General features: G+C 69.6%; 44 protein-coding genes (2 of these 44 cut by a window edge). 28 read left to right on the forward strand and 16 right to left on the reverse strand.

What is annotated here, in order from left to right; genetic code table 11:
* The 5 genes in view from pglX to AB0J90_RS20355 are tightly spaced (at most 45 nt apart) and all read left to right on the forward strand, a layout consistent with a single transcriptional unit that may run on beyond the window.
* Positions 1-3,575 carry the 3' portion of a BREX-2 system adenine-specific DNA-methyltransferase PglX gene (pglX, locus tag AB0J90_RS20335; RefSeq protein WP_363597988.1) on the forward strand. The gene continues 76 nt to the left of window position 1, outside the view, so 3,575 of the gene's 3,651 nt are visible here — the last part of the coding sequence; its start codon lies off the left edge, out of view; its stop codon occupies positions 3,573-3,575.
* Between the two features lie 45 nt (positions 3,576-3,620).
* Entirely contained in the window at positions 3,621-7,370 is a 3,750-nt protein-coding gene (locus AB0J90_RS20340) for a hypothetical protein (protein WP_363597990.1), read from the forward strand.
* A complete protein-coding gene (pglZ, locus tag AB0J90_RS20345; RefSeq protein WP_363597992.1) occupies positions 7,367-10,135 on the forward strand; it encodes a BREX-2 system phosphatase PglZ in 2,769 nt (922 codons plus the stop codon). The genes AB0J90_RS20340 and pglZ overlap by 4 nt, the downstream gene beginning before the upstream one ends.
* A gap of 5 nt (positions 10,136-10,140) precedes the next feature.
* Entirely contained in the window at positions 10,141-11,451 is a 1,311-nt protein-coding gene (gene brxD / locus AB0J90_RS20350) for a BREX system ATP-binding protein BrxD (RefSeq protein WP_363598214.1), read from the forward strand.
* Positions 11,448-13,562 (forward strand): DEAD/DEAH box helicase, encoded by a 2,115-nt coding sequence (locus AB0J90_RS20355; protein WP_363597994.1) that lies wholly within the window; start codon positions 11,448-11,450, stop codon positions 13,560-13,562. Before brxD ends, AB0J90_RS20355 begins: the two co-directional genes overlap by 4 nt.
* Positions 13,563-13,612: 50 nt before the next feature.
* Here AB0J90_RS20355 and AB0J90_RS20360 read toward each other — a convergent pair whose 3' ends face one another.
* Positions 13,613-14,026: a hypothetical protein gene (locus tag AB0J90_RS20360; protein WP_363597996.1), complete on the reverse strand. Its 414-nt coding sequence runs from the start codon at positions 14,024-14,026 to the stop codon at positions 13,613-13,615.
* Between the two features lie 265 nt (positions 14,027-14,291).
* Here AB0J90_RS20360 and AB0J90_RS20365 point away from each other — a divergent pair, with 265 nt between their 5' ends.
* Entirely contained in the window at positions 14,292-14,420 is a 129-nt protein-coding gene (locus AB0J90_RS20365) for a hypothetical protein (RefSeq protein ID WP_363597998.1), read from the forward strand.
* 40 nt (positions 14,421-14,460) lie between these two features.
* Here AB0J90_RS20365 and AB0J90_RS20370 read toward each other — a convergent pair whose 3' ends face one another.
* The 6 genes from AB0J90_RS20370 to AB0J90_RS20395 are packed head-to-tail and all read right to left on the reverse strand — an operon-like array spanning position 14,461 to position 20,140.
* Entirely contained in the window at positions 14,461-16,020 is a 1,560-nt protein-coding gene (locus AB0J90_RS20370; RefSeq protein WP_363598000.1) for a fused response regulator/phosphatase, read from the reverse strand.
* Positions 16,017-17,387, reverse strand: coding sequence for a sensor histidine kinase (locus tag AB0J90_RS20375; RefSeq protein ID WP_363598002.1), 1,371 nt, complete (start codon positions 17,385-17,387; stop codon positions 16,017-16,019). Before AB0J90_RS20375 ends, AB0J90_RS20370 begins: the two co-directional genes overlap by 4 nt.
* The gene (locus AB0J90_RS20380; RefSeq protein WP_363598004.1) at positions 17,384-18,412 is read right to left on the reverse strand and encodes an ATP-binding SpoIIE family protein phosphatase; all 1,029 of its coding nucleotides are present in this window, start codon (positions 18,410-18,412) and stop codon (positions 17,384-17,386) included. Before AB0J90_RS20380 ends, AB0J90_RS20375 begins: the two co-directional genes overlap by 4 nt.
* Positions 18,394-18,819 (reverse strand): ATP-binding protein, encoded by a 426-nt coding sequence (locus AB0J90_RS20385; RefSeq protein ID WP_363598006.1) that lies wholly within the window; start codon positions 18,817-18,819, stop codon positions 18,394-18,396. The genes AB0J90_RS20380 and AB0J90_RS20385 overlap by 19 nt, the downstream gene beginning before the upstream one ends.
* A complete protein-coding gene (locus AB0J90_RS20390; RefSeq protein WP_363598008.1) occupies positions 18,816-19,265 on the reverse strand; it encodes an STAS domain-containing protein in 450 nt (149 codons plus the stop codon). The genes AB0J90_RS20385 and AB0J90_RS20390 overlap by 4 nt, the downstream gene beginning before the upstream one ends.
* Positions 19,265-20,140: an STAS domain-containing protein gene (locus AB0J90_RS20395; RefSeq protein ID WP_363598010.1), complete on the reverse strand. Its 876-nt coding sequence runs from the start codon at positions 20,138-20,140 to the stop codon at positions 19,265-19,267. The genes AB0J90_RS20390 and AB0J90_RS20395 overlap by 1 nt, the downstream gene beginning before the upstream one ends.
* Before the next feature lie 350 nt (positions 20,141-20,490).
* Between AB0J90_RS20395 and AB0J90_RS20400 the strand changes: the two genes are divergently transcribed.
* The 3 genes from AB0J90_RS20400 to AB0J90_RS20410 all read left to right on the forward strand — a co-directional run bounded on the left by AB0J90_RS20400 (position 20,491) and on the right by AB0J90_RS20410 (position 24,686).
* Complete coding sequence (locus AB0J90_RS20400; protein ID WP_363598216.1) at positions 20,491-22,194, forward strand: ABC transporter ATP-binding protein; 1,704 nt, start codon at positions 20,491-20,493, stop codon at positions 22,192-22,194.
* Positions 22,191-23,963, forward strand: a complete 1,773-nt coding sequence (locus tag AB0J90_RS20405; protein ID WP_363598012.1) for an ABC transporter ATP-binding protein — start codon at positions 22,191-22,193, stop codon at positions 23,961-23,963. The genes AB0J90_RS20400 and AB0J90_RS20405 overlap by 4 nt, the downstream gene beginning before the upstream one ends.
* Positions 23,964-24,044: 81 nt before the next feature.
* Entirely contained in the window at positions 24,045-24,686 is a 642-nt protein-coding gene (locus tag AB0J90_RS20410) for a DUF3592 domain-containing protein (protein WP_363598014.1), read from the forward strand.
* Here AB0J90_RS20410 and AB0J90_RS20415 read toward each other — a convergent pair.
* Together AB0J90_RS20415 and AB0J90_RS20420 are read right to left on the reverse strand one after the other, a co-directional pair.
* Positions 24,641-25,324: a response regulator gene (locus tag AB0J90_RS20415; RefSeq protein WP_363598016.1), complete on the reverse strand. Its 684-nt coding sequence runs from the start codon at positions 25,322-25,324 to the stop codon at positions 24,641-24,643. The two genes, AB0J90_RS20410 and AB0J90_RS20415, sit on opposite strands and share 46 nt — an antisense overlap.
* Positions 25,321-26,928: a sensor histidine kinase gene (locus tag AB0J90_RS20420; RefSeq protein WP_363598018.1), complete on the reverse strand. Its 1,608-nt coding sequence runs from the start codon at positions 26,926-26,928 to the stop codon at positions 25,321-25,323. Before AB0J90_RS20420 ends, AB0J90_RS20415 begins: the two co-directional genes overlap by 4 nt.
* Positions 26,929-27,068: 140 nt before the next feature.
* Here AB0J90_RS20420 and AB0J90_RS20425 point away from each other — a divergent pair, with 140 nt between their 5' ends.
* The 5 genes from AB0J90_RS20425 (at position 27,069) to AB0J90_RS20445 (ending at position 33,197) form a co-directional block, all read left to right on the forward strand.
* Positions 27,069-28,460, forward strand: coding sequence for a cation:dicarboxylase symporter family transporter (locus AB0J90_RS20425; RefSeq protein WP_363598020.1), 1,392 nt, complete (start codon positions 27,069-27,071; stop codon positions 28,458-28,460).
* Between the two features lie 105 nt (positions 28,461-28,565).
* Complete coding sequence (locus AB0J90_RS20430; protein WP_363598022.1) at positions 28,566-29,756, forward strand: YncE family protein; 1,191 nt, start codon at positions 28,566-28,568, stop codon at positions 29,754-29,756.
* 56 nt (positions 29,757-29,812) lie between these two features.
* Entirely contained in the window at positions 29,813-30,847 is a 1,035-nt protein-coding gene (locus tag AB0J90_RS20435; protein WP_363598024.1) for an aminotransferase class V-fold PLP-dependent enzyme, read from the forward strand.
* A 144-nt stretch (positions 30,848-30,991) separates the two neighbouring features.
* A complete protein-coding gene (locus tag AB0J90_RS20440; RefSeq protein ID WP_363598026.1) occupies positions 30,992-32,572 on the forward strand; it encodes an MFS transporter in 1,581 nt (526 codons plus the stop codon).
* Between the two features lie 19 nt (positions 32,573-32,591).
* Positions 32,592-33,197 (forward strand): TetR/AcrR family transcriptional regulator, encoded by a 606-nt coding sequence (locus AB0J90_RS20445; RefSeq protein WP_363598029.1) that lies wholly within the window; start codon positions 32,592-32,594, stop codon positions 33,195-33,197.
* Positions 33,198-33,228: 31 nt separating this feature from the next.
* Here the strand turns inward: AB0J90_RS20445 and AB0J90_RS20450 are convergent, their stop codons facing one another.
* Positions 33,229-35,148: a helix-turn-helix domain-containing protein gene (locus AB0J90_RS20450; RefSeq protein ID WP_363598031.1), complete on the reverse strand. Its 1,920-nt coding sequence runs from the start codon at positions 35,146-35,148 to the stop codon at positions 33,229-33,231.
* A gap of 17 nt (positions 35,149-35,165) precedes the next feature.
* The gene (locus tag AB0J90_RS20455; protein WP_363598033.1) at positions 35,166-35,948 is read right to left on the reverse strand and encodes a 3-hydroxybutyrate dehydrogenase; all 783 of its coding nucleotides are present in this window, start codon (positions 35,946-35,948) and stop codon (positions 35,166-35,168) included.
* Positions 35,949-36,118: 170 nt separating this feature from the next.
* On the opposite strand from AB0J90_RS20455, the gene ruvC reads away from it, so the two are divergent.
* The 8 genes from ruvC (at position 36,119) to AB0J90_RS20495 (ending at position 46,057) form a co-directional block, all read left to right on the forward strand.
* A complete protein-coding gene (ruvC, locus tag AB0J90_RS20460) occupies positions 36,119-36,700 on the forward strand; it encodes a crossover junction endodeoxyribonuclease RuvC (RefSeq protein ID WP_363598035.1) in 582 nt (193 codons plus the stop codon).
* On the forward strand, positions 36,697-37,299 hold the full coding sequence (gene ruvA, locus AB0J90_RS20465; RefSeq protein WP_363598037.1) for a Holliday junction branch migration protein RuvA: 603 nt from the start codon (positions 36,697-36,699) through the stop codon (positions 37,297-37,299). The genes ruvC and ruvA overlap by 4 nt, the downstream gene beginning before the upstream one ends.
* On the forward strand, positions 37,296-38,354 hold the full coding sequence (gene ruvB / locus AB0J90_RS20470; RefSeq protein ID WP_363598039.1) for a Holliday junction branch migration DNA helicase RuvB: 1,059 nt from the start codon (positions 37,296-37,298) through the stop codon (positions 38,352-38,354). Before ruvA ends, ruvB begins: the two co-directional genes overlap by 4 nt.
* A gap of 153 nt (positions 38,355-38,507) precedes the next feature.
* Positions 38,508-38,840, forward strand: coding sequence for a preprotein translocase subunit YajC (yajC, locus tag AB0J90_RS20475; RefSeq protein WP_363598218.1), 333 nt, complete (start codon positions 38,508-38,510; stop codon positions 38,838-38,840).
* 159 nt (positions 38,841-38,999) lie between these two features.
* Positions 39,000-40,907 carry a protein translocase subunit SecD gene (gene secD, locus AB0J90_RS20480; protein WP_363598041.1) on the forward strand — a complete coding sequence of 636 codons (1,908 nt, stop codon included), beginning with the start codon at positions 39,000-39,002 and terminating at the stop codon, positions 40,905-40,907.
* Between the two features lie 72 nt (positions 40,908-40,979).
* Complete coding sequence (secF, locus tag AB0J90_RS20485; protein ID WP_363598043.1) at positions 40,980-42,206, forward strand: protein translocase subunit SecF; 1,227 nt, start codon at positions 40,980-40,982, stop codon at positions 42,204-42,206.
* A 122-nt stretch (positions 42,207-42,328) separates the two neighbouring features.
* Entirely contained in the window at positions 42,329-42,892 is a 564-nt protein-coding gene (locus tag AB0J90_RS20490; protein WP_363598045.1) for an adenine phosphoribosyltransferase, read from the forward strand.
* Positions 42,893-43,612: 720 nt separating this feature from the next.
* The gene (locus tag AB0J90_RS20495) at positions 43,613-46,057 is read left to right on the forward strand and encodes a bifunctional (p)ppGpp synthetase/guanosine-3',5'-bis(diphosphate) 3'-pyrophosphohydrolase (protein ID WP_363598220.1); all 2,445 of its coding nucleotides are present in this window, start codon (positions 43,613-43,615) and stop codon (positions 46,055-46,057) included.
* Positions 46,058-46,173: 116 nt separating this feature from the next.
* Here the strand turns inward: AB0J90_RS20495 and AB0J90_RS20500 are convergent, their stop codons facing one another.
* Positions 46,174-47,013: a peptidylprolyl isomerase gene (locus AB0J90_RS20500; RefSeq protein WP_363598047.1), complete on the reverse strand. Its 840-nt coding sequence runs from the start codon at positions 47,011-47,013 to the stop codon at positions 46,174-46,176.
* A gap of 65 nt (positions 47,014-47,078) precedes the next feature.
* Entirely contained in the window at positions 47,079-47,966 is an 888-nt protein-coding gene (locus tag AB0J90_RS20505) for a peptidylprolyl isomerase (protein ID WP_363598049.1), read from the reverse strand.
* 373 nt (positions 47,967-48,339) lie between these two features.
* Here AB0J90_RS20505 and AB0J90_RS20510 point away from each other — a divergent pair, with 373 nt between their 5' ends.
* The 3 genes from AB0J90_RS20510 (at position 48,340) to AB0J90_RS20520 (ending at position 51,518) form a co-directional block, all read left to right on the forward strand.
* Positions 48,340-49,059, forward strand: a complete 720-nt coding sequence (locus AB0J90_RS20510; protein WP_363598051.1) for an MBL fold metallo-hydrolase — start codon at positions 48,340-48,342, stop codon at positions 49,057-49,059.
* A gap of 60 nt (positions 49,060-49,119) precedes the next feature.
* Positions 49,120-50,448, forward strand: coding sequence for a histidine--tRNA ligase (gene hisS / locus AB0J90_RS20515; protein WP_363598053.1), 1,329 nt, complete (start codon positions 49,120-49,122; stop codon positions 50,446-50,448).
* Between the two features lie 122 nt (positions 50,449-50,570).
* Complete coding sequence (locus tag AB0J90_RS20520) at positions 50,571-51,518, forward strand: acyl-ACP desaturase (RefSeq protein WP_363598054.1); 948 nt, start codon at positions 50,571-50,573, stop codon at positions 51,516-51,518.
* A 54-nt stretch (positions 51,519-51,572) separates the two neighbouring features.
* Here the strand turns inward: AB0J90_RS20520 and AB0J90_RS20525 are convergent, their stop codons facing one another.
* The 3 genes from AB0J90_RS20525 to AB0J90_RS20535 are packed head-to-tail and all read right to left on the reverse strand — an operon-like array spanning position 51,573 to position 55,143.
* Positions 51,573-53,930 (reverse strand): FtsX-like permease family protein, encoded by a 2,358-nt coding sequence (locus AB0J90_RS20525; RefSeq protein ID WP_363598055.1) that lies wholly within the window; start codon positions 53,928-53,930, stop codon positions 51,573-51,575.
* Positions 53,927-54,622, reverse strand: a complete 696-nt coding sequence (locus tag AB0J90_RS20530) for an ABC transporter ATP-binding protein (RefSeq protein ID WP_363598057.1) — start codon at positions 54,620-54,622, stop codon at positions 53,927-53,929. The genes AB0J90_RS20525 and AB0J90_RS20530 overlap by 4 nt, the downstream gene beginning before the upstream one ends.
* Positions 54,619-55,143, reverse strand: a complete 525-nt coding sequence (locus AB0J90_RS20535) for a PadR family transcriptional regulator (protein ID WP_363598059.1) — start codon at positions 55,141-55,143, stop codon at positions 54,619-54,621. The genes AB0J90_RS20530 and AB0J90_RS20535 overlap by 4 nt, the downstream gene beginning before the upstream one ends.
* 245 nt (positions 55,144-55,388) lie before the next feature.
* On the opposite strand from AB0J90_RS20535, the gene urtA reads away from it, so the two are divergent.
* The 3 genes in view from urtA to urtC are tightly spaced (at most 28 nt apart) and all read left to right on the forward strand, a layout consistent with a single transcriptional unit that may run on beyond the window.
* On the forward strand, positions 55,389-56,552 hold the full coding sequence (gene urtA, locus AB0J90_RS20540) for an urea ABC transporter substrate-binding protein (protein ID WP_363598061.1): 1,164 nt from the start codon (positions 55,389-55,391) through the stop codon (positions 56,550-56,552).
* Positions 56,553-56,580: 28 nt separating this feature from the next.
* Entirely contained in the window at positions 56,581-57,462 is an 882-nt protein-coding gene (gene urtB, locus AB0J90_RS20545; RefSeq protein WP_363598063.1) for an urea ABC transporter permease subunit UrtB, read from the forward strand.
* Positions 57,459-57,671: the beginning of an urea ABC transporter permease subunit UrtC gene (gene urtC, locus AB0J90_RS20550; protein WP_363598065.1), read on the forward strand. 960 nt of this gene lie beyond the right edge of the window; the window shows 213 of its 1,173 coding nt (coding positions 1-213); the start codon lies at positions 57,459-57,461; its stop codon lies beyond the right edge, outside the window. Before urtB ends, urtC begins: the two co-directional genes overlap by 4 nt.

Genomic DNA, 57,671 nt, shown 5'->3' on the forward strand with positions numbered 1-57,671 from the left:
CGTTCGCACAGCAACTTGCCGCAGAGCACCGCGCGGCAGCGAAACCGCCGTCTCCCGAGTCTCCCCGCACAGCCCTGAGCTTCGCGGCCTGGCGCGAAGACCGCATCGAACAGGCTGCCGTCGCCTGGGTGCTGTCGACAGTGTTCGTACGCTTCTGCGAGGACAACAAGCTAGTCGACCTGCCGTGGATTGCCGGACCCGGCGAACGCCTGGATCTGGCCGTCGAGCGCGCTGAGGAACGTGCCCGAGACCATCCCGATCAGACCGACCGGGACTGGCTCGAACTCGCGTTCACGGCGCTGACTAGCTCACCGGTCGCAGCCGGCCTATTCGACCGGGCGCACAACCCGCTCTGGACGATCACGCCCTCACACGAAGGCGCAAAGGAACTCCTCAATTTCTGGCGTCGACGTGGCGCTGACGGTGCGCTCGTGCACGACTTCACCGGCTGGGACACGCGTAACCTCGGCCAGCTATACCAGGAGCTGTCCGAGCACGCAAAGAACACCTACGCGCTGTTACAGACCCCCGAGTTCGTCGAGAGCTTCATCCTCGACCTCACACTCGAACCGGCCATCGAAGAGTTTGGCCTGGAAGGTCTCCGCGTCATCGATCCCACCTGCGGGTCAGGCCACTTTCTCATCGGAGTATTTCGCCGACTGCTGGAGCACTGGCGTGTCAAGGCGCCCGCGGTGGATGATTGGAAGCTGATCAGGCGGTCCCTCGACTCCATCCACGGCGTTGACAAGAATCCGTTCGCAGCAGCCATCGCCCGTTTTCGACTGATGGTCGAGGCCATGCGCGAAGGTGGAGTCACCAGCCTCAACACCGATGTGGCCTTCCCGCTGCATATCGCTGTCGGAGACTCGCTCCTGCATGGCCGAGAAGCAGCCGGCGAGCAAACTGAACTCGTGTCCCGCCGCGAAGCGGCCGGGGAACAACCCACGCTGTTCTCCGACGGAGACGCAGCGCTACAACCCGACCCCCAGCACGACACCAGCCATCACTACGTCACTGAAGACGTGGCGGACTACATCAGGTCCGTCGACATCCTCGGTCGAAATAGCTACCACGTCGTGGTGGGAAATCCGCCATACATCACAGTCAAAGATAAGGCTGAGAATCGCAACTACCGCGAGGTATACGAGACGTGTGCCGGCGCTTATGCGCTCTCAGTGCCTTTCGCTGAGCGGTTCTTCAACCTTGCACGACGCGCCCATGGTGATCGAAAAGGTGCTGGATTCGTAGGGCAGATCACCGCCAACTCTTTCATGAAGCGGGAGTTCGGCAAGAAGCTGATCGTCGATTTTTTCGGCCAGCAGGTTGAGCTGACTCGCGTGATCGACACGTCAGGCGCCTTTATCCCCGGTCACGGCACTCCAACCGTCATTCTTGTTGGCCGTAATCAGGTTCCTCGCGAGACCTTGCCTGTCCACGCCGTTCTGGGTGTCCGGGGAGAGCCGGTGCAACCGGCCGATCCGGCGAAGGGATTCGTTTGGCAAGCGATCGTAAGTCAATACGATAGTCCAGGTAGCGAATCGGAATGGTTGACGGTGGCCGACCTTGATAGGGCTCGCCTTCGTCGCCACCCATGGTCCCTAGCTGGAGGTAGCGCATCCGACGTTATGGGCCTATTGGGAAAAGTCACGCGGCCACTATCTACCATGATCGATGCCGTCGGTTCTGGTGCTGTCACACGCGAGGACAGCGCGTACATGCTCGGCGCTGGGACGCTTCGTCGCGCAAAAATTCCAACCGAATTGACGAAGCCGCTCGTGGAGGGTGACAATACCCGCGAATGGCAGATAGCGGACGCCGCAGATGCGCTGTGGCCATATGATAGCGATCGCCTTCATGCAGTAGATCATCCCTTCGTAAATCGCCTTCTCTGGCCGATGCGAACCATTCTGCGGAGGCGCGTGGCATTTGGCAAAACTCAGGTAGAGCGAGATCTTCAGTGGTTTGAATACTCCATGTTCTTTGCGAACCGCTACTCCGTGCCACTGTCTATTGCATACGGCGAAGTCTCGACGCACAACCATTTTGTCTTGGATCGTGGGGGCAAAGTGTTCAGTCGCACGGCGCCTGTGATTAAGTTGCCGGCGGGGGAAACTGAAGATAAACACCTAGGGCTATTGGGAGTTCTGAATAGTTCTGTCGCCTGCTTTTGGCTCAAGCAGGTCAGCCATGACAAGGGGATCCGTGGCGAAGGTGGCGGTATCACCAGTTCTGACTGGGAGCGATTTTATCAGTTCAACGGCAAGAAAATCGAAAAGTTTCCGCTCCCCGAGGCTCTTCCAGTAGAGTTGGGGCGGGCGCTCGATTCGGTGGCGCTGTCACTCAGCCAGTTGGAACCGAAGAAAATTTGCGAGGATGGCCCGCCCACGAGGCATAGCCTGAACGCCGCGTTCTCATCGCAGAAGCGCCTACGGGCCCAGATGGTCGCCCTGCAAGAAGAGTTGGACTGGGAGTGCTATCGGCGATTTGGGCTGCTAACTGACGCCGAGGCAACGGGGCTTCTGGCTGACGTTGGAGACCTTCCGGAGATTCGGCTAGGTGAGCGTGCATTTGAAATCGTATTGGCACGGGCAATAGTCGCTGGCGAGGTCGAGTCACAGTGGTTCGCGCGCCACGGCTCAACGCCTGTCACGGATATTCCGGCGCACTGGCCGCCCGCTTATCAAGAAGTGGTACGGCGGCGGATCGATGTGATCGGCTGGCGGCGTGATCTCGCTTTAATTGAGCGACCGGAGTGTAAGCGTCGCTGGCAGTCCGAGCCTTGGGAGGCCCGGGAGCGTGAGGCGCTTCGGGGTTGGCTGTTGGAGAGATGCGAGGCCCGCAGGCTGTGGTTCGGCACTCGCGATGGCGAACTGGTTCCTCGTGTGAGGACCGTGAACCAGCTTGCTGGCGCGTTGGGCGAGGATGCGGACTTCGTTTCCGTGGCGGGTCTGTTGGGCGAGCATCTGGGCATGCCAGACGCGGATCTTGCTGTGCTGTTGAAGGCTCTTGTGGTCGATGAGCATGTGCCGTATCTGCCGGTGCTGCGCTACAAGGATTCGGGGCTACGCAAGCGGGACGAGTGGAAGTCCGTGTGGGCTCAGCAGCGGGAAGAGGACCATACCGGCGAGTTGCTGGAGATCGAGGTTCCGCAGAAGTACAACTCAGCGGATTTCGTGAAGCCTTCGTACTGGCGTAATCGAGGCAAGCTCGATATGCCCAAGGAGCAGTTCATCTCTTACCCGGGCGCGAACCCCGACGGTGATGGCTCGCTTCTTCTGGGCTGGGGCGGCTGGGATCACGCTCAGCAAGCCAGCGCATTGGCGGATCTGATCACCGAGCGGAGCGAGAACGACGGCTGGCCTACAGAGCGGATCTTGCCTCTGCTGGCCGGTTTGGCCGAGGTGATGCCGTGGGTTTGGCAGTGGCATCACGAAAAGGATGAAAACTGGGGCACCTCACCGGCGGAGGACTTCCAGGCGTTCCTGGATGACCACCGTCAACGACACGGCGTCACCCTGGAGGAGCTTCGTCAGTGGCGTCCGGCGTCAGGTAAGGCTGATCGGCGCAGATCGTAGGAGGCAAAGTCCACGGATGCGGGACGAGCGACTACGCTGCGTCGGATGGGGACGGTGTTGAACGAGACGGATAAGCTGCTACGTGACATCATCGACATTCCGGACAGGGTTCAGGCAGGGGATCTGCTTGTTGACCTGACGAAGGGGTTCGATACCTCCGCTGAGCTGGTCAAGAAGTATGTGGTGACGCCTCAACTGGCCGATCGGCTGAACGAGGCGCTCGCTCTGGTCGGCACGGCGGTGCGGTCCAACAAGTCGGTCGCGGCCTATCTGCACGGCTCGTTCGGGTCTGGCAAGAGCCACTTCATGACGATCCTGCACGCGATGCTGAATGGGGACCAGGCAGCGCGGGAGAAGGACAAGCTGCAGCCGTTGCTCGGCGCCCACGCCGAATGGCTGTCCGATCGCCGGTTCTTGATGGTCCCGTACCACTTGATCGGGGCCGAGTCGTTGGACGCCGCGGTCCTGGGTGGCTATGTGAAGCGGGTCCGGGAGTTGCATCCCGAGGCGAACACTCCGGCGGTGTACCGGGACGACGAAATGCTCATCAACGCGCGAGCCTTGCGGTCGCGCCTGGGCGATGAAGCCTTCATTGAGGCGCTGGGCGACAAGCCGGGTGACCCAGACGACTGGAGTGGCCGCTCGTGGAGCTCGGCCTCGCTGGATGCGGCGTTTGCTGCGCCTCCGGGCGACAAACGCCGGCGTGACCTGATCAGCGACCTGCTTGACACGCTGCTCTCGTCGTACCGCACCTCGGTCCACGGCGACCGTGAGGCGTTCCTCCCGCTGGAGACCGGCCTCTCCGTGATCAGCGAGCATGCTCAGGAACTTGGCTACGACGCTGTGGTGTTGTTCCTGGACGAGTTGGTCCTCTGGTTGTCGAGTCATCTGGCCGATCTGGTCTTCGTCAACACCGAGGCGAACAAGTTGGTCAAGCTCGTGGAGAGCGCCGACAAGCACCGGCCGACGCCGATCGTGTCGTTCATCGCCAGACAGCGCGACATCAGCGAACTGGTCGGCACTGACGTCGTTGGCAGCGAGGTCGCCAGCCTCGAAGACACGATGAAATACCTCGAACGCAGCTTCGACACGATCCCCCTCGCCGACAACAACCTGCCGGAAATCGCTCGCGAGCGGGTGCTCAAGCCCCGGGACGACGACGGAATCCGGTTGCTGGACGCCGCATTCGCCCAGGTGCCGCGGGACCGGCGGGAAGTATGGGACACCCTGCTCGATGCGCAGGGGGTCACGCATCCCAGCGCCGAGGACTTCCGGCGGTTGTACCCGTTCAGCCCGGCGCTCATGAACACGCTGATCGCGATCTCCGGCGCGTTGCAGCGGGAACGTACCGGTTTGAAGGTCTTGCAGGAGATGTTGATCGCCCGCCGGGCGGATCTCACGGTCGGGCAACTGGTGCCGTTCGGGGATCTGTGGGACGTGCTGTCGGCCGGCGCGATCCAGCCATTCTCCAGCCGCCTCAAGCACGAGTTCGAGGCTGCGAAGCAGTTCTACAACCGCGTGCGCGCTGACCTGTTGCAGCGGCACGGGGTGACCGAGGCCGACCTGGCAGGCCTGCCGCAGCAGCATCCGTTCCGGTTGGACGATCGACTGATCAAGACCCTGCTGATGGCCGTCCTCGCGCCGAACGTCACGGCGCTGCGGCAGTTGACCGCGGGTCGACTGGCGGCGCTGAATCACGGCTCGATCCGCACACGCATCCAGGGACAGGAACGCTCCCAGGTTGCCGCCAGGTTGAAGGACCTGGCCGGCCGGTATGGCGAGATCCGCTACTCCGAGGCCGAGGATCCGGTTTTCAGCCTGCACCTGACCGGCATCGATGTGGAAGCCATCCTCGACTCGGTGAGCAGCGCCTACGGCACCGGCACACGGCGTGGCCTGCTGCGGGACCTGCTGTGGGACGAGTTGGGCGTGACGGATCGGGAGTCGTTCAACCCGAAGGTCGACGTCGTGTGGCGCGGTACGAAGCGTACGGTCGGGCTGGTTTTCGGCAACGTGCGTGACCCCGGCTCGCTGGCCGATGACCAATTCGAGGTGGTCGCGCCGGAGCAGGCGCGGATCATCGTCGACTACCCCTTCGACGACGGCACGCACAGCCCACAGGAGGATTCCCGGCGGGTCGGGGACCTACAACGCCGTGGCAAGGAGGGCCCGGTGTTGTGCTGGTTGCCGTCCTTCCTATCGGAGCAGCGGCGTACTGAGGTCGGACGGCTGGCCCGGATGCGCTACCTCCTCGAAACACCCGGCAGGCTGGGGGAGAAGGCGCCGAACCTGTCCAACGACGACCTGGCCAAGGCGCGCAACCAACTTACCGCGCAGCGCGACAACCTCACCTCGCAACTGCGCGAGGTGCTCAAGCAGGTGTACGGGATCGCCAGGGTCAACCCGGACAACGTGGCCGTCCCGGCGGAGGAGCATGTGATGAGCTTGGACGGAAATCCGCCCAAGCTCCATGCCGGGGTCCGCTTCCGTGACGCTCTGCTGCAGCTCACTGATGGGCTTTTCGACAACCTGTATCCCAAGCATCCGGACTTCGACCCGGACCGGAGCCGGGTCGCCGTGCGTACGGGTGACCTGCGGATCGTGTTGGAGGAGGCTGCAAAGGCTGCCGAAGCCGGTGTCGGCGGACGGACCGAGGTGGAACGCGGCCGGCGGGCAGTGTTGCGGCGCATCGCCCACCCACTGCGCTTGGGTGAGATGTCGAGCGAGGCACATTTCACGCTGAGCGACGACTGGCGGCAGCGGATCACCCAGTGGGCGCGGCAGCAACACCTCGGCAGCGACCTCTCGGTTTCCAGCCTGTGGCGGTGGTTGGAGGAGACGGAACTGCGCGGCGCCGACCGGGCCGTACAGAACCTGGTGATCGCTGTGTTCGCGCTGCGTGACGAGCGGGCATGGGTGCGTCGCGGAGTCGAGATCGACCCGCCCTCCTTGGACCAGATCGACCGCGACGACAAACTGAGGGCCCGGGAACTGCCTACCGCGAAGCAGTTCGAGGGCGCGTTGGTTCGTGCCCAGCACCTCTGCACGGCGAAGACCGCCAAGGTGTACTCAGCCCGCAATGTGAAGCGGCTCGCCGATGAGGTTCGCGGCTGGGCATCTGCGGCCGAGAACGACGTCGCCGCGTTGGTGCGGCGCCTGACCGGGCACGCCGTGACGCTCGGCATCCCGTTGGACGCGCCGCGACTGACGACCGCACGAGATGCGGCCAATCTGGTCTCCCGGCTGGCCCGCGTTGCCGAGCCGACTGCTCTCGTGCGGCTGCTCGACACGATGGATGTCGGTCCGGACGGCGGGCACACGCTCGGTTCGTGCGTATCGCAGGCAAGCGACACGGTGGCTGCGCTGGTCAATACCGACTGGAGCCTCCTGTCCAGCCTGAGAGGGCTCAGCGGCCGAGCGGACGAGATCGGTGCGCAGGCATCCCGAGTAGTCGACCTGCTCGCCGAGTGCGCGGCGAGCAGTGACCCCACCCGTCGCCTCCGGCCGGCCCTTGACCGCGCCCGCATCGACGCCGTGCGGCTACTCACCGAGGCGAGCCGCCTGGCCACAAGGCCCGAGCCGTCGAAGCCTGATCCGACAGACGAGACAGCCGAGCAAGCTCCTGACCTCGATGATGATCATGGTGCTGACGGGCGCTCCGATGTCCCGACCTCGGGCACGGTGACCGCATCCGGCCGGAATCTGGAGGCTAAACTGCGCGAGGTCCGGCGGTTGGCAGCGCAGCGGCCCGACGCGATGATCACGGTGAACTGGACGGTGGTGGACAAACAGTGACCAGTCTGGCCGCGTCACAACGGGCCGACGAGGTTCCGATCGTGAACGACGTGGTGGTCCGCGAGTTCGTGCGCGGCCTCATGCGTCAATCCGAGATGTTCACCCAGACCGTCATCCTGCTCGACGGCCGTTACGACCCTGCCGCGCCACGCAATTTGGTCGTCGACGGCATGGAGGTTCGGGTGGCCGACAGTTCGTCGGTGCTCGGCGCCATGCAGGCGTGCCTCGACCACCGGCTGAGCCACGGTCTGTTGGTGCTGTTCACCACCCGCGACGAGCAGGAACTCGGCGTCGACGTGTGCAGCCTGGCGGTCAAGCACCGCCGGCTGCCGGTTCACCGCTGGCAGATCGTTCTGCGCCGATTCGGTGCACGAGATCTGGATCCGCGGCTACGTCGGCAACGCTGGGTCGCCGATGGGCTGCTGGAGACCGAACCCCCGCAGGGCTGGCCCAAGCTGCCGGGTGCGGTACTCGACTACGACACCGCGCTACGTCAGCTCGCTCGGCGTCGGCTCAACATCATCGGCGATGCGCTGGATGCCACCGAGTTGCTGACCCTCAGCCCCGCCGACTTCGCGGGCCTCGAGCGGCTCCGTCCGGACGAGCGTCAAGGCTTGGAGCAGTGGCTTACGAACAGCGTCGGCCCCGCCTCGGTGGTTCTGCTCGCCCTTGCCCGCGCCGGGCACAGCGTGGAGGCATTGCCATTCGGCCTGGTCGCTGGCGTGCTGTGGGAAAATCGGCCCAACGATCTGGCCGACGCGGCCTTGGCCCGCATTCAAGGCCGGGCACAAGGCAGAGCCGAGTCGATGCTCGGAACTCCGGTCGAATCCGCACAGGTGATCGCTTTCGCCGAGGCGAGTCGAGGCGTGGTCACTCGATGGCTGACCCACGCGGAGGGCGTCACCGCGGCGGACGCCGAGCACCGGCAGCGCATCGAGACGGTACTTCACCAGGCTGACTGCCTGCTGATCGAGTTTGGAGCCGCGGACCTCGCCGAACGCGGCGAATTGCTGGATGCCGGACTTCGTGCCAGGCTCCGGACTCTGGCCGCATGCGTAGGCACCGCACTCGACGGACGGGCCGAGTCGCATGCCGCGATGGAATCGGCACTCGACCGCGTTGCCACCCATGATCTGGTCTCGCTGCGAGCCGAGCAGTTCACGCACGCCTTGATGACGGTCCGGTTGGCGCGCTGGTTGCGTGACCCGGCCGCCGAACCGCGAACTGTCGCGGAGGGAGTCCGGAGCCAGGTCCGTGATTGGGGCTGGGTCGACCGCGCGGTGGCGATGCTTTGGTTCGGCGAGCCCCTGGCAGATCCGGCAACCGCTGCGGTGTACGCTCGCGTTCACGACGAGGTCCGCGCGGTGCGGGATCGCCTCGACGCGCAGTTCGCGACTCGTCTCGCGGCCTGGGTGTCGATGTCGGCTGCATCGGATGGGCTGTTGCTCGTCGAACAGGTGCTCGAACAGATCGTGGCTCCGCTCGCCCACAATGATGCGGTCCCTCCGCTGCTGATAGTGGTCGACGGGATGAGCACAGCTGTCGCCGTCCAACTAGCAGAGCAGATCCGCGCTCTCGGGCTCAGCGAAGTGGCACGCAGCTCCGAGGGGCGTGAAGGCGCACTCGCGGTCATTCCGTCCGTCACCGGCGTCAGCCGAACCAGCCTGCTGTGTGGCCGTCTCGCATCCGGCGTTGCGGACACCGAACGCGCGGGGTTCACCGCATTCTGGAAGTCCCGCCGGCTTGCCTCCGCCCTGTTCCACAAGGCTGACCTTCCCGGCGGTACAGGGCACCGTCTTGCCGAGCCTGTGCAGGACGCGATCAGCCGGATCGACGGAAGCGACCGCACAGTTGTCGGAGTCGTACTCAACACCGTCGACGATGCCCTCGACCACGGTCGGGAAGGAGGCAGAGTCGACTGGAACCTCAGTGATATCACCTTCCTCCCCGAGCTCCTAGCCGCCGCCAAGCGCTATGGGCGGCCGGTCGTGATCGTTTCCGATCATGGGCATGTCTTGGAGCGCGAACGCGGGGCACCCTCAGGCGAGGACGCCACGTCCGCCCGTTGGCGGCCCCAAAACCGACCCCCGGGTGACGGCGAGATTGAGCTGTCCGGCGACCGAGTGCTGCTCGGCAACGGGCGGATCGTCGCTCCGTGGCGGGAGACCATCCGCTACACCGCGCGCAAAGCCGGCTATCACGGCGGCGCCTCCCTGGCCGAGATGACTGTGCCGGTCCTGGCGTTCCTGCCCGCGCCGGACGCACCCATGCCTCACCACTGGCACGTTGTCTCCCCGGAACGGGTGACCCCGCCCTGGTGGTCTCCGAGGACTACAGCCGTCGAAGCCGTACAACCCGCCCCGGTTTCACGGAAGAAGCGCCAGCCAGCAGCCGAACAGGCAGACGCACTGTTCGAGTCCCTGACGGCATCTCCAGCCTCCGGACGGGACACCCTGGGGTGGCGCGTGATCGGATCATCCCGGTACGCGGCACAGCAGCGCTACGTACGCAAGGCTCCGGACCAGGACGTCGTAGCCGCAATCGTCGATGCGCTAGTCCGTTCCGGCGACCGGCTCTCCGTCGCCGCGCTCGCCGAGGTGGCGGACACGCCCGCTCTTCGTGTTCCGGGACTGGTCGCCATGCTGCGCCGCCTGCTCAACGTCGAGGGATATCAGGTACTCGCACTGATCGACGGTGGCAAGACCCTGGAGCTTGACCGCGGGTTGTTGTACAGCCAGTTCGAGCTGGCGGGGTTGAAGCCTTGACCCGCGTGGTCAGCCCGGTCCGACGCCGTACCGTCATCGACGCTCTACGTCGGGGTACCGTCCCGTACGCCGGGCTGGACCTGTTCGCTGTCGGTTTGGGCCGTTTCGAGGCTGCGCTCGGCGACGAACTGCAGACAGTGGCTGCCCGTGGCGCAGTGTTCAAGGCGGTGCGAGGTGAGTACGGCTCGGGCAAGACGTTCTTTGTCCGTTGGCTGGCCGAACGCGCCAAACGCGCCGGCCTGGCCACCAGCGAGATCCAGATTTCGGAGACCGAAACCCCGCTGCACCGGCTGGAGACCGTGTACCGGCGTCTGGTTGAGCGGCTTTCCACCGATGCGCACCCGCCGAGCGCGTTGCGCGACGTCATCGACGGCTGGTTCTTCACCCTTGAGGAAGAGGTCCTCGCCGAGCCGGCACACGCCGACGACGACCCTGAGGCGCTCGCTGCAGCCGTGGAAGCGCTGATGGAGCAGCGGCTCGCCGCCGTTGCCCGGACCACGCCCGCTTTCTCCGCGGCGCTACGTGGATACCGTAATGCACGCGTTGCGGGTGACGCCGTCACCGCCGAAGCGCTGCATGCGTGGCTCGGAGGCCAGCCGAACGTCGCGGCGGCGGCCCGCCGCGCAGCCGGGGTGCGTGGCGATCTCGACCATTTCGCCGCTCTGGGTTGCCTGCAGGGCTTGCTGATCATTCTGCGTGATTCGGGACACTCCGGCCTATTGGTGGTACTCGACGAGATCGAGACCCTGCAACGGGTCCGCAGTGATGTCCGCGAAAAGGGTCTCAACGCACTGCGACAGCTGATCGATGAGGTGGACGCCGGCCGGTTTCCCGGCCTGTTCCTTGTCATCACCGGAACACCGGCCTTTTTCGATGGACCTCAAGGCGTTCTCCGCTTGCCGCCCTTGGCCCAACGCCTTGCCACCGATTTCGGCACGGACCCCCGCTTCGACTCCCCGCGGGCCGTCCAACTCCGGCTATCCGGCTTCGACCTGCCGAAACTCGGTGCACTCGGCCGTGTCATCCGAGACCTCTACCGCGACTGCTCGACGGTGCCTGACCGGATCGACGCCAAAGTCGATGACGCCTACCTCGACCTTCTCGCCCAGGCGGTCACTGGACAACTCGGTGGCAAGGTCGGGGTGGCGCCTCGCATCTACCTGCGCAAACTGGTTGCCGACGTGCTGGACCGGGTCGAGGAGTTCGACGACTTCGATCCACGCCAGCATTACGCGCTCACCCTCGATGCGCGGGAACTCACCGAGGACGAGCGCGCCGCCACGTCGGCCGACGATGTGAGCCTGGACCTGTCATGACCGGCGCCGGCCGCGACGCGGCATGGCAACTCCACCCCTCTGTGCTGCACCACGTTGTGAACACTCTCGGTTGGTCCGGACTCCGTCCCGCCCAGCAAGCCGCTGTCGCCCCGCTCATGGCGGGCGAGGACGTGATCATGGTGGCCCCGACTGCCGGCGGTAAGACCGAAGCGGCAATGCTGCCATTGCTGTCACGGATGGCAGAGCAGGGCTGGACCGGCACCTCGGTTCTTTACCTCTGCCCGCTCAAAGCGCTGCTCAACAACCTGCTTCCCAGGATGGAGCGCTACGCTGACTGGCTCGGGCGCCGGGCCGCGATCTGGCATGGTGACACGACCGCCGGTCACCGCCGAAAATCCCTTCGCGAACAGCCCGACATCCTGCTGACGACGCCCGAATCTCTGGAGGCGATGCTGGTCAGTGCCAATGTCGACCATGCCACGTTCTTTTGCGACGTCAGGGCCGTCGTCGTGGATGAGTTGCACGCTTTTGCTGGTGACGATCGGGGCTGGCATCTCCTCGCGGTCCTGGAACGCCTGAGCCGTCTGATCGGCCGCCCCGTGCAGCGTGTCGGGCTCTCCGCTACTGTCGGCAACCCCGACGCCCTGCTTCCATGGCTCCAAGGGTCTGGTCGAAGGCGACGTCCTGGACGGGTGGTTGCCCCGCCGGCAGCAGGTACACCACAGAATGCCGATATCGAACTGGACTACGTCGGTTCGATCCACAACGCCGCCAAGATCATCGCTGCCCTGCACCACGGAGAAAAGCGCCTGGTCTTCTGCGAGTCCCGCAAACGCGTCGAAGAACTCGGCACGGCGTTGCGTGGGAACGGGGTTACCACGTTCCTGTCGCACGCCTCCCTCTCCATCGACGAGCGGCGTCGCGCGGAAGCGGCTTTCGCTGAAGCTCGTGACTGCGTCATCGTCTCCACCAGCACCCTCGAACTCGGCATCGACGTAGGCGACCTCGATCGGGTCATCCAGATCGACGCGCCCCGCACCGTCGCCTCGTTTCTCCAGCGCATCGGGCGCACCGGGCGCCGCCCGAACTCACAACGCAACTGCATGTTCCTGACCACCGACCGTCAATCCCTCGTACAAGCCGCCGCCCTTCTCGTTCTCTGGAGCCGCGGTTGGGTCGAGCCCGTCCTCCCGCCGCCCGAGCCGCGGCACATCGTCGCTCAGCAGATCCTCGCCCTGTGCCTGCAGCAACACCGCATTGGCGAACACACCTGGGCGCAGTGGTGGAACGGACTCGAACCCTTCACCGAGCAGACTTCGGCCACGATCGCCCGGCACCTGATCGACCATGGGTACCTCGAACGCGACGGCGGCATGCTGTTCATTGGTCCGCAAGCCGAACTACGGTTCGGTAGACGCAACTTCATGGGCATAACCGCGGTATTCACCACGCCACCGGAGTTCACCGTCCTCGCCGGGCGTACCGAACTCGGCCGCGTTGACCCGGCAGTCCTGGTGGAGGAGATGCAAGGACCCCGGCGTCTTCTGCTGGGAGGACGGAGTTGGCAGGTCACTTACATCGATTGGACCCGACGACGCTGCTTCGTCGAACCCGCAGACGGAGGCGGTCGGGCACGGTGGACCGGCCTGGGAATCGCTGGTCTGTCCTTCGCGCTGAGCCGTGCCATGCGTGAGGTGCTCATCGGCGCCGATCCGCCGGTTAAGCTCACACAGAGGGCAACCCAGCGCCTGGCCGACATCCGACATGAAGACACCGGACTTGCGCGGACCGACGGCACGGTCATCGTGCGCGCCGGCTCGGGCGACCTGCGTTGGTGGACCTGGGCCGGCTACCGGGCGAACGCCACCCTCGCCAGCACTCTCGACGGCCTGACCGACCCGATGCAGAACCACGAGGACAACTACATCCGCCTACGCAAGGACCTGCTGCCCGCCGAGTGGAAAGCGGGCACCGCCGGAGCTGCCGAACGGATGTGCCTTCCGCACGTCGACGAGAAAGCCCTTGCCGGCCTTAAGTTCAGCGTGGCACTGCCCGAGAGACTCGCCACGGCCACGCTCGCGGCGAGGATCGCCGACCTCGATGGTGCGGCAGCCGTCCTGGCGGAGCCAACCTACTTCGCCATCGAGTGACCATGCGAGCCGACGTCGCGTCGAATCCGAGATCGTCCGATCGGCGCTGGTCAGGCCCCGGTCTCTGGTGCGCGGGAGTTGGCATTTCCGGACGAGACGCCGGCTTGGACATCGCGGGCCTGCACGACGTTACCTCCCACCGAGCCGGAAAGGTTGTTGACGCCCCCGTCGCTGTCGGCCTGCAAGTAAGTGGTGAGGTCCTGCCAAAGTCGGCGGAGTTCATGGTCAAAGACGGGGTCCTCGGCGGCAGTCTGCGCGAGTTCCTCGCGAAGTGACTGAATTCGGGTGTCGTCCGATGGGTCGGCCTCGGCGAGGGCCGTCTGCGCTGCATCGTCACGCTGGAAACGGCGCTTGACCAGGCGTGCGAGCGCGGCGAACACGGCCCTGCCGCCCTCCGTCAACGCTTCGGACGCTTTGGTCGCCAACGTCAGCGCGACCGCGGCCAGAATCTCCTCGCCTGCCATCGTGACTGCCCGTTTCCTTCGCTCGCAGGCCACGCCGATCGGGTGGTCTTCTCGGTCCACGAAACCATCGACGTACGTGAGCGTAGATGCATGTGCCACTGTAGGCGAAGGCTCCAGTCAACATCATGACGCTGGAGACTTGCTCGACCAGACTCATGCGGTCCGCATCGGGGGTACGGCGATGTGGCGGGGCTGCCTGCTCGGTCGGTGACCGTCAAGATCGAAGTCTTGTTGCGATCGGGGCCGCTGTGGATACTCTGCGTGCGTGAGTGGCTTGGTCGGCGCCGTGGGGATGACCCTGAGCTTCCTACCGGCCTTCTTCTCCACCCTGCGCACCCATGCGCGGGTTGCCCGTCGAAACAGAGCCCGCTGCCAGCGTACGACCCTGGCCTGAACTTGACGGTGGTTCACCGGGCCGGTGGAAGGGCGACGGGTCAGTGGCGGCGGAGGGCTACTACGGCTATGTCGTCGGTTATTTCCGGTGGGGCCAGTTCGGTGAGGAGGCGACCGCAGAAGTGGTCGAGGTTGTCGTCGACCAGGGCGGCGCTGGCGGCGAGGGCGGCCATTCGTTCGTCGATGTCGATGTCGCGGCGTTCGATCAGGCCGTCGGTGTAGAGGACCAGGGTCGCGCCGGGTGGCAGGACGAGTTCCAGGTCGTCGGGGCGGGTGGCCTGTACGCCGAGCAGGGTGGCGGTGTGCTCGACGAAGGTGGTGGCGCCGCCTTCGGTGACCAACAGGGCGGGCAGGTGGCCGGCGCTCGCGAGCCTGATCCTGCCCGTGTCGGGTTCGAGGGTCAGTACGCAGAGCGTGGCGAACTCGCCCGGCAGGAGCGTACGCACGAGTTTGTCGACCCGCGCGACGATGGCGCCCGGCGGATGCCCCTCCACCGCGTACGCCCGGATCGCGTGCCGGAGCTCGGCCATCACGGTCGCGGCGTGCAGTGAGTGGCCCGCGACGTCGCCGATCGCCACCAGCAGCCTGCCGTCGATCATCGCGAGTTCGTAGAAGTCGCCACCGACCTCGGTCTGCGCGCTCGCCGGCTCGTAGCGCACCGCGAGATCCAGTCCGTCGATCCGGGGCAGGGTACGGGGCAGCAGACTGCGTTGCAGCGTCACCGCGATCCGGTGCTCCTGGTCGTACGAGCGCTGCGCCTCGACCGCCGCGGCGAGCGCCTGCACGAGCTGACTGAGCACGATGGACTCGGCGGCCAGGGCCGAGTCCGGCACGGCGATCTGCACCCCCGGCCGGTCGTCGCGCAGTCGCGCGGTGGCGACCGCGATCCGCTCCTCCGCCCCCGTCAGCAGCGGCCAGGCGGTCGGCGGCTCGGTGCGCAGGGCGACGCCGACGGGGACCGGCCTCGGGTCGACCGGCCAGGACCGGATCGTCACCGGTGTGCCGGGCTCGGAGGCGGTGGCGATCAGCCGTTCGCCGTCGGTGTTCTGCGCGGCGACAACCGCTCCCGTACCGAAGATCTGCGCGGCCCCGGCCACGGCGGCGCTGAGCAACTGGACCAGGGTGGGTGCGGAGTTGACCGCCAGGGTGGTCTCGGCGAGGCGGGCGAGGCGGGCGGCCAGCAGCTCGGCCCGGCGCCGGGCCCGGTAGTAACGCAGTGCGGCATGGGTGGTGGCGATCAGCTCGTCCGGCTCGATCGGCTCCACCAGGTACGCGTCCGCACCCCGGGTGAGCCCCTGGATCCGGTCGTCGACGTCGACCGCGTGCGCGGACACGTGGATCACCGGTCGGGACGCCCAGCGCGGATCGGCCTTGATCCGTTCACTGACCTCGAAACCGGTCATGTCGCCGAGCCGCACGTCGAGCACGATCAGGTCGACGTCCTCGTGTTCCATCCGTTCCAGCGCCGCTGCACCGCTGTCGGCCTGGATCACCGTGAAGCCGGCCCGGGTCAGCCAGCTCACCAGCAGGTAACGCTTCGCGGCCCGGTCGTCGACCACCAGGATGGTGGCGTCGGAGGCCACCTGGTCCGTCGCGCTCATGGCATCGGTCGTACGGGTAGGCGGACGGTGAAGGCACTGCCGGCACCGGGGCGGCTCTGCACGTCGAGGGTGCCGCCGAGCAGCGTGGCCAGCCGGCGGGCGTACGGGAGTCCGAGCCCGGTGCCGCCCGGCGACCGGCCCGGCACCTGGTAGAACTCCTCGAAGATCCGTTCCTGGAGTTCGGGTGCGATGCCGATGCCGGTGTCGCTGACCCGCAGCGTCCAGTTCTGCCCGTCGTTCTCGGCGGTCATCCGCACCTCGCCCCGTTCGGTGAACTTGAGCCCGTTGTGCAGCAGGTTACGCAGCACATGGGTCAGCAGGACCTCGTCCGAGCGGATCACGGCCGACGGGTCGGGCTCGACCACCACCAACTCGACCTCGGGACGGGTCGCGAGCGCGCGTGCCGTACCGCGCAGTTGGCCGAAGACGGCCCGTAGTTCGATGTCGGACCAGGTCGGCTCGATCGTGCCGGACTCCGCCTTGGCCAGGTCGAGCAGGTCGTTGACCAGTGCGAGCAGGTCGACCGCCGAGCCCCGGATCAGTTCTATCTGTTGCTGCTGCTCGCCGGTGAGCGGATCCGAGGACGGGTCGACCAGCAGCCGGGACAGCCCGATCACCGCGGTCACCGGCGCCCGCAACTCGTGACTGGCGTTGGCCAGGAACCGGGTCTTCGCCTCGCTCGCGGCCCGCAGCCGTACCGAGCGGTCCTCCAACTCGGCGTGCAGGGCGACCACGCCCCGGTTCGTCTCGTCGAGTTCCTCGGAGAGCTGGGTGTAGAGCGCCAGCACACCCTGGTTCGTCTCGCTGAGCTCGTCGTTGAGCCGGGCGAGTTCGTCGCGCTGGGCCCGCGCCTGCTCCAGGGCCGCGAGCAGCTGCTCGTTCTGCTCGGCCATCTCCTCCAGCGGCGTACGGGCGACCGAGGTGCCGAGTTTGTCGCGTACCACCGCCAGCCGGGCGGGGGTGAGCGGACCAGCCGAGGCGGGGATGCGCCGGGACATCCGGATGACCGCCGTCGCCGCGTCCTGCCGTACCGCGAACGTGTCGACGAGCCGGGCCACGGCCAGCGCCTGCGACAGTTCCCGCTGCGACGTACCGGCCGTGACGGCGGTGGTGACCTCGATGACCAGCACCGCCTCCGCGTCGACCTCGACCGAGAACACCACCTCGCTGCGGCTCGGGGTGCGGACGGCGCCCAGCAGGTAGCGGCCGATCTCGCTCAGCGCGGTGGCCAGCCGTACCTGGTCCTGGTGCTCGAAACCGACCGCGGCGGCCACCTCCCGGCCGCGTTGGCGGACCACGAACACGTCCGACTCGGTACGCAGCGCCATCCGCAGCAGCGGTGTGCCGGACCCGCTGGTGGTGGTCATGATCGGGTCCGGGCGACCAGTACGCAGGCGTCGTCCCGGCGTACGCCCGCGTCCCGCAGCAGGGTCGCGGCGATCACCTGCGGCGAGCGGCGTTGCAGCCCCGGATAGTCCATCAGCCGCCACCGGTCGGTCACCCCGTCGCTGTGCATGACCAGGTTCGCGTCGTCCGGCAACGGATACTCGAAGTCGCGTACCGCCCGGCGCTGGTGACCGACGATCCCCGGCAGCGACACCAATCCCCGCCGCTCCTCGCCGTCCACCACGAAGCCGGCGATGTTGCCCAGCCCGGCGTACCGGACCAGGTTGGCGTCCGGCACGAGTTCGGCGACCGCGGCGGCGGCACCTCGGGTGTGGGAGATCGACCGGTGTAGGTGCTCCAGCACCGCCGACGGCGGTCCGACCGGGGCGTTGTGGAAGGCGTGTACGGCCGCGTGCGCCGCCGCCGCCGCGAGCGGCCCGTGACCGAGCCCGTCGCAGACCAGCACCTGCCGCCGACCGTCGACGACCCGTACGGCGAAGCCGTCGCCGCACGACTGTTCGCCGGTCATCGGGCGGCTGATCCCGGCGGTCCAGACCGGTTCGGGTTGTTCCGCCGGCCAGACCCGGGCGACGGTCACCGTGCCGCGACCGGGTATCGAGGAGACGTCGACCCAGGTCGACTGGCGCAGGATCGCGCCCAACCCGATGCCCAGTGAACCGGCGGTCGAGTGCCCGTCCCGCGACGACTTCGCCACGTCGGCCATGCCGGGCCCGGAGTCGACCGCGACGAGTTCCACCCCGGCGATCTTCTCGGCCCGTGCCGGGCGGATCAGGAGCAGCCCGTCGTCGGCGTGCTTGACCAGGTTGGTGGCAAGTTCGGTCACCACGATCGCGAGCGCGTCGATCCTGCTCTTGCCCAGGCCGACCCGTGCGCCGAGTTGTTCGGTGACCCGGCGGGCCGTACCGATCGTGCCCGGTTCGTCGATCCGGAACCAGACCCCGTCGTCGGTCAGCCGGTCGTCGCCCGTCACGTCGACCGGGCCCACTTGGTGATGGTCACCCTGGTGCCGCGACCGGCGCCGGTGTCGATGTCGAACTCGTCGACCAGGCGCCGGGCACCACTGAGACCCAACCCGAGACCGCCGCCGGAGGTGTAACCGTCGGTCAGGGCGAGGTCCAGGTCGGCGATGCCCGGGCCGTCGTCGGAGAACACGACCCGTACGCCCCTGCGGCGACCGCTGTCGACGAAGGTGACCTCGGCGGAGCCGCCGCCGCCGTACACGAGGGTGTTCCGGCCGAGTTCGCTGGCGGCGGTGACCAGTTTCGTCTGGTCGACCAGGGACAGCTTGACGGTCACGGCGGCGGTGCGGACGAGTTGGCGTACGCGGACCACGTCCCCGTCCGAGCTGATCGTCACGACCTGGACGGTGGCCGGGTCGAGGCCGCCGGTCACGGCGTCGTCGGTGTCGGCGGGTCGAGGTCGATGCCTCCCGGTAGTGCCCAGACATCCGCCGGGTACGCGTCGACCGCGTACGCCGCCTCGTCGGCCCGGGAACGGGCCAGCAGTTCCATCCCGCGCTCCACGTTCAGCGCGGTACGGATGCCGTCCAGCGACAGGCCCAGCTCGACCAGGGTGATCGCCACCGCGGGTCGCATGCCGACCACCACGGTTTCCGCGTCGAGCACCCGGGCGATGCCCGCGATGGTGGAGAGCATCCGGCCGACGAACGAGTCGACGATGTCCATCGCGGTGATGTCGATGATCACCCCGTGGCAGCCGGTCTCCACGATCCGGTCGGCCAGGTCCTCCTGGAGGGCGAGGGCCGTCTGGTCCTCCATGTCGACCTGGATCGAAACCAGCAGCAGGTCACCGATCTTCAGGACCGGTACCCGGTCCATCAGGCGCCCCGGTGGCCCGCGGCCACCGCGCCGGTCGCGCGCCGGGACGCGTCGATCATCCGGAGCGCGTGCCGCAGCGCGTCGGCGAGCGTCGACTTGGTGGCGATGTCGCCGAACTCGATGCCGAGCGCCACGATGGTCTGCGCGATCTGGGGCCGGATGCCGGAGATGATGCACTCGGCGCCCATCAGCCGGGCGGCGACCACGGTCTTGAGGATGTGCTGCGCCACCTGGGTGTCGACCGCCGGCACACCGGTGATGTCGATGATCGCGTACGGGGAACCGGTGTCGACGAGCGTCTGCAGCAGCCGTTCCATGACCACCTGCGCCCGTGCCGAGTCCAGCGTGCCGACCAGCGGGATCGCGACCACGCCGTCCCAGAGCTTGACCACCGGGGTGGACAGCTCCAGCAACTGCTCGGTCTGGTCCGCGATCAGCCGTTCCCGCGACTTCGTGTACTGCTCGAAGGTGAACAGACCGAGTTGGTCCACCACGGTCGACGCCGCGACGAAGGCCGTCAACGTCTCCCGGTCACCGGTGCGTACGTCCAGCACGTCGAGCAGCGCGTCCTTCAGCGCGAACACGCTGACCGCGGTTTCGGTGGCGGTGAAACCCTGCCGGGCGCGGGTGCGGGACAGGTCCGCGAGTGTGGCGCGCAACCCGGCGGACCGCTCGGCGCCCAGGTCGAACTGGCCGTCGCCCAGGGTGATGGTCAGGGCGCGGTGCAGTTCCTGCACCTCCTGGCGCAGTTCGGCCTCGGTCATCCGGCCGCGCAGCGACGCGGCGGCGATCTCCGTCCACCGGGTGACCAGATGCTCTGCGTGCTCACTCAGCAACGCAGCGAGATGACTGCTCTCGTCCGCCGTGATTCCCATGCTTCCTCCCCAGTTACCGGCCGGCTCGGCCCTTGGCCGGTCAGGCCGGTGGACTGTATCACCGGCAGCGGACACCTCCGGTGGGTCGACGACAGGGCGGTGGCCTGCGGAAGTTGACCTTTCCGAATGGGCCGCTTCGCGACCGTCACGGCACCGGTCCGGGTGACGTACGCCGTACCGGCGCGAGGCCGCCGAAGCGTGGTGCGCAAAGCCCATAAGGTACGAGGATGGCCGACTCGTACGAGGATCCGGGGAAGCCGGACGTACGCGGTCCCGGGCGGTACCTGTGGTGGCTGGTGACCAGTCAGTGGCGGCGGGTCGTCGCGGGCGCCTCACTGGGCACGTTGTGGATGGTCTGCCTGGCGCTGCCGCCGTACCTGCTGAGTCGGGCCATCGACGACGGACTGCGACCACGGGACACCGGTGCACTGGTCGGCTGGGCGGCCGCACTGCTGGGCGTCGGGGTGCTGAACGGCTTCGTCGGCATGCTGCGTCACCGGACGATGACCAGGATCAGGATGGACGCGGCGTTCCGTACCGTTCGGGTCGTGGTCGGTCAGGCGACCCGGCTCGGTGCGACGCTGCCCCGCGTGGTCACGGCCGGCGAGGTGGTCACCATCGGCATCGGCGACGTCTGGGTGATCAGCCGGGTGTTGACCCTCACCGGTCCCGGCGTCGGCGCGGTGATGACGTACGTCGTGGTCGCCGGGCTGCTGCTCTCCGTGTCGCCGCTGCTCGCGGTGGTGGTGCTGCTCGGCGTTCCGCTGCTCGCCGTGCTGGTCGGCCCGTTGCTGGGACGGTTGCAGCGGGTGGGCATGGTCTACCGGGAGCGGGAGGGCGCGCTGGCCGCGCGGCTGGTCGACATCGTCGGCGGCCTGCGGGTCCTCGGCGGCCTCGGCGGCAAACAGCTGTACGCCGAACGCTACCGACAGGCCTCGCGGACGCTGCAGACCGACGGTTACCGGGTCGGTGCGGTGACGAGCTGGATCGAGGCCCTCGGGGTCGGCCTGCCGGCGATCTTCCTCGCCGCGGTGACCTGGCTGGCCGCCCGGGCCGCCGCTGCGGGCGACATCACCGTCGGTGAACTGGTCGCCGTCTACGGCTACGTCGCGGTCCTGGCCGTGCCGGTGTACTTCTTCATCGAGGGCGGTCTCGACCTGAGCCGAGGGCTGGTCGCCGCCCGACGGGTGATCCGGTTCCTAGCCATGGAACCCGGCTCCGCCCGCCCCACCGGCCCCACCGGCACCAGCGGCACCGTGGACCCGCCCGACGCGCCCGCCGTCCTGCGCGACCCCGTGTCCGGTGTGGAGGTGGCGCCGGGGCGGCTGACCGTACTGGCCGGTGCCCGACCGGCCGAGACCACCACCGTGGTCGACCGCCTCGGTGGTTTCGTCGCCTCGGACGTGACCTGGGGAGGGATCCGCCTCGACCGGCTCGACCCGGCCCGCGTACGGGACCGGATCCTGGTCGCCGAGAACGAGGCCGACCTCTTCTCCGGCACGCTGCGCGACGTGATCGCCGGCCGGTGCGACCGGAACGACGACAGCATCATGCAGGCCGTGTACGCCGCCGTGGCGCAGGACATCGTGCTCGGCGCCCCGGACGGGCTCGACTCGGCCGTCGACGCGCAGGGGCGCAACCTCTCCGGCGGTCAACGGCAGCGGGTCCGCCTGGCCCGGGCACTGCTGGCCGACCCGGAGGTGCTGCTGGCGGTCGAGCCGACCTCGGCGGTCGACGCGCACACCGAGGCCGCCGTCGCCGCCCGGCTGCGGGCAGCCCGTACCGGACGCGCCACCCTGGTCACCAGCACGTCACCGCTCCTGGCCGACCAGGCCGACATCGTGTACCACCTGGTCGACGGGCGGGTAGCGGACGCCGGCACGCACCGGGAACTCCTGGCCGGCTCCGCCGCGTACCGCCGGTTGGTCTCCCGCGACGCGTCCGACGAACCGCTCGCGGCCGACCCGGGGGATCCGCCCGACGAACCGCTCGCGGCCGGTCCGATCGAGCCGTCCGACGAGCCGGGGCTGCCGAACCAGCGGGCGGTCCGGTGACCACCACGGCGGGCCCGGCGGCCAGCGGTCTGCCGGTCGCCGAGCCGGCCGGGGTACGCCGTGCGGCGCTGCGGCTGATCCGGCGCGACGGACGCGTCTTCGCCGTCGTCATCGCGCTGAACGCGCTCGCCGCAGGCACCGGACTGGCCGGACCGTGGCTGCTCGGCCGCATCGTCAACACGGTCGAGCACGGCGGCGGGGTCGCCGCGGTGGACCGGATCGCCGTCGCCATCGTGGCCTTCGCCCTGGTCCAGGCCGTGCTGATCCGGTACGCCCGCTACCTCGGCCACCGCTTCGGCGAGCGGACCTCGGCCCGGATCCGGGAGCAGTTCGTCGACCGGGTCCTGACGCTGCCCACCTCGGTGGTGGAGCGGGTGGGTGCCGGTGACCTGACCGCCCGCGGCACCACCGACGTCGCCACCGTCGGTGCCACCCTGCGCGACGCCGGCCCGGACGTGTTCATCGCCGGCATCCAGGTCGTCTTCATCCTCGGTGCGCTGCTTGTCCTCTCACCGCCGCTCGGCGCCTGCGGCCTGATCGGGCTGCTCGGCATCTGGCTCGTCAGCCGCTGGTACCTGCGCCGCGCGCATCCCGCCTACCTGGTCGAGGGGGAGGCCAACTCGGGTCTCGCGGAGGTACTCGCCGCCACCGCCTCCGGCGCCCGTACGGTCGAGGCGCTGGGGCTGCAACAACGCCGGATCACCGCCTGCCTGGAGGCGATCGAGCGGTGCCGGCGTACCCGGATGCGGACCCTGTTCCTGCGCAGCGTGCTCTTTCCCGGTACGGACATCTCGCAGACCCTGCCGGTGGTCGGGGTGCTCCTGCTCGGCGGAATGCTGTACGGCCGGGGCGAGGTGACCCTCGGTGCGGTGGTCGCGGCAGCGCTCTACCTGCGGCAGCTGACCAATCCGCTGGACACGATCCTGATCTGGGTCGAGCAGTTGCAGAGCAGCGGTGCCTCCTTCGCCCGGGTCGAGGGTCTGGACCGGGTCGCCCGACCGGCGCCGCCGACGCACACCGAGCCGGTCGACGACCGGATCGAGGTGGCCGGCGTGCACTACGCCTACGACGGCGTACGCGACGTGCTGCACGGCGTCGACCTGACCGTACGGCCGGGCGAGCGGCTCGCCCTGGTCGGGCCGTCCGGTGCGGGCAAGTCGACGCTGGGCCGGTTGCTCGCGGGCGTCGACGAGCCGCGTACCGGCGGTGTGACCGTCGGCGGGGTGCCGATCGCCGAGTTGCCGCCGGAACGCCTTCGCCGCCAGGTCGTCCTGGTCACCCAGGAGCACCACGTGTTCCTCGACTCGCTGCGGGACAACCTGCTGGTCGCGTCGGCCGGCGCGGGCGACGCGGAGTTGCGCGCGGCCCTCGCCGCGGTCGGCGCCGACTGGGTCGACGACCTGCCGGACGGGTTGGACACCGAGCTGGGCGAGGGCGGACACCGGCTCGACGGGGCACAGGCCCAGCAACTCGCCTTGGCCCGGGTGGTGCTGGCCGACCCGCACACGCTGATCCTGGACGAGGCGACCGCGCTGCTCGACCCGAGCACCGCGCGTAACACCGAGCGGGCACTGGCCGCGGTCCTCGCCGGGCGTACGGTCATCGCGATAGCCCACCGCCTGCACACCGCGCACGACGCGGACCGGGTGGCGGTGTTGGAGGACGGCCGGATCACCGAACTCGGCACCCATGAGGACCTGGTGGCCGGCGGCGGCGCGTACGCCGCACTCTGGAACTCCTGGCACGCCGAACGAACCCCGTCCTCCTGAGTGGACATCCGGCGCTCCGGTGTGCGCTCGTCTTCGTTGCCGATCCTTGACATCCTGTCGGATCGTCGTGATGAATCTTGGATGGGCGCCGACGGACGGGGGAGCCAGGTGGGCCGGAAGAAGCGTGCGACGGGTGAGCCGCCGAAGCCGGCAGACCCGCGGGGCTGGCTGAAGGTGGGACTGGCCGCCACGGCGATGCTCCTGGTCGGCCTTGTCCTCACGGTCGGTTCGATCACTTTCAAGCGGTACCTGGCCGAGAAGGCGGACCGGTTGCGGTCCGAGGGAATACCGGTGGCCGCGGCGCAAGCCAAGCTCTACAACGGCTCCGGGCGCGGCAGCGGGGTGGACACCGTCGACGTGTCGTACTTCTACCGGGGCGAGTACTACCAGGCGAGCATCAGGTGCGGTGGCTTCACCGGTTGCCACTCCACCCCGAGCGAGCAGACGACGGTGTGGATCGACCCCGACGACCCGGCGCAGTTCGTGGCGGAGAACGGGCACACCGACGACTCGGTGTCGTTCCTCAACGGGTTCACTCCCATCCCGGCGGGTGTCCTGTTCACCGTGCTGGGTGCGGCGGGGTTGGTGGTGACCCGGCTCCGCAGCAGACAGGCCGCGCGGCGACGTACGGCAAGCAACCGCGGAGACGGTCAAGGCGGTGCTGGGGTAGGTGGGGGTCAGGTGGGGCGGTACTCCACCTCGGGGCGGCCGGGGGTGCCGTAGCGGGAACTGCGGCTCACCCGACCGATGCCGACCAGGTGTTCAAGGTAGCGCCGGGCGGTCACCCGTGAGGTGCCGGTCCGGGTCGACACCTCGCTCGCCGACAGTCCCGGCTCGGCCCGCAGCACCGCCAGCACCGCGTCCAGGGTCTCCGTGCCGAGCCCCTTGGGCAGGGTGTCGGCGTCCGCGCCGCGCAACGTGGCGAACATCCGGTCGACTTCGTGCTGGGCCACCACCGTGCCGTCGGCGAGGGCCTGGCGGCGGTATTCGGCGTACCGCTCCAGCTTGTCGCGGAACGCGGCGAAGGTGAACGGCTTGAGCAGGTAGTGGGTCACCCCGAGGGCGACCGCGGCGCGGACCATGGTGAGGTCGCGGGCCGAGGTCACGGCGAGCACGTCGGTGTTGCTGCCGGCCGCCCGCAGCGCCCGGCAGACGTCCAGGCCGTGCAGGTCGGGCAGCCGGAAATCCAGCAGTACGAGGTCCACGCCGTCGCCGCCACCCGCGCGCAGGGCCGCCATCGCGTCCCGGGCGGTGTGCACGACGCCGACCACGGTGAAGCCGGGCACCCGCTCGGTGTAGGCGCGGTGTGCGTCGGCGAGCAGGGGCTCGTCCTCCACGACCAGCACCCGGATGGTGGTCACGTCGGGGACTCCCGGGGGATCGGTAGCCGGGCCGGGATCGGCAGCCGGACGCTGAACAGCGTGCCACCTGCGGCGGGACGGGTCACGTCGACCTTGCCGTCGTAGCGGGACACCACCTGTCCGACCAGCGCCAGGCCGAGTCCCCGGCCGGCGCTCTTGGTCGACCAGCCGCGCCGGAACGCGTCCGTGACCTGGGCCGGGTCCAGTCCGGGGCCGCTGTCGGCGACCCGTACGGTCACCTCCTGGTCGGTGGCGCCGACGAAGACCTGCACCTGTCGGGGCGGTTCGGTGCCGCCGACGGCTTCGAGGGCGTTGTCGAGCAGGTTGCCGACGACGGTGAGCAGGTCGCCGATGGGCAGCGGGTGCCCGTCGAGGCGGGAGTCGGGATCCACCACCAGGTCCACGCCCCGTTCACCGGCCTGGGCGGACTTGCCGAGCAGCAGGGCGGCCAGCGCCGGTTCGGTGACCGCGCCGACCACCCGGTCGGTGAGCTGCTGGGCGAGGGTCAGCTCGGCGGTGGCGAGCTGCACCGCCTCGTCCGTACGCCCCAGTTCCACCAGCGTCAGTACGGTGTGCAGCCGGTTCGCCGACTCGTGCGCCTGTGCCTGCAGTGCTTCGCTGAGTCCGCGTACGGAGTCGAGTTCGCTGGCCAGGGTGCGCAGCTCGGTGTGGTCGCGCAGGGTCAGTACGGTGCCGACCGCCCGGCCGCCGAACGTGGTGGGCCGCTGGTTGGCGACCAGGACCCGGTCACCGGCGAGCATCGGCTCGTCGTGCGCGGGTCGGCCGGAGATGATCAGGTCGGCGACGGACGGGGGGAAGCCGAGTTCGGCGACCGGGCGCTCCTGCACCGGTTGTGCCCCGGTGAGCCCGAGCAGGCGCCGTGCCTCGTCGTTGATCAGGGCCACCCGCCGGTCCGGCGTGAGTACGACCAACCCCTCCCGTACCGAGTGCAGGACGGCGTCGTAGTACTCGTACATCCGGGTGATCTGGGCTGGGCCGAGTCCGTGGGTCTGGCGGCGCAGACGGCGGCTGAGCAGCCAGGAGCCGGCTGCGGCGAGAGCGAGGGCGGCGGCGGTGGCCCCCACCAGCGCGGGTGCCTGGGCCAGCAGCTTGCGGTTGATCGCCTCGGTGGTGATGCCGACCGAGACCAGGCCGATGACCGTGCCGCCCTCGGCGCGTACCGGCACCACCGCGCGGACGGACTCGCCCAGGGTGCCGATGTTGATCGTGGTGAACGCCCGGCCGGCGAGCGCCGGTTCGATCTCGCCGACGAAGGGGTGACCGATCTGGGCGGGGTTGGGGTGCGAGTAGCGGGTTCGGTCGGGCGCCATCACCACGATGAAGTCGGTCCCGGTGGCCCGGCGGGTGGATTCCGCGTACGGCTGGAGGGTGGCGGCGGGGTCGGGGGAGCGCAGCGCGGTCGCCACGTCGGGGGAGCGGGCGACGGCCTCGGCCACCGCGAGCACCTCCTCCTTGGCGGCGTCGCGTACGTCGGCACGGGCGAGCAGCACCGCCCCGGCCATGCCGGCCACCACCAGGAGGGTGACGACCAGGACCTGCAGGGCGAAGAGCTGGCCCGCGATGCTCCATCGTCGTCTGGACATGCGCACCAGTGTTCCCTGTGTGACGGGTCCGGCGCTTGACGACGCCGGGGATCAGCTCGTTGTTTCGGGTTGGGGTCGGCGCGGTGAACACAATGAACGCAAGGATGTGCGTTCGTGAGATCCAGGCCACAGTCTCGGGCATGGACACCCCCACCGCCCGGCCACGACGGGACCGCACCCATTATCTGTACCTTGCCGTCATCGTCGCCGTCGTCGCCGGCATCGTCCTCGGCTTCGCCGCGCCGGAGGCGGCCAAGGAGCTGAAGCCGATCGGCACCGGCTTCGTCGCGCTGATCAAGATGATGATCAGCCCGATCATCTTCTGCACCATCGTGCTCGGCGTCGGTTCGGTCCGGCAGGCCGCGAAGGTCGGCAAGGTCGGCGGCCTGGCGCTCGGCTACTTCCTGATCATGTCGACGGTGGCACTCGCCATCGGGCTCGTGGTCGGCAACATCGTGCACCCCGGCTCGGGTCTGCACCTCGGTGCCGCCCAGGCCGCCGCCGGCCAGGCCCAGGTCAGCGGCGAGAGCGAGGGTACGGTCGACTTCCTGCTCGGCATCATCCCGACCTCGCTGCTGTCGGCGCTGACCGAGGGCGAGGTGTTGCAGACCCTGCTGGTGGCGCTCCTCGTCGGTTTTGCCGTACAGGCGATGGGGCGCCGGGGTGAGCCGGTGCTGCATGCCGTCGGCGTGATCCAGCGGCTGGTCTTCAAGATCCTGACGATGGTCATGTGGCTGGCGCCGATCGGTGCGTTCGGCGCGATCGCCGCCGTGGTCGGCGCGACCGGCATGGACGCGCTCAAGAGCCTGGCCCAGATCATGATCGGCTTCTACGCCACCTGCCTGATCTTCGTCGTCGTCGTCCTGGGGCTGCTGCTCCGGCTGATCGCCGGCATCTCGATCTTCTCCCTGCTGCGTTACCTGGGCCGGGAGTTCCTGCTGATCCTCTCCACCTCCTCCTCCGAGTCGGCGCTGCCCCGGCTGATCGCCAAGATGGAGCACTTCGGGGTGAGCAAGCCGGTGGTTGGCATCACCGTCCCGACCGGATACTCGTTCAACCTCGACGGCACCGCGATCTACCTGACCATGGCCTCGCTCTTCGTGGCCGAGGCGCTGGGCAAGCCGCTCGCCGTCGGTGAGCAGATCTCCCTGCTGGTCTTCATGGTGATCGCGTCCAAGGGTGCGGCCGGCATCACCGGTGCCGGGCTCGCCACCCTGGCCGGCGGACTGCAGAGCCACCGGCCGGACCTGGTCGACGGGGTGGGCCTGATCGTCGGCATCGACCGGTTCATGTCCGAGGCCCGCGCGCTGACCAACTTCGCCGGCAACGCGGTGGCGACCGTACTGATCGGCACCTGGACCCGCGAGTTCGACAAGGAACAGGCGCTCGCGGTGCTCTCCGGTGAGCGGCCGTTCGACGAGGCGACCATGGTCGACGAGCACGGGCCGGCGGACGACGAGACGCCGGAGGACGACTCCGCCCCGACCGCTCCCGCAGGGGCCGCGCCGGCATCCGCGGGTGCCCGGAGCTGACCACTTTCCGATCCGGTTCTCGGGCCACCCACCCGCACGTCGGGGTGGGTGGCCCGAAAAGTATGTAACGCGAAAGTTACGAGGTTTCGTCGGTAAAGTCGGGCTGTGACCAGAGGGCAGAAAATCCTCGCCGGGTCCGTGCTGACCCTGCTGATCGCACTCACCGCCTGCACCGAGCAGGCGCCGCGACCGTCCGGCCCGGCGTCGGGCGCCCCCGGCCAGCAGGCCGAGCCGCAGGCCACGCCGGCACTGGAGCTGATCGCCGGCATGCCGCCCTACACCTCCACCACCAACGTGTACGCCGCCGCCGGAGCGGACCAGCTCATCGAGGCGGTACGCGGCGACAAGCCCCTGGTGTACGTGCCGAACACCGGCAGCGACGACGTGTGGGTGATCGACCCGGACACGTACAAGGTGGTGGACAAGTTCCCCGGCGGCCCGGAACCGCAGCACGTGGTCCCGTCCTACGACCTGCGTACGCTCTACGTCGCGTCCAGCAAGGTCCCGTCCGGTGGGCTGGTGCCGATCGACCCGCGTACCGGCAAGCCGGGCGAGCTGATCGACGTGCAGGACGTCTACAACCTGTACTTCACCCCGGACGGCAAGCAGGGGATCGTGGTGGCCGAGTTCTACCAGCGACTCGACTTCTACGACGTCACGACCTGGCGGCGGACCAGTTCGGTCACCTTCCCCGAGTGCCCGGGGATCAACCACATGGACTACTCGGTCGACGGCCGGACCATGCTGGTGAGCTGCGAATTCGGCAACCGGATGCTGGTGGTCGACGCGGTCACCCACGCCAAGGTGCGCCAGTTCGACCTGGACGTGGTGGCCGACGGGATGCCGCAGGACACCCGGCTCACCCCGGACGGGCGACACTTCCTGGTCGCGGACATGATGGCGGCCGGCGTGTACGTCTTCGACGGGGCGGCCACCCAGCGGACCGGTTTCATCCCCACCGGCAAGGGCGCGCACGGCATCTACTTCAGCCGGGACGGCACCCTCGCGTACGTGACCAACCGGGACGACGGCACCGTGAGCCTGATCGACCTGGCCACGCTCACCACGGCCGGACTCTGGCGGATCCCCGACGGGGGCAGCCCGGACATGGGTGGGCTCTCGGCCGACGGGCGGGTGCTCTGGCTCTCCGGCCGCTACCACGACGAGGTGTACGCGATGAGCACCGCGGACGGGCGGCTGCTGGCCCGGATCCCGGTCGGCTCCGGCCCGCACGGCCTGACCATCTGGCCCCAACCCGGCCGCTACTCCCTGGGCCACACCGCCAACATCCGCTGACCGGCTGGTGACGCAGGGCACACCGGCTGGTCGGCGCCGCGACCTACCCTGCGGCCATGGATCTCGTACGGGCACAGGAACTGTGGAATCCCGAGCCGGGATGGCTCAACACCGCAAGCTACGGGCTGCCGCCCCGCCCCGCGTGGGACGCGTTGCAGCGGGCACTGGGCGAGTGGCAGGTCGGAGCCACCTCGTGGGAGGGGTGGGGCGCGGCGGCCGGCCGGTCCCGGGCCGCGTTCGCCGGGTTGGTCGGGGTGCCGGTCGCCGACGTCTGCGTGGGCGCCGGGGTCTCCCAACTGCTCGCCCCGATCGCCGCCGCACTGCCGGCCGGCGCCACCGTACTGGCGCCGGAGGAGGAGTTCACCTCGAACCTCTTCCCCTGGCTGGTGCACACCGACCGGGGCGTACGGGTGCGCACCGTGCCGGCGGCGCGGCTGGTCGAGTCGATCGACGCGTCCGTCGACCTGGTCGCGTTCAGCCTGGTGCAGTCCGCCACCGGGGCGGTCGCCGAGTACGAGTCGGTGGTGGCGGCGGCCCGTACGCACGGCGCGCTGGTGGTGGTCGACGCGACCCAGGGCTGCGGTTGGCTGCCGTTCGACGCGGGACTGGCCGACGCGGTGGCGGTGGGCGCGTACAAGTGGTTGATGGCACCCAGGGGTGCCGCGTTCGGTTACCTCGCCCCGGCGCTGCGGGACCGGCTCACCCCGCTCGCCGCCGGCTGGTACGCGGGCGAGGACCCGCACGGGTCCTACTACGGGCCGCCGCTGCGGCTGGCCGCCGACGCCCGCCGGTTCGACCTCTCCCCGGCCTGGTTCAGCTACGTCGGGGCGGCGCCCGCGCTGGAACTCGTCGCCGAGATCGGGCTGCCGGCGATCCGGGACCACAACGTGGCCCTGGCCAACCGGTTCCTCGCCGGCCTGGGGCAGCCGCCCGGCAACAGCGCGTTCGTGACGGTCGACGTACCCGGTGCGGACGAGCGGCTTGCCGCCGCCGGCATCCGTGCCGCCGTCCGTGCCGGCCGGGTCCGTGCCTCCTTCTACCTCTACTCCACCCCGGCGGACGTGGACCGGGCCCTGTCCGCCCTGACCTGAACGGCTCGACCTCGGTACGAAGTGAGGGCGATCACAATTCGAAACGATACGGTGCCGTATCGCTGAAGGAGGACTACGTTCTTTACGTTACGAGTCTGTTCCGTATCGTTTTACGCTGCGGAGTATCGGGGTAGGGGCGTTTTGATGCAAAACCCACAACCGTTCGAGAACACCGGGCACCCCCGGCGGTGGGCGATCCTCGGTGTGCTGGTGATCAGCCTGCTGGTGGTGGTCCTGGACAACACGATCCTCAACGTCGCCCTGCGCACGTTGTCCGACCCGGTACACGGGCTCGGTGCCAGCCAGGGTGAGCTGGAATGGGCGATCAACTCATACACGCTGGTCTTCGCCGGCCTGCTGTTCACCTTCGGGGTGCTCGGCGACCGCCTCGGACGCAAGCGCTTCCTGCTGTTCGGCCTGGCCATGTTCGGGGCCTCGTCGCTGCTCTCCGCGTACGCCCAGAGCCCCGGCCAACTGATCGGGGCGCGGGCCCTGATGGGTCTCGGCGGGGCGGCGATCATGCCGGCGACCCTGTCGGTCATCTCCAACGTGTTCGACCCCCGCGAACGGGCCCGCGCGATCGGCATCTGGGCCGGCGCGGTCGGCCTCGCCGTGGCGATCGGCCCGATCCTGGGCGGACTGCTGCTGGAGCACTTCTGGTGGGGTTCGGTCTTCCTGATCAACGTACCGGTGGTGCTGGTCGGCCTGGTGGCCGCGTTCATCCTGGTGCCGGAGTCGCGGGATCCACGACCGAACCGGGTCGACGTGATCGGCGTACTGCTCTCGGTGATCGGGCTGGTCGGCCTCACCTACGGCATCATCGACGGCGGCGAGCACGGCTTCGACCGGCCACTGGTCTGGACCGCGATCATCGGTGGTCTGGCCGTACTGGCCGCGTTCGTCTTCTACGAGCGGCGGATCGAGTTCCCGGCGCTGGACGTACGGCTGTTCAAGCTGCCGCGCTTCGCCGCGCCGGTCGCGGTGGTCGGGCTGACCTTCTTCGCCGCCATGGGCGTGATGTTCTTCAGCTCGTTCTACCTGCAACTGGTACGGGGCTACGCGCCGCTGCACACCGGCCTGCTGTTCCTGCCCTTCGCCGCCGCGCAACTGATCTTCGCCCCGCGCAGCGCGGCCATGGTCCGGCGGTACGGCGCCAAGGCGGTCTCCGCGTTCGGCCTGACCCTGACCGCCCTCGCCCTCGCCGTGTTCATCTTCGTCGGGGCGGAGACGCCGATCTGGATCCTGCTGGTCTCGTTCTTCTTCCAGGGCATGGGCATGGCGCACATCGTCGCCCCGGCCACCGAGTCGGTCATGTCCGCGCTGCCGAGGGAGAAGGCCGGCGTCGGTTCGGCGGTCAGCAACACCGTCCGGCAGGTCGGCGCCGCGCTCGGCGTCGCGGTGCTCGGCTCGGTGCTCTCCGCGGTCTACCGGGACCAGATCGCCGGCTCCACCGCCGCGCTGCCCGGTCCGGCCCGGGACGCCGTCAACGAGTCCATCTCCGGTGCGTACGGCGCCGCCGCCCAGATGGGTCCGGCCGGCCAGGGCGTCATCGGCGCGGCCAACGACGCGTTCGTCTCGGCCATGCACTGGGCCTCCGGGCTGTCGGCCATCGTCGTGGTCGTCGGCATCCTGGTGGTGCTGCGCTGGATGCCGGGACGCGACGCGACGCACGCGCACGTGCAGCCGGAGGCGGCGCCCGCGCCGGAACTGGCACCCGCGTCATAAGTCGGAAACAATGACCGACATGACGACCACCGCTGATGCTCCGCGGTCGCCCGGGCGACCGCGGAGCACCCGCGTCGACGAGGCGATCGTCGAAGCCACGCTGGACCTGCTCGCCGAGGGCAGCACCATCGAGGCGCTCTCCATCGAGGCGATCGCCGCCCGCGCGGGCGTCGGCAAGGCGACCATCTACCGTCGCTGGTCCGGCAAGGATGCTCTGATCATCGACACGCTCCGGACCCTCAAGGGTCCACCGACGATGCCGAACGAGGCGAACGCCCGCGAGGACCTGGTCACGCTGCTCAGCCAGGTGGGCCGCAACCCGGACGCCCGCGCGGCGTCGATCTTCCCGTGCATGATGCCGACCATCCAGCGCGACTCCGACATGCACCGGCTCTACCAGGAACTGCTCGAACCCCGCCGGCAGGTGATGCGGGACGTGCTCCAGCGGGGCATCGAACGCGGGGAAATCCGCCCCGACCTCGACATCGAGCTGACCCTGGCCATGCTCACCGCACCGGTGCTGCTGCAACGGCTGCTGCGCTGGCACCCGAAACTCGGCATCGACGACGACGACCTGCCCGAGCGGGTGGTAGACGCCCTGCTCACCGGCATCGGCGCCGCCTGACGCCTGACGCCCGACGCCCGGCGTACGGGTGTCAGGCGGTGGGCGTACGGAGGCGGTGCAGCCGGAGCGCGAGCTGGACCTCCAGCGCCCGCTCCGGCTTCTGCCAGTCCGGGCCGAGCAGCTGCCCGACCCGCTCCAGCCGCTGGGTCACCGTGTTCACGTGGACGTGCAACTGCTCGGCCGCCCGGGCCAGGCTGCCACCCACCCCGAAGTACGCCTCCAGCGTCTTCACCAGCGCCGTACCGCGCCGGGCGTCGTAGTCGACCACCGGACCCACCGTGTCGGCCAGGAACCGGGCCACGTCCCGGTCGCCGTCCTCGGTAACCGCACCGAGCAGCAGCCCGACGAAACCGAGTTCGGCGGTGCTCGCCCCCTCGCCGGCCCGGCCGAGCGCCCAGAGCGCGGTCAGGCAACGGTCGGCCTCACGGAACGCGGTGCCCAGCGACGCCGGCCCGGTGGACGGGCCGCTGGAGCCGGCGGTCACCGGCCGACCGGTCACCCGGGACAGGTCCCGGACCACCGCCCGCGCCGCCCCACCGGCGTCCTGACCGGGCAGCATCAGCACCACCCGGCCGTCGCGGGCCGCGGCCAACCCACCCCGGGTCGAGGCGTACGTGGTCGCCCACGACACCACCCGCTGCCGGGCCGAGCCGGTCGCCGCGATCACGTCGTCGCCGACCGCCACGAGCACGTGCGGCGCGTCCAGTTCCACCCCGAGGCGCCGGGCCCGGCTGCGCAGCGCCTCCGCGTCGCGTACCGGGCGGGCGATCAGGTCGTCGAGCAGTTCACCGCGTACGCGTCCCTCGGCTTCGGCCACCGTCCGGCGGAACAGCAGCAGCAGCGCGGTCACCAGTGCCGCTCGCTCCAGGATCCGCTGGTCGGCGTTGACCAGTTCGTCGTCGGGATGCAGCACCAACGCGCCGAGGTTCTCCGTACCGGCGACCACGGCGGCGTACCAGAGGGGTCCCCGACGGACGCTGCGGCCCTCGGTCCGGGACGCGACCACGGCCTCGACCAACGCCGACCGCTCCGGTTCGTCGATGGTGCCGACCCGGGCCAGCAGCCGGCCCTCGGCGTCGAGCGCGAGCAGCGCCCCGCCGAGCACCTCGGTCACCGCCGCCGCCACGTCCTCCACCCCGCCGCCGCGCAACACCAGCGCGGTCATCCGGTCGTGGGCGGCGGCGGCCCGCTCGACCGACGCGCTGTGGGTCTGGATGGTGCCGTTGGCGAAGGAGAGTTCGGCGAGCGCGGCCTGGGTCTCGGCGAGCAGCCGGGCGGTGTCGATCGCCACGGCCGCGTGCGCGGCCAGCGAGACGAGCAGGGCCACCTCCTCGCGGGCGAACGGCCGGGCGGACCGGTTCGCGGCGTAGAGCACCCCGATCACGCTCGGCCCGAGCCGCAGCGGTACGCCGAGGATCGCGACCAGCCCCTCCTCGCCGACCCCGGCGTCGATCTCCCCGGTGTGGTGGAAGCGGGCGTCCTCGGGATAGTTCGCGGTCGCGTACGGGGTGCCGCTCTGCGCGACCAGGCCGCCGAGTCCCGCCCCCATCGGCAGCCGCAGCCGCTGGAAGCGGGCCGAGACGGAACCGTCGGTCACCCGCATGTACGTGTCGCCGTGCGACTCGTCGTTGAGCGTCATGTACGCCACGTCGGTGCCGAGCAGGTGCCGGGCCCGGTGCACGATCGCGTGCAGCACCGCGTCCAGGTCACGCAGGCCGGCGAGGTCGCTGGCGGTGTCGTACAGGCCGGAGAGTTCGACCTCGCGCTGGCGTCGCCGCTCCAGCAGCGCACGCACCCGCAGCGCGACCACCTTGGCCTGTTCCAACTCGGCCAGCCGCTCGGCCGGCAGGCCGGCGGCACGGGCGGCGACCAGCGGCCCCTCGAACTCCACCGCCGCGGCCTCACGGGCCAGCAGCTCCAGGAACTCGATCGGCGACGACATGGGACCCATTGTGCGGGTGGGGATCTTCAGTTTGCTGTCCAACCCCCGTCGACCGCGATCGCGGCGCCGGTGATGAACGACGCCGCGGGCGAGCACAGGTACGCCATCAGCTCGGCGACCTCCTCCGGCTCGATCAGGCGCTTGATCGCGGCCCGAGCCAGCATGATCTTCTCGACCACCTCGCTCTCCGGGATGCCGTGGGTGGCCGCCTGGGCGGCGATCTGCCCCTCGACCAGCGGGGTACGCACGTACGCCGGGTTGATGCAGTTGGCGGTCACCCCGTGCGGGGCGCCCTCCAGCGCGACCACCTTGGATAGCCCCTCCAGCGCGTGCTTCGCCGACACGTAGGCCGACTTGTACGGCGACGCCCGCAGCCCGTGTACGGAGGAGATGTTGATCACTCGACCCCAGCCGCGCTCGTACATCCGGGGCAGTGCGCGCTGGACGATCAGGAACGGCGCCTCCACCATCACCCGGTGGATGTACGCGAACCGCTCGGCCGGAAAGTCCTCGATCGGAGCGACATGTTGCAGGCCGGCGTTGTTGACCACGATGTCCACGGCCGCGTCCAGTGCCGAGGTCGCCGCCGGGTCGGACAGGTCGGCGGCCACCGCGTGCCCGCCGATCTCGGCCGCCACCGCCTTGGCCGACTCGGCGTTGCGGTCGACCACGGTCACCTCGGCACCGGCCGCCGCCAGCCGGACCGCGCAGGCCCGTCCGATGCCGCTCCCGCCACCGGTGACCAGCGCGCTGCGCCCCGACAGGTCGAGCCGTACGACGTGGGGATCCGCCACGCTTTCTGCCGTCATGGCGCAAGAAGCTACGACCCTGAGGGGCAGGCGCACATGGGCAACGGACACATACTCGCCGGGAAGCCTATGTGGCCCCGATGCAGCGGGCGTGTCGCCGTGTCCCCGTTTCGACCCCGCCAGTAGGGTGTCGAACACGTGTACTGCCGGTGCTTAGGGGAGGGGGCGGCGTGCGGGTGCTCGGCGTCGACCCGGGGCTGACCCGGTGCGGGGTCGGTGTGGTCGAGGGTGTCCCCGGCCGACCGTGCACCCTGATCGCGTACACCGTGGTCCGCACCGATCCGGCCGCCGACCTGTCGCTGCGACTGCTGCACCTGGACCGGGCGCTGACCGAACTGGTCGTCGAGCACCAGCCGGAGAGCGTCGCCGTCGAGCGGGTGTTCAGCCAGTCCAACACCCGTACCGTCATGGGCACCGCCCAGGCGAGCGCGATCGCCGTACTGGCCGGCGCGCGGGCCGGGCTGCCGGTGCAGACGTACACGCCGAGCGAGGTGAAGGCGGCGGTGACCGGGTCCGGTCGCGCCGACAAGGACCAGATCACCGCGATGGTCACCCGGCTGCTCCGGCTGGCCGCGCCGCCGAAGCCGGCGGACGCGGCGGACGCGCTGGCGCTGGCCATCTGTCATGTGTGGCGGGGCGGGACCAGGGCCCGGCTGGCCGCCGCGGCCGACGCGGTCGCCCGGCGGACCGCTGCGGCCACCGCACCGCGACGTCCAGGGGCGGGCGCCGCCCGACGTGGAGGAACGCAATGATCGCGAGTGTGCGGGGCGTGGTGGCCGGACTCGGGGGCGACACCGCGGTGATCGAGGTCGGTGGGGTGGGGCTGGCCGTGCACTGCGCGCCGGGCACCCTGGCCGGGCTCCGGATCGGGGTCGAGACCCGGCTGGCCACCACGCTGGTGGTCCGGGAGGACTCGCTGACCCTCTACGGCTTCGCCGACGACGACGAGAAGCACCTCTTCGAGCTGCTCCAGACGGCCAGCGGGGTCGGTCCCCGGCTGGCCCAGGCGGTGCTGGCGGTGCACTCGCCGGACGTGGTCCGCAAGGCGATCGCCAACTCCGACACCGCCACCCTGGTCCGGGTGCCGGGGATCGGCAAGAAGGGCGCCGAGCGCCTGGTGCTCGAATTGCGGGACAAGATCGGGCCGGTGGCGATCGGCGCGGACGGCGTGGGCGGTGTGGTCGGCGGGGCGTGGCCGGACCAGATCCGGCAGGCGCTGGTCGGGCTCGGCTGGAGCGTCGCCCAGGCCGACCAGGCGGTGGCCACGGTGGCAGAGAGCATCGACGGCCCGACACCGCCGGTGCCGGTGCTGCTGAAGCAGGCGATCCGGCTGCTCGGTAAGACCCGATGACCGACTCCGACGGCCTGGTCTCGGCGTACGCGGACGACGCCGAACGGGACGCCGAGGTCAGCGTCCGACCGAAGCGGCTGTCCGACTTCATCGCCCAGCACCGCGTACGCGATCAGCTCGACCTGCTGCTGAAGGGTGCCATGGGTCGGGGCAGCCCGCCCGACCACATCCTGCTCTCCGGCCCTCCGGGGCTGGGCAAGACCACCCTGGCCAATATCGTCGCCGCCGAACTCGGCACCGGGATCCGGGTCACCAGCGGGCCGGCGATCGAGCGCTCCGGTGACCTCGCCGCGATCCTGACGAGTCTCGCCGAGGGTGACGTCTTTTTCATCGACGAGATTCACCGGATCGCCAAGCCGGCGGAGGAACTGCTCTACAGCGCGATGGAGGACTTCCGGGTCGACGTGATCGTCGGGAAGGGCCCCGGCGCGACCGCCATCCCGATCGACGTGGAGCCATTCACCCTGGTCGGCGCGACCACCCGGTCGGGGCTGCTGACCGGCCCGATGCGTGACCGGTTCGGTTTCGTGGCGCACCTCGACTTCTACAGCGCGGCTGATCTGGAGGCGCTGCTGCACCGGTCGGCGCGCATTCTCGGCGTACCGATCACCGAGGAGGGCGCGGTCGAGATCGCCGGTCGGTCGCGGGGCACGCCCCGGATCGCCAACCGGCTGCTGCGCCGGGTGCGGGACTTCGCCGAGGTCCGGGCCGAGGGTGTGGTCACCCTGGAGACCGCCCGAGCGGCCCTCAAGGTGTACGACGTAGACGCGCTCGGCCTCGACCGGCTCGACCGGGCGGTGCTCACCGCCTTGATCGACTCGTTCCGTGGCGGGCCGGTCGGCCTCTCCACGCTGGCCGTGGCCGTGGGGGAGCAGCCGGACACGGTGGAAGAGGTGTGCGAGCCGTTCCTGGTCCGGGCCGGGCTGCTGGCCAGGACTCCGCGGGGGCGGGTGGCCACCGAGGCGGCCTGGCACCATCTGGGGCGTACTCCACCGAATGGTACATTTGGTGCCGGTCCGAGTGCGGCGCCCGATCTGTTCACTGCCGAGCCGTAAGTGCCGTGATCTGTTTGTGATCCGTGCCGCATTCGGCGTACACAGACTCACCGACTAGACTTCGCCGCGATCTGTCTGTAGAGACAGGAGATTTCGCTTTCGTCGTGACGTACCACGTTGCGACGGGGCCAATGGGAAGGTCATATCGTGGTTTTGGAAGCGGCAGCAAGCGGCGGTGGAGCCGGCAGCTTCACGCCGATCCTGATGATTGTCCTGCTCTTCGGCGTCATGTATTTCATGATGATCCGGCCGCAGCAGAAGCGCCGTCGCGAGGCTGAGCAGATGCAGTCCTCGATCGGCCCCGGCGACGAGGTGGTCACGATTGGCGGCCTCCACGGCACCGTCGCCTCGGTCGAAGACGAGACAGTCACCCTCGAGGTGGCCCCCGGTGTGCACAACAAGTACGCGCGGCCCGCAGTGGCCCGGGTGATCAACTCGGCTCCTAAGCTTGAGACGATCTCGGACGAGGTCGAAGCAAAGGAGTGACCCACCCCCCGGTGTACGGGGCGGGTCACTGATCGAAGATAGTTAATAGCTGTGCCGGCGTGACCCCACGCCGGAGAGGTACGCATGTCGCCGGGCATGCCGGCGCGCCCATCGCCGCCCACCACCAGCGGCCGAACCGTGCAGGGAGACAGGACAGCCGTGGCACCACCTCAGGGACAGATGCACCCCGGGCGGCAGCTAGCCGTACTCGGGGGCATCTTTGTCGTCCTCTACCTCTTAGTCTTCTTCGCCGGCGGTGCTAGCGGGAGCTTCCGCGACCGGTTGGAGCCGAAGCTGGGTCTCGACCTTGTCGGTGGCACCCGGATGACGCTCGAGGCGACGAGCCTCAACAACCAGCCCCCCACGGCCGAGAACCTGGAGGAGGCCCGGCAGATCATCGAGAACCGGGTCAACGCCCAGGGCGTCTCCGAGGCCGAGGTGGTGACCGAGGGCAACCGCAACATCGTCATCTCGCTGCCCGGTCAGAGCCGCGACCTCAGCGAGGTCGGCAAGGCCGCTGAGCTGCGGTTCCGCAAGGTGATCAAGGCGACCGACGGAGGGGCGCCCAGCGCGGCGGCCCAGCCGACGCCGCCGGCCGGCGCGACCCCGACCCCGTCCGGTGCGGCGGCGAACCCGTCCGCCGGTGCGACCCCGAGCGCCCCCGCCGCGGGTGCCCCGAGCACCACCCCGTCCGCGGGTGGTCAGGGTGGGATGGCGCCGGCCCCGACGCCGAGTGCCGGTGCCACCAGCGCACCCGCGACGCCGACCCCGAGCGCCTCGGCCTCGGCCGCCCCGGTGCCGCAGAGCGTGGAGCAGGCGCGGGCCGCGGTACAGCAGAAGGTTGGCGCGGCGGCCTGGCAGGCGGCGAGCGCGCTGCAGGCGCCGGCCGACCTGACCACCGACCCGACCCTGCTCGAGACGCTCAAGCCGTTCGGCACGCTGACCGGCCGTGAGGTCGCCGTGCTGCCCGCGGCGATGCAGTTCAACGTACCGACGGTCAGCTGTGAACTGCTCGAGCAGCGCCCGGCGGCCTCGATCAGCGCCGTGGACCAGCAGGTCGTGGCCTGTGAGGGCCCGGTCAAGAACCTGCTCGACGTGGCCAAGGTGCTGGGCACCGACGTCAGCGACGCCAGCGGCGTGCTGGACCAGAACAGCCAGTGGGTGGTCAGCCTCGACTTCACCGGCGACGGGCAGAAGAAGTGGACGAACCTGACCCGCGAGGCGTTCCAGAACGAGGGCGGCGCCTGCGACCAGAGCGCGCTCGGCCAGGACGGCAAGTGCAAGGTCGCCGTGGTGCTCGACAACACGATCGTCTCCTCGCCCGAGATCCAGGGCGTGCTGACCGGCGACTCGCAGATCACCGGTAACTTCACCAGCAAGGACGCGAACACGCTCGCCGGCCAGCTCCGCTTCGGTGCGCTGCCGGTGACGTTCGAGCCGCAGGAGCAGGAGAGCGTCTCCGCGACGCTCGGCTCCAGCCACCTCAAGGCCGGTCTGCTGGCCGCCGGTGTCGGCCTGCTGCTCGTCGCGATCTACTCGTTCTTCTACTACCGCCTGCTCGGTACGGTCATCATCCTCAGCCTGGGGCTCTCCGCCCTGCTGGTGTTCGGTGCGCTGATCGTGCTCGGCCGGCAGATCGGCTTCACGCTGACGCTTGCCGGCATCGCCGGATTCATCGTCTCCCTGGGTGTCGCGGCCGACTCGTTCGTGATCTATTTCGAACGACTCAAGGACGAGATCCGCGAGGGACGCAGCCCGCGCAGCGCGGTTCCCCGCGCCTGGGCCCGGGCCCGGCGGACGATCATCTCGGCCAACGCCATCTCGATCCTGGCCGCGGTTGTGCTCTACGTGGTCTCGGTCGGCACGGTGAAGGGCTTCGCCTTCGCGCTCGGCCTGGCCACCATCCTCGACCTGGTCGTCGTCTTCCTCTTCCGGCACCCGATCATGACGATGTTCGCCAACACCAGGGCCTTCCTGTCGCCCCGGGTCAGCGGACTCGGACGGGTGCTGCACAAGGCCGAGGCCGAGCCGACCGAGCCGCGCAACCCGCGCGCCAAGGAGGCCTAGCATGAGCGAGCCAGTCATCCAGGGCAGCGCCCCGGCCCACCCGGCCGTCGCAGAGCAAAGCGAGGTAGCGGCATGAGCCGCCGTAGCGGTCTGGCCACCCGGCTCTACCAGGGCGAGGCCGGTCTCAACATCATCGGACGTCGCCGGGTCTGGTTCGGCATCGCCGCCGGACTGGTGCTGATCGCGATCCTGGGCATCTCGATCCCCGGGTTCAAGCTCGGCATCGAGTTCTCCGGCGGTAACTCCTTCCAGGTCCCGGCCAGCGTCGGCACGATCACCCACGCCGAGGAGCAGGTCGACGCGGCGCTGGGTGACCTCGACGGTGGCGAGGCGGCGCACGTCGTCTCCACCCAGACGGTCAACGGTGTCGGCGGTTCGTTCTACGAACTGCGTACCACCGAGCTGAACACCCAGCAGTCCAACGAGGTGCAGGCCGACCTGGCCCAGAAGTTCGGCATCGCCGAGGACCAGATCAGCATCAACCAGGTGAGCGCGGCCTGGGGCGACCAGGTCACCGAACGGGCGCTGCTCGGTCTGGTGGTCTTCGTCGTACTGGTCATGATCTACCTGATCCTGCGGTTCGAGTGGCGGATGGCGGTGGCCGCCGTCTCGTCGCTGTTCCTGAACCTGGTGCTGACCGCCGGCATCTACGCCCTGGTCGGCTTCGAGGTCACGCCGTCGACCATCGTCGGCTTCCTCACCATCCTCGGCTTCGCGCTCTACGACGTCGTGGTGGTGTTCGACAAGGTCCAGGAGAACACCCGCGGGATCACCGCGAGCGGCACCCAGACCTACAGCGAGGCGGCCAACCTGGCCATCAACCAGACGCTGATGCGGTCGATCAACACCGGTCTGGTGGCGCTGCTGCCGGTCGGTGGTCTGCTCTTCATCGGTGCCGGCCTGCTCGGCGCCGGCACGCTGGAAGACCTCGGCCTGGTGCTCTTCCTCGGTATGGGTATCGCGGTCTACTCCTCGATCTTCTTCGCGACCCCGGTGCTGACCCTGCTCAAGGACTACGAGCCGCGGATCCAGACGCACACCAAGCGGGTCCTGGCCCGGCGCTCCACCGGCGGCGGACGACCCGCCTCCGGTGCCCGCCGGCCGGCTGCCCGTACCGGCGAGGAAACGGTCGACGACGACACCGCCCCGTCCGGCCCGACCGACGAGGAGGCGGCGGCGCTTGCCGGCGCCGCCCCGAAGGTCGGTGCCCGTCCGGCCGGTAAGCGGTCCTCCGGTGCCCGGGGTGGTCGACCGGGTGGCGGCGGCGGTAGCCGGCCCAGTGGGGCCAAGCGCCGCTGACCCTGGCGGAACAGGCGACGGAGGCGTCCGGCATGCTGGCTTTGGCGGCGTGCCGGGCGCCTTTCGTTTCGCGTATCGGCACGGATGTCCGATAACCCGGACGTCCGGTGAGAGGAGCAGCGTTGACGGAGACCCAGACCGGGGTACGGGGCGACAGCGGCCCGGCCACGGCGGCACTGGTGGCCAGCCGGGTGCTGGACGTACCGGACTTTCCCCAACCCGGAGTGGTGTTCAAGGACCTGATGCCGCTCTTCGCCGACGGCGAGGTGTTCCGCCAGGTGATCGACGAGATCATCGAGTACCACGGCCGGGATTCGTTCGACGTGGTGGCCGGCATCGAGGCGCGCGGCTTCGTGCTCGCCGCCGCGATCGCGTACGCCACCGGGCTGGGTGTGGTGCCCGTACGCAAGGCCGGCAAGCTGCCCCGTGCCGCGTACGCCGCCTCCTACGCCCTGGAGTACGGCGAAGCCACCCTCGAGGTGCACCAGGATGCCTTCACGGCCGGCCACCGGGTGCTGGTGGTGGACGACGTGCTCGCCACCGGCGGCACGGCGGACGCGACGCTGAGCCTGGTCGAGCGGGCCGGTGGGACCGTGGCGGGGCTCTCCGTACTGCTGGAACTCTCCTTCCTCGGCGGCCGGGAGCGGATCGCTCCCCGTCCCGTACATGCACTTCTGACGGTTTAGCAGCTCTTGTCGTCGGGGACCGATCCGGTGCGTGCGGGGGAGCGGCATCCGGCCGTCGGGACGGGTAGCATTGCCTTTCGCTGACCAGGTGGAGGCCGTTCTACCAGGCTGGTGCAGGACCAGGTCGACCGGTTACGGTCGGCTCGTCCCAAGCGAGGTGTGAGGAGGCCGGTGTCCCACGATGTCGCCCCTCCGGCGGAGGGCACGGTGCAATCGACCAGCGAGGCCGACGGTGTCGGGTATCCCGTGGCCGGGTCCGCGAGCGGGCCGGTTCCGACCGCGCCCGGTTCCCCCGTCCCCACCGATGGGGGCGGTGACGCCGAGCCGGCCGACGCGGCTGCCACGGCGGCCGATCAGACCACCCGCGACGATTCCGGCAACGGGACCGGCGTCGACGCTCCGGCCGCAGCCGGCACCGACGGTACGGGTACGCCCGCGGCCGGCAACGCCAGCACGCCCTCGGCCGACGGTGACGGCCTCCCCGTCGCCGCCCCCGGCAGCCCGTCCGACGGCTCCGCCGCCGCATCGGCGCATGCTTCCGACGCCGCCGCCCCGACCGCCGAAGCACCGGTCGCGCCGAGCACGCAAGCACCTGTTGCGCCGACCGCCGCAGCACCCGTCGGGCCAAGCACGACAGCACCCGTCGGCCCGAGCGCGGCTGCACCCGTCGCCGCGGTGGCTGTGGGCTCGGTCAGGGAAAAGCCGATCGCCCCGATCGCGGTGGTGGCCGGTGACGATCCCGCCGCCGTGGTCCCGATCGCCGTCGCCCCGTCGGGTGCCGCGGTCAACGGTCTCGGCGCGGCGACCACACCCGTACCCCTCGGGGGTGTCGTGGTGCCGGTCGGCGCGGCCGGTCGGATCGTCACGACCGACGAGCCCGGCGCGGCCACGTCCAGCTTCGGTCTGGCCAGCGCGCCGACCGGGCGGCGGGTCCGGGCCCGGCTGGCGCGGTTCAACGCTCCCTGGCAGACGCCGCAGGTGAGCGAGGTGCTCGAACCGCTGATCGCCACCCACCGGGCCGCCCATCCCAAGATGGACCCCCGGATGTTGCAGCGCGCCTTCGACATGGCCGCCCGCTGGCACTCGGGGCAGTACCGCAAGTCCGGTGACCCGTACATCACGCATCCGCTCGCGGTGGCCACCATCCTGGCCAACCTCGGCATGGACACCACCACGCTGGTGGCGGCGCTGCTGCACGACACCATCGAGGACACCAACTACGGCCTGGACCAGATGCGGATCGACTTCGGGGCCGAGGTCGCCCTGCTGGTCGACGGCGTCACCAAGCTCGACAAGGTCAAGCTTGGTGACGCGGCCAAGGCCGAGACGATCCGCAAGATGGTCGTCGCGATGGCCAAGGACCCGCGGGTCCTGGTGATCAAGCTCGCGGACCGGCTGCACAACATGCGTACGCTGACCTTCCTGCCCCGCGCCAAGCAGGAGCAGAAGGCCAAGGAGACGCTGGAGATCCTGGCTCCGCTGGCGCACCGCCTGGGTATGAACACGATCAAGTGGGAGCTGGAGGATCTCGCCTTCGGCACCCTGTTCCCCAAGCGGTTCGAGGAGATCAACCGGCTGATCGGCGAGCACCAGCCGCAGCGGGAGGCGCTGCTGCGCCAGGTGACGCAGAAGGTGCAGGTCGACCTCAAGGCCGCCAAGATCAAGGCGGAGACGACCGGTCGCCCCAAGCACCTCTACTCGATCTACCAGAAGATGATCGTCCGGGGTCGGGACTTCAACGACATCTACGACCTGGTCGGGGTCCGGATCCTGGTCGAGACGGTGCGCGACTGCTACGCGGCACTCGGTGTGATCCACGCGAACTGGCAGCCCGTACCGGGCCGGTTCAAGGACTACATCGCGATGCCGAAGTTCAACATGTACCAGTCCCTGCACACCACCGTGATCGGCCCCAGCGGCAAGCCGGTGGAGATGCAGATCCGGACGTACGCGATGCACCGGACCGCGGAGTTCGGCATCGCGGCGCACTGGAAGTACAAGGAGCAGAAGGGGGCCACCGTCGTCGGCCCGCCGGCCAACATCGACGAGATGACCTGGCTGCGGCAGCTGCTGGACTGGCAGCGGGAGGCGAGCGACCCGAGCGAGTTCCTGGACGCACTCCGCTTCGACCTGTCCAGCCAGGAGGTGTACGTCTTCACGCCGAAGGGCGACGTGATCCCGCTGCCGACCGGCTCGACCCCGGTCGACTTCGCGTACGCGGTGCACACCGAGGTCGGGCACAAGTGCATCGGCGCCCGGGTCAACGGCAAGCTGGTGCCGCTGGAGTCGACGCTGTCCAACGGCGACGTGATCGAGATCTTCACCTCGAAGTCCGACACCGCCGGCCCGACCCAGGACTGGCTGGGCTTCGTCAAGAGCCCGCGGGCGCGTACGAAGATCCGTCAGTACTTCAACAAGGAGCGCCGCGAGGAGGCGATCGAGGCCGGCAAGGACGCGATCGTCAAGCAGATGCGCAAGCAGGGCATGCCGTTGCAGCGGATGCTCAGCTCGGACAACCTGATGGCGATCGCCCGGGACCTGCACCTGGCCGACGTGGCGTCGCTCTACGCCGCGGTCGGCGACAGCCAGGTCTCCGCCCAGTCGGTGGTGCAGCGGCTGATGGCCGGCTACGGCGGCGAGGAGGGAGCGGCGGAGGACATCGCCGAGACCGCGGTCGCCACCCGGCCGCCGCGCAGCCGTACCTCCAGCCACGACCCCGGTGTGGTGGTACGCGGCGTCAGCGACGTGTGGATCAAGCTCGCCCGTTGCTGCACCCCGGTGCCTCCGGACTCGGTGTTCGGCTTCGTGACCCGCTCCGGCGGGGTGAGCGTGCACCGCGACGACTGCGCCAACGCCGAGGACCTGCGGGTGCAGGGGGAGCGGATCGTCGAGGTGAGCTGGAAGCTGACCTCGGCGTCGACCTTCCTGGTGGCGATCCAGGTCGAGGCGCTGGACCGGCACAAGCTGCTCGCCGACGTGACCCGGGTGCTCTCCGACGAGCGGGTGAACATCCTCTCCGCGACCGTCACCACCACCCGCGACCGGGTGGCGGTGAGCCGGTTCAGCTTCGAGATGGCCGACCCGAAGCACCTGGGGCACCTGCTGGCCGCCGTACGCAAGGTCGACGGCGTCTTCGACGCGTACCGGGTCACCTCGGGCGCCTGATCGGCACCACTCCGGGAACCGGGCATCGGAACGGAACACCGGAACGAAAATGAGTAAAGGGGCGGCCCGCCGTAGCGGGCCGCCCCTTTCGTCCGGTGGCGCTGGTGGTGGCTGGCTCAGCCGGCCACGGCGCTCATCGTCAGCGACTTGATCAGAACTTCCTTCTTCGGGTGACCGCCGCCGGCCTGCTGCGCGAAGGCGCCGTCGTCGCCGGCCGCACCGACCTCCTTGACCAGGTCCATCCCGCTGGTGACCGTGCCCAGCACGGTGTAGGTCGCGTCGAGCTGCGAGTCACCGTAGACGATGAAGAACTGGCTGCCGCTGCTGCCCGGCTGGCCGGAGTTGGCCATCGCGATCACACCCGCCGGGTACGGCGGACGCTGCTCGGTCGGCAGGTTCTCCTCGGCCATCCGGTAGCTCGGGCCGCCGGTGCCGTCGCTGTCGCGCCAGCCGGCGCCGGTGGCGCTCGGGTCGCCGCACTGCAGTACCTGGAGGCCCTCGGTGACCAGGCGGTGGCACTTGGTGTTGTCGAAGAACTTCTTCTCCGCCAGGTGGGTGAAGCTGGCCGCGGTGCACGGCACCTTGGTCAGGTCGAGCTTGGCGGTGATCGGCCCGAGCCCGGTGTCGATGGTCATCGTCTGCGACCCGGTGTTCGGCGCCGCGACCGGCGGCAGCCCGACGTCCTTGGTCGTCGGCGTCCGCTGGTCGGCCGGGATGTCGGTCCAGGTGCACTGGGTCGAGCCGGCGCCGATCGGGGCCGCGTCGGTGGTCTTGTCGTCGTCGCCGAGGCTGGCGACCAGCCACACGGTGCCGGCGATGACCAGGAGCAGACCCGCCCCGGCCGCGACGATCGTCTGCAGCTGACGGCGCTTGCGGGCAGCGACGGCCCGCTGGGCCATCTCCCGTTCGAGCCGGGCCCGCGCCGCGGCGCGCTGCCGCTCTCTCGTGGACGTCACGGTGACTCCTCCTGGACTATCTGGGCTGCGGTGCTGCGTCCGCGGCTGGTGTCTGGGGCTCTGGCTCAGGACTGCCCGACCGCCGTCGGGCTGGCGGTCGGCGTCGCCGGTGGGGCGGCGGGCGGTGCGTCGGTGGCAACCTCGCCGACGGTCAGGCTCTGGATCACCACGTCGGTCTTCGGCTTGACCTTCTCGCCACTGCCATTGTCCACCAGTTCGGTGGTACCGATCTTCTGGATCACGTCGAGCCCGGCGCTGACCTTGCCGACGATCGGGTAGGTCGGCTCGGCCGGGTTGAAGTCCTTGAAGAAGACGAGGAACTGGCTGCCGTTGGCGCCGGGCGCGCTGCCGATCAGGGCGACCGTGCCGGCCGGGTAGAGCGGCGGCTCGCCGGGCGCCGGGCTGGCCGACGGGCTCGGCGCCGGTGCCGACGGCACGTTCTCGCTGGTGAACGAGTAGGTCGGGCCGCCCTGCCCGGTGCCGCTCGGGTCGCCGCAGCGCAGCGCGCCGTCGGCGGTGATCTCGTGGCACTTGGTGTTGTCGTAGAACGACCGGCCGGCCAGGTGGGCGAAGCTCGCCCCGGCGCACGGCGCGTTGGCCAGGTCCAGGTCGACCGTCACCGGGCTGCCCTGGTTGGTCGTGATGGTCATCGGGCGGGTGCCGGCGGTGGGCAGCCCCGTGGTCGCCGGCTTGCCGACGTCCTTGAGGTTGCTGTTGCCCGCCGCGTCCTGAGGTGTCCAGGCGCAGATCTCGGGGGCTGCGGCTGGCGCCGGCTCGCGGTCGAACCCGCCGAGCGCCCAGACCGAGCCGAGTACGATCAGCGCCAGCGCGAGAGCCGCGCCGACCCCGGCCTGGATCTGTCGCCGACGACGGGCGGAGGCGGCTCGCCGAGCCATCTGCCGGTCGAGCTTGGCACGCGCCAACTTGCGCTGCCGGTCCCTGCTGGAAGCCACCCGCGCTCCTTTTCCCTCTACCCTGGTCGTGGCGGACGGCCACGTTCTCGCCGTCGGGGCGTCAAGTGCGCCACGCCACACGCCCGCCAGAGTGTACGGCTATCGGCTGAGAATGTGGTGTACGAGGTGGCCGCTATGTGAATCTGTGCCTGCGGACCGTCCACCGCCGCCGTTCCGGACCGTTCTATCGGATTTATCCCCCACGCCGACCGAGCCGGCCGGCCTCGTCTATGCCGTACGGCGCCCGGTGTCCGGGTCCGGCGGCATCTCGATCGCCCACCTGCCACGCTCGCGGACCGTGTGCGGCGCGGCGTGCGACCGGCCGGGCGGATAGGCTGCGGGGGACGCCAACGTCGACGGGAGGGGAGCGGACGTGTTCGTCGCCGGGTTTCCCGCGGACGCCTTCGGCACCAACTGCTACGTGGTCGCGACCGCGCCGGGAGAGCAGTGTGTCGTGGTCGACCCGGGAATCGGAGTGGTCGACCGCCTCGACGAGCTTCTCGCCGAGCACCGGTTGCAGCCGGCCGCCGTCCTGCTGACCCACGGTCATCTCGACCACGTCTTCTCCGTCGCGCCGGTCTGCGGTGCCCGCGGGATCACCGCGTACGTGCACCCGGCCGACCTGGAACTGCTGGCCGACCCGAGCAAGGGCATCTCCCTCGACCTGGAACAGCTCCTCGGCGGTCGGCTGCCGTACACCGAGCCGGAGGACGTGGCCGAGCTGACCGACGGGGCGAACATGAACCTCGCCGGGCTGGAGATCACCGTCGACCACGCGCCGGGCCATACCGGCGGGTCGGTGATGTTCCGGTTGCCGGGGGCCGGCTCGGAGTGGGACGCGGATCAGATCTGCCTCTCCGGGGACGTCCTGTTCGCCGGTTCGATCGGTCGCACCGACCTGCCGGGCGGCAGCATGCCGGCCATGCTGACCAGCCTGCGGGACAAGGTCCTCCCGCTTGCCGACGACACCGTCGTCCTGCCCGGCCACGGACCCCGGACCACCATCGGCCGCGAACGCGCGAGCAATCCGTACCTGCGTCAGGTCGCCTCGCCCGACGAAGCGCGACCGGCCGGTTCCCGCCGAGGCTGGTAAGTCCGCGCCTCGCGTCACCCAGATCCCGCCCGCGTGCCCCGCGGGAGTTCAAGGAGCGTCATGAGCAAGCCCACGCCCATCTCCGGCTTTCCCGAGTGGGCCCCGCCGCAGCGGATGATCGAGCAGTACGTGATCGCCCGGATCCAGCGGACCTTCGAGCTGTACGGCTTCGCCCCGCTGGAGACCCGGTCGGTCGAGCCACTGGACCAGTTGCTGCGCAAGGGGGAGACCTCCAAGGAGGTCTACCTGCTGCGCCGCTTGCAGGAGGATCCGGGTGGATCGGCCGGTGACGACGCCCTGGGCCTGCACTTCGACCTGACCGTGCCGTTCGCCCGGTACGTGTTGGAGAACGCCGGCAAGTTGCAGTTCCCGTTCCGGCGCTACCAGATCCAGAAGGTGTGGCGGGGCGAACGCCCGCAGGAGGGGCGCTACCGGGAGTTCGTCCAGGCCGACATCGACATCGTCGACCGGGACACCCTGCCGGCGCACTACGAGGCCGAGCTGCCGCTGGTCATCGGCGACGCCCTCGGCGGCCTGCCGATCCCGCCGATCGTGATCCAGGTGAACAACCGCAAGATCAGCGAGGGTTTCTACCGTGGCATCGGGCTGACCGACCCGGACGCCGCGCTCCGCGCGGTGGACAAGCTCGACAAGATCGGGCCGGAGAAGGTGGCGGCGCTGCTGGTCGAGACCGCGGGGGCGACCGAATCGCAGGCCAAGGCGTGCCTGGCCCTGGCCGAGATCAGCGCGCCGGACGCCTCGTTCGCCGACTCGGTCCGGGCCCTCGGGGTGGAGCACCCGCTGCTCGACGAGGGTCTGGCCGAGTTGGTCACGGTGGTGGAGACGGCGGCCGCGCACTCGCCCGGCCTCTGCGTCGCCGACCTGCGCATCGCGCGCGGCCTGGACTACTACACCGGTACGGTCTACGAAACCCAGATGCGGGGCTACGAGCGGTTCGGCTCGATCTGCTCCGGTGGCCGCTACGACAACCTGGCCACCGCCGGCTCCACCACCTTCCCCGGTGTGGGCATCTCGATCGGCGTGACCCGGCTGCTCGGCCTGCTCTTCGGCGCCGGTGAGCTGACCGTGTCCCGCTCGGTGCCGACCTGCGTGCTGGTGGCGCTCGGCGCCGAGGAGGACCGTCCGGCCAGTGACCGGATCGCGGCGGCACTGCGTCGGCGCGGCATCGCCACCGAGGTCTCGCCGTCCGCGGCGAAGTACGGCAAGCAGATCCGGCACGCCGAGCGGCGCGGGATCCCGTACGTGTGGTTCCCGGGTGCGGACGGGGCGGTGGACGAGGTGAAGGACATCCGCTCCGGCGAGCAGGTGCCGGCCACGGCGGACGACTGGACGCCGCCGGTCGAGGACCTGCGTCCCCTGGTCAGCTGATCACCGGATTGGCTCGCGGGCGGCCCGAGGTCGGCTCGCGCGACCCGGCTGAGCGGGCGGACTGGCGCTGCGCTCCGGCTTGACCTACGGTAGCGTAACTTACGCCACCGTAGGGAGAGCCTGTGACTGCCGCCATCACCCGTCCGCTCAGCCAGACCGCGCTGCTGACCGAGTTGGACTCCGTCGTCGCCCAGAACCTCGACCGGCACCTCGCGGTCGCCAAGGAGTGGTTCCCGCACGAGTACGTGCCGTGGAGCGACGGGCGTACGTTCGACGGCTTGCTCGGTGGTGAGGCTTGGTCCCCGGAGGACTTCGAGCTTCCCGAGGTGGCCCGGACCGCGCTGGTGGTCAACCTGCTCACCGAGGACAACCTGCCCTCGTACCACCACGAGATCGCGACGCTGTTCGGTCGCGATGGCGCCTGGGGGACCTGGGTGCACCGGTGGACCGCCGAGGAGGGGCGCCACGGTGTGGCGATCCGCGACTACCTGACCGTCACCCGGGCGGTCGACCCGGTGGCGCTGGAGCGGGCCCGGATGGTCCACATGTCCACCGGGTACACCAACGTCCACTCCAACGAGGTGCTGCACTCGCTGGCGTACGTGTCGTTCCAGGAACTCGCCACCCGCATCTCGCACCGCAACACCGGCCGGGTCACCGGCGACCCGCTCTGCGAGCAGTTGCTCGCCCGGGTCGCGGCCGACGAGAACCTGCACATGATCTTCTACCGCAACCTGCTCAACGCCGCGTTCGAGCTGTCGCCGAGCCAGGCGATGCGGGCGGTGGCGGACGTCGCGGCCGACTTCGCGATGCCGGGCAACGGCATCGAAGGCTTCGCCCGCAAGTCGGTGGCGATCGCCCTGGCCGGCATCTACGACCTGCGTCAGCACCGCGACGAGGTGCTGGTGCCGGTGCTGCGCCAGTGGGACGTCTGGAACCGTACCGGCCTGGACGCCGACGGCGAGGCTGCCCGCGAGCAGCTCGGCGCGCAACTGGAGGAGCTGGACAAGGCGGCGTCCCGGTTCGAGGAGAAGCGCGACGCCCGAGCCGCCCGCCTCGCCGCCCGCTGACCGCTGACCCGCGAAAGGCCCCTCTCCGGCGCGGAGAGGGGCCCTTTCGCGGGACTACTCGGTACGCAGCCCGTCCGGGCGCATCAGCCGCCACAGCGCCGGCAGGCTGAGTACGGTCACCAGCAGCACCACCCCGGCGGCCACGCCGGAGAGCTGGGCCAGGATCATCCAGTTCACCCGTGCGGTTCCCTGCACCACCCGTTGCAGCGCCGCACCGAGGGCGGTGCCGAGCAGACTGGCCAGGGCCAGTCCGAGCGTCACCGGCACGGCGGTCTGGAACAGCACCGACCAGGTCATCGTGCTGCGCCGGGTGCCGAACGCGACCAGCACGGCGAGCAGCCGGCGCCGTTCCCGCAACTGCTCCAGCGTGGTGACCAGCAGACTCGCGCCGAGCAGCAGCATGACCGCCACCACCCCGATGGACAGCCCTCGGCGGATGTCGCGGAACGTGGTGTCCTCGGTCGAGGATCGCAGTGGCCAGATGTCGATCAGCGGACTGATGCCCGCCGCGGTGTTGCGTACGCGCTCGACCGCGTCGGGCGCCGCCGGGTCCAGCCCGACGTAGACGAGCATGCTCTGGTTCGGAATGGCGGCCATGTCCACCGCCCCGGTGGTAGCCAGCAGTCCGGCGTGCAGGTCGCCGTCCGGCGTGGGTCGGGGCGACACCGTCCGGAAGGCGGGCACGGTCCACGGTAGGCCGGGGCTGCTTCCGTCGTACGGCGAACCGACCTCGACCCGTTGTCCGGGGGTGGGCAGCGGGCCGGACAGCCGGTCGGGGATGTCGACGGCGAAGGTGTCCCCGTCGGCGCAGTTGCCCAGGACGGCCAGTTCCGCCAGGGCGGCGCAGTCGCCGACGAACAGCGGCCATCTCTGGCGCTCCTCGTCCGGACCCGGCGGCCCGTCGGTCAGCGCGATACCGGTCCGCTCGAAGTGAGACACCGACCGGACGCCGGTGGTGGCGGCCAGCCGTTCGGAGATGGTCGCGGCGCTGGCGCCGTCGGTGCCGTCCAGGGGGATGGTGGCGGTCATGGTGGCGCGGTCGGGATCCGCACCGGTCCGGATTTGGTAGTCGGGTGAGATGCCGGAGAAGAGCATCTGCAGCGCGATCCCACCGGCGACCGCGACCGCGACCCCGTTGACCATCCGCGCGGAGGCGGCGCTGTCGAGCTGCAACCGCCGGGTGGCCAACTGCCAGGAGACGCTGCCACCGCGCAGCCGGCCCACGACCGCCTCGACCAGCCAGGGCAGCACCGCGGTCACCCCGACGAGTAGCAGCACCACGCCGACGGTGATCTGTGCCTGGTTGGCCGGCTCCCCGGTCTTGCTGACCCGTCCGAAAAGAGGGAGGAGCAGTGCCGCGCCGGCGATCGGCATGATCAGTCGCCACCAGAGCCGCCGTCGGGTGCCGGCGGCGCGGCGGACCACGCCGAGCGGTTCGATCACCACCCGGCGCAGGGCGAGCAGCGCCACCGCCACCGCCGTGACCGGCACACCGAGCAGGATCAGTACGGCCAGCGCCGGGTCCGGTCGGATGTCGCCGGGGAAGACGCTGATCTCGCGCAGCGAGACGAAGCTGACGAACTGCCGCCCGACGAGGAAGAACAGCGCTCCGGCGGCCAACCCGAGCAGGGCGCTGACCAGCGACTCCCCGGCCGCGATCCGGATTGCCATCCGCCGGTCGGCGCCGACCAGCCGCAGCGCCGCCAGCCGGCGGTCCCGGTGTTCGCCGCCGAAGCGTACGGCGGTGCCGATGAACACGGCGATCGGCAGCAGCAGCACCACCAGGATGATCGCCACCAGCAGCAGCAGTACCGGGTCGAGACCATCGTTGGTGCTCGGCTCACCGAAGTGGTCGATCCGCGCGACCGGGGACTGGTCCGGTGCGAGCCGGTCACTGCCGAGGTAGAAGGCGTATTCGCTGGGGCCGGTCAGGCCCGGGTCGCCGATGGTGCCGACAATTCGGTAGTCGAGCCGGGGCCGGAGCAGGGCACCCTCGGGCGCGGCGAGCAGGTCGGCCAGGGCGGGCGAGACGACGATCTCACCCGGTCCGGGCAGCCGGTCCACGCCGGGCGGCACCGGGGCGTCCGGGCCCTCCGGTCGCAGCACCCGGCCACGGACGAAGTGCTCGCCGAAGGTGGTGTCGAACCGGCCGACCAGCATGGTGTCGGCGGCGGCGGTGGTCAGCTCCTCCCCGTACGACTGGTCCTCGCGGGCTTCGCCGCGCGCGGACCGTTCGTCGAGCATGTTCGGGATGGAGACGGCGACCAGCAGCAGCGCCACGCCCATGCCGACGCCGACGGCGGCCAGCAGGGTCCGCAGCATCCCCTCCCGGCCACCGGCGAACACCATCCGGGCACCGAGCAGCAGGTCGTCGCGCCAGCGGCCGGGGCCGGACCCGCGCTTGCGGCTCACGGCGTCACCAGCTCCAGGTCGCGGGCACGGCCGTCGCGGACGACCACCTCACGATCGGAGTACGCGGCCACCCGCGGCTCGTGGGTGACCAGCACCACCGCCGAGCCGCTCTGCTTGGCGGCCTCGGTGAACAGCCGCATCACCCGTTCTCCGTTGAGCGAGTCCAGCGCCCCGGTCGGCTCGTCGGCGAAGATCACCCGAGGCGTGGTGACCAGTGCCCGGCCCACCGCCACCCGCTGGCCCTGCCCGCCGGAGACCTCGCCCGGCCGCTTGCCGGCCACGTCGGCCACCTCGAGCCGGTCCAGCCACTCGGATGCCCGCCGTTCGGCCTCCCGGCGGCGGACCCCGTCCAGCCGCAGCGGCAGGGCCACGTTCTCCAGGCAGGTCAACTCGGGTACGAGCTGACCGAACTGGAAGACGAAGCCGAACTCGCCGCGGCGCAGCGCACTGCGCTCGCTGTCGGACATCGCGGACAGCTCCCGGTCCCGGTAGCGGACCTGGCCGGAGTCGGGTGTGACGATGCCGGCCAGGCAGTGCAGCAGGGTGGACTTGCCGGAGCCCGAGGCACCCATCACGGCCACCACCTCGCCGGCCCGTACGGTGATCGACGCGCCGTCCAGTGCGGGGGTCGACCCGTAGCGCTTGTGCAGGTCGAGCCCGCACAGCAGGGGCTCGCCGGGGCCGGGCGTCATTTGCGCACCGTCGCGGCGAGCTGGTCGAGCCGGGCGGTGGTCAGTTCCAGCCAGCGCAGGTCGGCTTCCAGGTGGAACAGGGCGTGGTCGCAGATGAGCTGGTCGGCCAGGTCGCCGTTGAGCTTGCGTACGGTCAGTTCGCGCATCAGGCGCAGGTGTTCGGCCCGCTGTACGTCGAGGATCTCGGCCGCGTTCCGCTCGGTGAGCAGCGCGAGCAGCACCTTGGTGTAGAGCGTGCTCTGCAGGTAGAGGTCGGGTTTCTCCGGGTTGGCCAGCCAGGTCTGTACGTCGCTGACGCCGGCTGTGGTGACCGCGTACCGCTTGCGCTCGGGGCCCTCGCCCGGCTCGACGCCGTCGACCTCGACCAGGCCGCTCTTCAGCAGCCGGGCCAGGGTCGAGTAGACCTGCCCGTAGTGCAGGGGTCGGCCGTGTCCGAAGCGTTCGTCGTAGGCCCGCTTGAGGTCGTAACCGTGGCGGGGGCGGGACTCCAGGAGTCCGAGAAAGGTCTGCCCGATTGACATGCGGAGCACTCTACATGAGGGTGTATACCCGTGATGTATAGCCCCTGACCAGGGGCGTGGCGGACCCTCACCGGCTGCCCTGGGTGGCTGTGAGGGGCCGTTAACATTTACGACATCGATGTACTCAGATACTTGAAATCCCTGGTCCCTACGGTGGCGGGCACTCTGACATCGACTCGAGGGAGCCCTGGATGGCACGAGGTTTGCGCAACCGGCTAGTCGTTCTCTGTATATTGTCGACATTTTTGCTCACCTCGGGCTGCGTCGAGGATCCTGGCAGCTCGGCCGGTGGATCAGACACGATCAAGGTCGGCATCCTGCACTCGCTCAGCGGCACGATGGCGATCAGCGAGGTCACCGTCCGGGATGCCGAACTGCTCGCCATCGAGGAGATCAACGCCGCGGGCGGCGTACTCGGCAAGAAGATCGAGCCGGTGGTCGAGGACGGTGCGTCGGACTGGCCCACCTTCGCCGAGAAGGCACAGAAGCTGATCTCGCAGGACAAGGTCGCCACCGTCTTCGGCGGCTGGACCTCGGCCAGCCGCAAGGCGATGCTGCCGGTCTTCGAGCGCAACAAGGCGCTGCTCTGGTACCCGGTCCAGTACGAGGGGCTGGAGAGCTCGCCGTACATCTTCTACACCGGGGCCACCACCAACCAGCAGATCGTGCCCGGCCTGGACTACCTCGCCGAACAGGGCAAGAAGAAGATCTTCCTGGTCGGCAGCGACTACGTCTTCCCGCGTACCGCCAACAAGATCATCAAGGCGTACGCGGCCGCGAACGGGATGCAGGTCCTCGGCGAGGAGTACACGCCACTGGGCCACACCGAGTACAGCACCGTGGTCAACAAGCTCCAGCAGGCCAAGCCCGACGCCGTCTTCAACACCCTCAACGGGGACAGCAACGTCGCCTTCTTCAAGCAGCTACGCAGCGCCGGCATCACCGCGCAGACCATGCCCACGGTGTCGGTCAGCGTCGCCGAGGAGGAGGTAGTCGGCATCGGCGCGGACAACGTCGCCGGACACCTGGTCGCCTGGAACTACTACCAGACCACCACCGGCGCCCGTAACGACACCTTCGTCAAGGCGTTCAAGGCCAAGTACGGCGCCGCGAAGGTCACCTCCGACCCGATGGAGGCCGGCTACAACGCCGTCCACCTCTGGGCCGAGGCGGTCAAGAAGGCCGGCAGCGTCGACGTCGCGGCGGTCAAGGCGGCGGCCGGCGGCATCACCCTCGACGCCCCCGAGGGCACCGTCACCATCGACGGCGAGAACCAGCACGTCTTCAAGACCGCCAGGATCGGCCTGGTGCAGCCGGACGGGCAGATCAAGGAGGTCTGGAACTCCGGCAAGCCGATCAAGCCCGACCCGTACCTCAAGGGCTACCCCTGGGCGAGCGGACTGTCCTGACCGGCGGCAACGGGAGGAGGAGTCACCGGTGGCGACACTCAACCAACTGGTCATCGGCGCGAGCATCGGCGCGGTCCTGCTGCTGATCGCACTCGGCCTGACCTTCACGTTCGGCCAGATGGGCGTCATCAACATGGCGCACGGCGAGTTCATCATGGCCGGCGCGTACACCGCGTACCTGCTGCAGCCGGTGTTCGGGGCGCAGGCGGTCCCAGCCGCCATCCCGGTCGCGTTCGCCGTCGGCGGCGTACTCGGGCTGATCCTCGAACGGCTCGCGATCCGGCACTTCTACGGCCGACCGCTGGACACCCTGCTGCTCACCTGGGGCGTCAGCCTGGTCCTGCAACAGGTGGCCCGGGACATCTTCGGCGCCCCCAACGTCCAGGTACGCGCACCCGGCTGGCTCACCGGCGGCCTGGACCTCGGCGGCGTACGGCTGCCGTACAACCGGATCTTCATCATGCTGCTCGCCGCCGCGTGCGTGTTCGGCATCTGGGCCTACCTGAGCAAGCTGCGCCACGGCCGGCGGATGCGCGCGGTGATGCAGAACCGACAGCTCGCCGCGGTCAGCGGCGTCGCCACCGGACGGGTCGACCAGCTCACCTTCTTCATCGGCTCGGGCCTGGCCGGAGTCGCCGGGGTGGCGCTGACCCTGATCGGGCCGGTCGGACCGACCCTGGGCACCAACTACATCGTCGACGCGTTCCTGGTCGTGGTGGCCGGCGGACTCGGGCAACTGCGCGGGGCGGTGATCGCCGCGTTCGCGCTCGGCATCCTGAACAGCTTCGTCGAGTTCTGGGTCGACAACGGCGCCAGCTTCGCCAAGGTGGTGCTGTTCGCCGTGATCATCGCCTTCCTCCAGTTCCGGCCGCAGGGCATGTTCGTGGTCCGGACCAGGGGGCTGGCATGACCGCCCCGCAGGTCGCCGCCACCGGTAGGTGGCGGGGGCGGGTCGCCGGGCCGGTGCTCTTCCTCGTGGTGGCCCTGCTGTTCCTGGCCGCGCCGAACCTGCTCTCGCCGTTCCGGCTGGACCTGCTCGGCAAGTACCTCTGCTTCGCCATCGTCGCCGTCGGCATCGCCCTGGCCTGGGGGCGCGGCGGCATGCTCACCCTAGGTCAG

This window comes from Micromonospora sp. NPDC049523, assembly GCF_040676775.1.
Lineage (GTDB): Bacteria > Actinomycetota > Actinomycetes > Mycobacteriales > Micromonosporaceae > Micromonospora_G.

Coding starts and splice junctions, on each gene's coding strand:
- AB0J90_RS20535 (WP_363598059.1), bottom strand. CDS start 55,143: ATGTCAATCGGGCAGACCTTTCTCGGACTCCTGGAGTCCCGCCCCCGC.
- AB0J90_RS20340 (WP_363597990.1), top strand. CDS start 3,621: ATGGGGACGGTGTTGAACGAGACGGATAAGCTGCTACGTGACATCATC.
- AB0J90_RS20410 (WP_363598014.1), top strand. CDS start 24,045: ATGGGCGCCGACGGACGGGGGAGCCAGGTGGGCCGGAAGAAGCGTGCG.
- AB0J90_RS20355 (WP_363597994.1), top strand. CDS start 11,448: ATGACCGGCGCCGGCCGCGACGCGGCATGGCAACTCCACCCCTCTGTG.
- AB0J90_RS20375 (WP_363598002.1), bottom strand. CDS start 17,387: ATGACCACCACCAGCGGGTCCGGCACACCGCTGCTGCGGATGGCGCTG.
- AB0J90_RS20445 (WP_363598029.1), top strand. CDS start 32,592: ATGACGACCACCGCTGATGCTCCGCGGTCGCCCGGGCGACCGCGGAGC.
- AB0J90_RS20400 (WP_363598216.1), top strand. CDS start 20,491: ATGGTCTGCCTGGCGCTGCCGCCGTACCTGCTGAGTCGGGCCATCGAC.
- AB0J90_RS20360 (WP_363597996.1), bottom strand. CDS start 14,026: ATGGCAGGCGAGGAGATTCTGGCCGCGGTCGCGCTGACGTTGGCGACC.
- hisS (WP_363598053.1), top strand. CDS start 49,120: ATGAGCAAGCCCACGCCCATCTCCGGCTTTCCCGAGTGGGCCCCGCCG.
- AB0J90_RS20370 (WP_363598000.1), bottom strand. CDS start 16,020: ATGAGCGCGACGGACCAGGTGGCCTCCGACGCCACCATCCTGGTGGTC.
- secF (WP_363598043.1), top strand. CDS start 40,980: ATGAGCCGCCGTAGCGGTCTGGCCACCCGGCTCTACCAGGGCGAGGCC.
- AB0J90_RS20530 (WP_363598057.1), bottom strand. CDS start 54,622: ATGACGCCCGGCCCCGGCGAGCCCCTGCTGTGCGGGCTCGACCTGCAC.
- ruvA (WP_363598037.1), top strand. CDS start 36,697: ATGATCGCGAGTGTGCGGGGCGTGGTGGCCGGACTCGGGGGCGACACC.
- AB0J90_RS20420 (WP_363598018.1), bottom strand. CDS start 26,928: ATGTCCAGACGACGATGGAGCATCGCGGGCCAGCTCTTCGCCCTGCAG.
- AB0J90_RS20395 (WP_363598010.1), bottom strand. CDS start 20,140: ATGGGAATCACGGCGGACGAGAGCAGTCATCTCGCTGCGTTGCTGAGT.
- AB0J90_RS20440 (WP_363598026.1), top strand. CDS start 30,992: ATGCAAAACCCACAACCGTTCGAGAACACCGGGCACCCCCGGCGGTGG.
- AB0J90_RS20450 (WP_363598031.1), bottom strand. CDS start 35,148: ATGGGTCCCATGTCGTCGCCGATCGAGTTCCTGGAGCTGCTGGCCCGT.
- AB0J90_RS20455 (WP_363598033.1), bottom strand. CDS start 35,948: ATGACGGCAGAAAGCGTGGCGGATCCCCACGTCGTACGGCTCGACCTG.
- AB0J90_RS20435 (WP_363598024.1), top strand. CDS start 29,813: ATGGATCTCGTACGGGCACAGGAACTGTGGAATCCCGAGCCGGGATGG.
- ruvB (WP_363598039.1), top strand. CDS start 37,296: ATGACCGACTCCGACGGCCTGGTCTCGGCGTACGCGGACGACGCCGAA.
- AB0J90_RS20390 (WP_363598008.1), bottom strand. CDS start 19,265: ATGGACCGGGTACCGGTCCTGAAGATCGGTGACCTGCTGCTGGTTTCG.
- AB0J90_RS20425 (WP_363598020.1), top strand. CDS start 27,069: ATGGACACCCCCACCGCCCGGCCACGACGGGACCGCACCCATTATCTG.